A 57,671-nucleotide genomic window follows, 5' to 3' on the forward strand; every position below is an offset into this window, starting at 1 on the left:
GGGGGGTGGGGTTGTGTTTCCCGGACACCCCCCCCCCCGCGCCCGCCGCGGGGGGGGGGGGGGGTTCCCCCCCCCCCCCCCCCCCCCCCCGCCGGGGCCGGCTCAGTCCTGCGCCGCCCACCAGTCCTTGAGCGCGGTGACGGCCTGGTCGTGCTCCATGGGCCCGTTCTCCAGCCGGAGCTCAAGGAGGAACTTGTACGCCTGGCCGATGGCCGGGCCGGGGCCGATGCCCAGGATCTCCTGGATCTGGTTGCCGTCGAGGTCGGGACGGATCGCGTCCAGCTCCTCCTGCTCCTGGAGCTGGGCGATGCGGTCCTCCAGGCCGTCGTAGGCGCGGGAGAGCGCGGCCGCCTTGCGCTTGTTGCGGGTGGTGCAGTCCGAGCGGGTCAGCTTGTGCAGCCGCGAGAGCAGCGGGCCGGCGTCACGCACGTAGCGCCGCACGGCCGAGTCGGTCCACTCGCCCGTCCCGTACCCGTGGAAGCGCAGGTGCAGCTCCACGAGGCGCGAGACGTCCTTGATCATCTCGTTGGAGTACTTGAGCGCGGTCATGCGCTTCTTGGTCATCTTCGCGCCCACGACTTCGTGGTGGTGGAAGGAGACCCGCCCGTCCTTCTCGAAGCGACGGGTGCGCGGCTTGCCGATGTCGTGCAGCAGGGCCGCGATGCGCAGCACCAGGTCGGGACCGTCCTCCTCCAAGTCGATCGCCTGGTCCAGCACCGTCAGCGAGTGCTCGTAGACGTCCTTGTGCCGGTGGTGCTCGTCGCTCTCCAGGCGCAGCGACGGCAGCTCGGGCAGCACGTGGTCGGCGAGGCCGGTGTCCACGAGGAGGCCGAGGCCCTTGCGCGGGTGTGCCGAGAGGAGGAGCTTGTTGAGCTCCTCGCGGATGCGCTCGGCGGAGACGATCTCGATCCGGCCGGACATCTCCTTCATGGCGGTGACGACCTCGGGGGCGACCTCGAAGTCCAGCTGCGCGGCGAACCGCGCGGCCCGCATCATGCGCAGCGGGTCGTCGGAGAAGGACTCCTCCGGCGTGCCGGGCGTGCGCAGCACCCGGGCGGCGAGGTCCTCCAGACCGCCGTACGGGTCGATGAACTCCTTCTCGGGGAGGGCCACGGCCATGGCGTTGACGGTGAAGTCACGCCGGACGAGGTCCTCCTCGATCGAGTCGCCGTAGGACACCTCGGGCTTGCGCGAGGTCCGGTCGTACGCCTCCGAGCGGTACGTGGTGACCTCGATCTGGAAGCGCTGCACCGTGTCCCCGACGCGGGCGTCCTTCTGGCAGCCGACCGTCCCGAAGGCGATGCCGACCTCCCACACGGAGTCGGCCCACGGGCGGACGATCTTCAGCACGTCCTCGGGGCGGGCGTCGGTGGTGAAGTCCAGGTCGTTGCCGAGCCGGCCGAGCAGGGCGTCCCGTACCGAGCCGCCGACCAGCGCGAGGCTGAACCCGGCCTCCTGGAAGCGGCGGGCGAGGTCGTCGGCGGCAGGGGACACACGCAGCAGTTCACTGACCGCGCGGCGTTGCACCTGACTCAGTGCGGTGGGGGTGTCTTCGTTGGCGTTCGGCACAACAGAAAAGGGTACGTGCCCCGGCTCACCCCGACGTCCTCGTTTTCCCGGGGGCGGTCCGCCCGATTTCCCGGGGGCGGGGGCAGTCCGGCCCCCCCGGGGGCGGGGCCGTCCGGCCCCGTGCGGCGCGGCCGGTCGAAGATCGCCTGGAGCAGTCCCCGGCACTTGCTCCCAGCGTGCCTCGTTACCATGCCTGGACACAGCAACCGGGAACCACCGACACCACTGGCACCAGAGACAACGACGAGGACGGGCGAACGCGTGGCCGAGGCGGCAGACATCAAGGGGACCGGTCCCTCACCTGCCCGCCGATGGCTGCGGCGCACACTCACCGTCGCCGTCGGGGCACCCCTCCTCGCCGGGCTGCTCCAGGTCCCGGTCACGGCCTCCCCCGCGGCCGCCGCTCCCTCGGCGACCGCCGCCGAGGACGCCACCGGCTCGAAGACCGTCGATGTGTCGCTCGACACCCTGACCCCGAGCACGCCCGTCGAGGGCGACACCGTCACCGTCACCGGCACGGTGACCAACCGGGGCAAGAAGGCCGTCACTGACGCGGTCGTCGAACTGCGCGTCGGCCCCCGGATGTCCAGCCGCAGCGAGATCGAGCAGGTGACGGGGCGCACGGGCTACCGCGACGACAGCGACCCCGCTCCCGTGCGGGACGCCCCCACCGCCGAGGTCCCCGAGCTGGGGGCCGGCCTCAGCGCGGACTTCTCGATCTCCGTCCCGGTCTCCGACCTCGGACTCGACGAGGCGGGTGTCTACCAGCTCGGCGTCTCCCTTACCGGACAGACCCCGGACCGTCCCTACGGCCGGGTGCTGGGCATCGAGCGGACCTTCCTGCCGTACCAGCCCGAGGCCACCGAGAAGAAGACCCAGATCACCTACCTCTGGCCGCTGATCGCCTCGGCCCACGTCTCGGCCGAGACGGCCACGGACGACCAGCAGACCCCGGTCTTCGAGGACGACGCCCTGGCCGCCGAGCTGCGCCCGGGCGGGCGCCTCGACCAGATGGTCTCGCTGGGCAAGGACCTGCCGGTCACCTGGGTGATCGACCCGGACCTCCTCGCCACCGTCGACGCCATGGCGAACGGCTACCGCGTCAAGGACGGCTCCCTGCACGTCCCCGGCACGAACAAGGAGCTCGCCGAGCGGTGGCTGGGCGAGCTGGAGAAGGCGGTGCAGGGGCACAAGGTCGTCGCCCTCCCCTTCGCCGACCCCGACCTCGCCTCCCTGGCCCACCGCGGCAAGGACGTCCCCGGCTCCCTGGGGCACCTCCAGTCGGCGACCGCCCTCGCCGGGATGACGGTCGAGACCGTCCTCCACGTGCAGCCCTCCACCGACTTCGCCTGGCCCGTCGACGGAGCCGTCGACCCCGCCATCGTGTCGGTGGCGACCTCGGCCGGCGCCGACAAGGTGATCGCCCGCAGCGACAGCGTCCGCGACGACCTCTCCTACACGCCCACGGCGGCCCGCCCCCTGGGCAACGGCAGCACCACGGCCGTGGTGAGCGACGCGCTCCTTTCCACCGCCTTCGAGGGCGACATGGTCCGCGCCGAGAAGTCCACGCTCGCCGTCCAGGAGTTCCTCTCCCAGTCGCTCGCGATCACCCTGGAGCAGCCGGAGAAGCAGCGGAGCGTCGTGGTCGCCCCCCAGCGGGTGCCCAGCGTCGCCCAGGCGCAGACCATGGCGACCGCCCTGCGCGGCCTCTCCGGCCGGCGCTGGAGCCAGCCGAGCGACCTCGTCGCGGCGGCCACGGCCAAGCCGGACCCGAACGCCTCCACCGCCGTGCCCGGCAGCTCGCGGTACCCGAAGAAGCTGCGCGACCGGGAGCTGCCGGTCCAGGCCTTCCGCGACATGAAGACCACCCGGGACGAGCTGGACGACTTCAAGGTCGTCCTGACGTCCCCGGCCCGCGTCGTGACCCCGTTCGGCAACGCGATCAACCGCGAGATGTCGACGTCCTGGCGCGGTCAGACCAGGGCGGCCACGATCTACCGGGGCAGCGTCCAGGACTATCTCCAGCGGCTCACCAAGAGCATCCAGCTGGTCGACAAGTCGGACCTCACGCTCTCCGGCCGCAGCGCGACGATCCCCGTGACCGTCCAGAACAAGCTGCTCCAGGGCGTGGACCATCTGGTGCTGCGCCTCACCTCCAACAACCGGAACCGGCTGGAGATCAACGGCGAGCGGGTCGCCGAGCTGCCCGTGAAGGTCGGCGCCGGGCACAGCCAGTCGGTGAAGTTCGACGCCACGGCCAACGTCAACGGCCAGGTGCCGGTGACGGCCCAGCTCTACACCGAGGACGGCACCCCGTACGGGAAGCCGATGTCGTTCACCGTGAAGGTCTCCGAGATCACCCCCACGGTGATGCTGGTGATCGCCGGCGGCGTCCTCCTCCTCGTCCTCGCCGGCGTGCGGATGTACAGCCAGCGCAAGCGGCTGGCGGCCGCCCGGGCCGCCGAAGCCGAAGCGGCCGAGAAGGCCGGGGAGACGGACGGGGCCGGAGCGGACGGGCCGGACGCGGAACCCGCACGGGACGACGCGGACGGACCCGAGCAGCCGAGTGACCCGACACCGGACACCGGGCCCGAAAGCGGCGACCCGTCGGCCACGGGTGAGAAAGTGGACCGTTGAGCGATGTCGTGGCCGGTCGGCCGGGGACGATGAGGTGGGGTAACCATGAACGCGCCGTACGACGGTGACCGCGGCCAGGGCGCGGGCGGCACCGCGCCGTCCGGTGGGACGCCCGCGGCACCCTCAGGCCCCGGCCACCCGCCGGCGCCGGCCCCGCAGCAGGGCGGAGACCCCGCACAGCACCCGCCCGGGCAGAACCCCTACGCGCAGGCCCCGTACGCGCAGGGCTCCCCAGCGCAGGATCCTTACGCCCAGAACCCCTATGCCCAGGACCCCTACGTCCAGGACGCCTTCTCCCACGATCCGTACCGGGCGCAGGACCTCTCCGCGCAGGACCCGGTGACCGAGGCGCTCTACGACCGTGCCGCGCACCCGCCGCCGCCCCCCGGCACCTACCAGGACCCCCAGGCGCTCTACCAGCAGCCGGCCGTGCCCCCGCACGCCCCGGACCCCCGGGTGTGGGCGCAGACCCCGGCGCCGGAGCCCGACGGCCCCTCGCGCCACCTGCCGTACGGCGACGACGCCCGCACGGTCCAGTTCACCGGCGTCGACGACCTGGTGACCCGGGCGAGCGAGGAGGCGCCCGAGCCGGACGCCTTCGCGCACCTCTACCGGGACCAGCAGGCGCCCGGCCAGGTGCCCCCGCCCACCCCGGAGCCGGACCCGCTGCCCGCGCCCGCCCCCAAGAAGACCGGCCGCGCCTCCGGGCTGCTCAAGTCGAGCGCGGTGATGGCGGCCGGCACCCTGGTCTCCCGGCTGACCGGCTTCGTCCGCAGCCTGGTGATCACCGGAGCGCTCGGCGCGGCCCTGCTCGGCGACACCTTCACCATCGCCTACACCCTGCCGACGATGATCTACATCCTCACCGTCGGCGGCGGCCTCAACTCGGTCTTCGTCCCCCAGCTCGTCCGCTCGATGAAGAACGACGAGGACGGCGGCGAGGCCTTCGCCAACCGCCTGCTCACCCTGGTGATGGTGGCGCTCGCCGCGATCGTCGCGCTGGCCGTCTTCGCCGCGCCGCTGCTGATCCGGCTGATGTCGAACACCATCGCCGACGACGCGGCGGCCAACAGCGTGGCCGTCACCTTCGCGCGCTACTGCCTGCCCACGATCTTCTTCATGGGCGTGCACGTGGTGATGGGGCAGATCCTCAACGCCCGCGGCAAGTTCGGCGCGATGATGTGGACCCCGGTCCTCAACAACATCGTCATGATCGTCACCTTCGGCCTGTTCATCTGGGTCTACGGCACCTCCGCCGAGTCCCGGATGGGCGTGCAGACCATCCCGGACGAGGGCATCCGCCTGCTCGGCATCGGCACCCTGCTCGGCCTTGTCGTCCAGGCCCTGGCGATGATCCCGTACCTGCGCGAGACGGGCTTCCGCTTCCGGCCCCGCTTCGACTGGAAGGGCCACGGGCTCGGCAAGACCGTCAAGCTCGCCAAGTGGACCGTCCTCTTCGTCCTCGCCAACCAGGCGGGCGTCCTGGTCGTCACCCAGCTCGCCACCGCCGCCGGCGAGGAGTCCGGGAAGAACGGCGCGGGCTTCCTCGCCTACTCGAACGCCCAGCTGATCTGGGGAATGCCGCAGGCCATCATCACGGTCTCCGTGATGGCCGCGCTGCTGCCGCGGATCTCCCGCGCCGCCCACGACGACGACCCGGGCGCCGTCCGCGACGACATCTCGCAGGGCCTCCGGAACTCGGCCGTCGCGATCGTCCCGGTCTCCTTCGCCTTCCTGGCGCTCGGCGTCCCGATGTGCACCCTGCTCTACGCCTCCAGCGGCATCGAGGCGGCCCAGGGCATGGGCTTCATCCTGATGGCCTTCGGCCTCGGCCTGATCCCCTACTCCGTCCAGTACGTCGTGCTCCGCGGCTTCTACGCCTACGAGGACACCCGGACGCCCTTCTACAACACGGTCATCGTCGCCGCCGTCAACGCGGCCGCCTCGGCGATCTGCTACGTCGTCCTGCCCGCCCAGTGGGCCGTCGTGGGCATGGCCGCCTCGTACGGCCTCGCCTACGCGGTCGGTGTGGGCGTCGCCTGGCGCCGGCTCCGCAACCGGCTGGGCGGCGACCTGGACGGCACCCACGTGCTGCGGACCTACGCCCGGCTCTGCATGGCCTCCGTGCCCGCCGCGATCGTCTCCGGCGCCGTCGGGTTCGGTCTCCTGAAGCTGCTCGGCGAGGGTGCGCTCGGCTCGCTCGTCGCCCTGGTCGTCGGCGGGGCCGTGCTCCTCGGCGTCTTCTTCGTCGCGGCCAAGCGGATGCGGATCACGGAACTGAACACCCTGGTCGGCATGGTCCGCGGCCGCCTGGGACGCTGACCCTGAGGTCCCGCACAACCATCGGCGGGGACCGCGTGTCGTGCATAGCGTCCGACTGTGGGCACAATTGGCTTGGCTGTTGGATGTGGCGCAACGGATGGGGAGGCAGGAACGACGGTGGCGGAACGTAGCACGGCTGCCGTCGACGTGGCCGACAACAGCGGTGACGACCCGCTGACCGCCAAGGCGGACAAGGCCGCGACCGACGGGGTGGCGGAAGAAGAGAAGACGGCGGAGAAGACCGCCGAGGCCACGGAGAACAAGGCGGTCGAACGACAGAGCGGTGAACAGCCCTCCCTCACGGCTCCGGAACTGCACAGCGGCCACAAACTGGCCCGGCGCTACCGGCTGGAGGAGTGCGTCACTCGTCTGGACGGCTTCAGCAGCTGGCGGGCCGTCGACGAGAAGCTCCGGCGTGCCGTCGGGGTCCACCTCCTGCCCGCCGACCACCCCCGGGCGCGTTCGGTCCTGGCCGCGGCCCGCTCCGCCGCCCTCCTCGGCGACCCCCGGTTCGTCCAGGTCCTCGACGCCGTCGAGGAGAACGACCTCGTGTACGTCGTGCACGAGTGGCTGCCCGACTCCGTCGAGCTGACCGCGCTGCTTGCGGCCGGCCCGCTGGAGGCCCACGACGCCTACCAGCTCGTCAGCCAGGTCTCCCAGGCCATGGCCGCCGCCCACCGCGAAGGCCTCTCCCACCTCCGGCTCACCCCGAGCGCGGTCCTGCGCAGCTCCACCGGCCAGTACCGGATCCGCGGCCTCGCGGTGAACGCCGCCCTGCGCGGCATCACGGCCGAGCGCCCGCAGCGCAGCGACACCGAGGCCATCGGCGCCCTGCTGTACGCCTCGCTCACCCAGCGCTGGCCGTACGAGAACGACGCCTACGGCCTCTCCGGGCTGCCCAAGGGCGTCGGGCTGCTTCCCCCCGACCAGGTCCGCGCCGGCGTCCACCGGGGCCTCTCCGAGATCGCCATGCGCGCGCTCGCCAACGACGGGGCCACCGCCTCGCGCCAGGAGCCGCCCTGCACCACGCCGGACGAGCTGGCCAGGGCCGTCTCCTCGATGCCGCGCGTGAAGCCGCCGGAGCCCGAGTTCACCGCCCCGCCCGAGTACCAGCGCACGACGTACCAGCAGGGCACGTACGGGCGTCCGCAGGCGCACCCGGCAGCCACCCAGACGGTCGTCGTCCCCCCGCCCCCGCTCCAGAGCCGCACCGGCAGGGCGTTGAAGTGGGCCGTCTCGGCCCTGCTGATCACCGCCCTGGGCCTGGGCAGCTGGCAGATCGCCGACCGCCTCCTGGGCCCGAAGGAAACCTCCAAGACCCCGGACCCGACCCCGACGATCATCACCGACGAGAAGCCGGCCCCGCTCAAGCCGGTCGCCATCTCCTCGGCGCACGACTTCGACCCGCTGGGCGGCGGTGATGAGAAGCCCCAGGCCATACCGAGGGCCTACGACGGAGACCCCAGCACCTACTGGTACACCGACAGCTATTACAGCGCCCGTTTCGGAAACCTGAAGTCCGGCGTGGGCATGGTCCTCGACCTGGGCAAGGCCCAGAAGATCAGCTCGGTCGACCTGGCCTTCCTGGGAAACACCTCGGTGGAGCTGCGGACCGCCCCCGCGGACGCGGTGTCGGAGCCGACCATGCCCGACCAGTTCACCACCCGGGCCTCCGGTTCCGGCAGCAACGTGACGCTGAAGACCGCCGTCCCCGTCACCACGCGCTACGTTCTGATCTGGCTCACCGAGCTGCCCGCCAATGACGGGGGCTTCCGCGGCAAGCTGACGGAAATCAAGATCCTGGGCTGACGACCGCAGAGGGAGGGGGCTCACCGTTGGACGATCCGATAGACGAGGCCACCGACGACCGGGTGCTCCTGGCCCGTCACGTCGATGGGGATCCCAACGCCTTCGGTGAGCTGGTGCGGCGGCATCGGGATCGGCTGTGGGCGGTGGCCCTGCGGACCCTGGGGGACCGCGAGGAGGCCGCTGACGCCGTTCAGGACGCCCTTCTCTCGGCCTTCCGGGCCGCCCACACCTTCCGCGGCCAGTCGGCCGTCACGACCTGGCTCCACCGGATCACGGTGAACGCCTGTCTCGACCGGGCGCGCAAAACCGCCTCCCGCAAGACCTCGCCCGTCAACGACGACGATCGTTTCGAGCAGCTCCTCGACCCCCACGAGTCCGCCGAGGCGCCCGTGGAGCGCCGGGACCTCCACCGCGAGGTCCTGGCCGCGCTCGCCTCGATCCCCGCCGACCAGCGGGCCGCCCTCGTCCTCGTCGACATGCAGGGATACCCGGTCGCGGAAGCAGCCCGTATCCTCGGCGTTCCCGCCGGAACCGTGAAGAGCCGCTGCGCGCGGGGCCGGGCCCGTCTCCTTCCGATGGTCACTCATCTGCGTACCGACACCGTGGGTAACGAGGCCGCCGAAGGGGGAAGGAACCGGACGCCGGGGACATCCGTCCCACCGGTGCCGGGGCCGACGGACACCGGACCGACTGATCCAGCTGCTGTGAAGGGCGGAGGTGGGCGCGCGTGACTTCCACGGCCGACAGGGCTGACACCACACAGCACCCGGACGTCTCGGAGATCTCCGACCTGGCCGAGGGGCTGCTCTCGCCGTCCCGCTCCGCGGCCGTACGACGGCACGTGGACGACTGTCCCCTCTGCGCGGACGTACGGACCTCCCTGGAGGAGATCCGGAGCCTGCTCGGCACCCTGCCCGGCCCGCCCCGGATGCCCGCCGAGATCGCGGGCCGGATCGACGCCGCCCTCGCCGCCGAAGCCCTTCTCGACGCCACCTCACCGGACGGCGAGAGCAGCACCCCTGTTTCACGTGAAACATCGCGTCCCTCCGTGGAGACACCGCCCTCCTCCCCGGCTCCGGACCGTCCCGCCGGGCGTCCCCGTGCGGCCACCGGCCCGGGTCGCTCCAAGCGGCCCCGCCGCAGGATCGCCCTGCTCTCCACGATCGGCGCCGCCTTTGGTGCCGTGGTCCTCGGGACGAGCCTGTACCTCAGCCAGGCGGGCGGCACGGCCGGCGACGACGTGGCGACCGGCGCGAGGAAAGCCGATACCGCCGTCACAGCCGCCGCTCCCTTCTCCGGATCACCGGTCGAGGAGCGGGTCAAGGACCTCCTGGTCCCGGACAGGACGCTGAGGACTCCTCAGGGCATCGGGCCCGAATCGATGTCCTCCGACACCGGGGCCGTGACGCCCCGGCGGAGTGGGGACGGCGCCGTACCCGCCTGCGTCCTCGCCGGCACCGGTCGCACCGACGCGGTGCTGGGCCACGAGCGGGGCGAGTACCGGGGGAAGCCCGCCTACCTGCTCGTCCTCCCGGACCCCACCGACACCACACGGATCCAGGCCTATGTGGTCGACGCCTCCTGCGCCGACCGGAAGGAGAGCGGGGCCCCCGCCGCCGAGGTGCTCCTCAGCAAGGACTACCCCCGCTCCTGACCCCTCTTCCCGCCCCGGTCACGTGCCGCGCGGCGGTCTCGGGAATGCACGCCCCTTAGGATCCGTTGGGTGGGGTGAGCGACCGAGACAACCGCCCCGTAGGCAGTGGCAGTCTGCAGAGACGAGGAAGAAACCCGTGAGCGACGTCCGTAACGTGATCATCATCGGCTCGGGGCCCGCGGGATACACCGCTGCGCTCTACACGGCCCGAGCGTCGCTGAAGCCTCTGGTCTTCGAGGGCGCAGTCACCGCCGGTGGCGCCCTGATGAACACGACCGAGGTCGAGAACTTCCCCGGCTTCCGCGACGGCATCATGGGCCCGGACCTCATGGACAACATGCGGGCGCAGGCCGAGCGCTTCGGCGCCGAGCTCGTCCCCGACGACGTCGTCGCCGTGGACCTGACCGGTGAGATCAAGACCGTCACCGACACCGCCGGCACCGTGCACCGCGCCAAGGCCGTCATCGTCACCACGGGCTCCCAGCACCGCAAGCTCGGCCTGCCCAACGAGGACACCCTCTCCGGCCGCGGTGTCTCCTGGTGCGCCACCTGCGACGGGTTCTTCTTCAAGGACCAGGACATCGCCGTCGTCGGCGGCGGCGACACCGCGATCGAGGAGGCCACCTTCCTCTCGCGCTTCGCCAAGTCCGTCACGATCGTCCACCGCCGCGACACCCTGCGCGCCTCGAAGGCCATGCAGGATCGTGCCTTCGCCGACCCGAAGATCTCCTTCGCCTGGGACAGCGAGGTCACCACGATCCACGGCGACCAGAAGCTCAGCGGCGTGACCCTGCGGGACACGAAGACCGGCGCGACCCGTGAGCTCCCGGTCACCGGCCTCTTCATCGCCGTGGGCCACGACCCCCGGACCGAGCTCTTCAAGGGCCAGCTGGAGCTGGACGACGAGGGCTACCTCAAGGTCGCCGCCCCCTCGACGCGCACGAACCTCCCGGGTGTCTTCGGCGCCGGTGACGTCGTCGACCACACCTACCGCCAGGCCATCACGGCCGCCGGCACCGGCTGCTCCGCCGCGCTCGACGCCGAGCGCTTCCTGGCCGCCCTCGCGGACACCGAGAAGGTGGCCGAGCCCGAGAAGCTGGCCGAGACCCCCGTCGTCTGACCCCCGTCTGTTCCCCTCCCACACCCCGCGAAGTTCAAGGAGGCCGCTGTGGCCCTGAAGTCTGTGACCGACGCCACCTTCGAAGAGGAAGTCCTCAAGAGCGACAAGCCCGTTCTGGTGGACTTCTGGGCTGAGTGGTGCGGCCCGTGCCGCCAGATCGCCCCGTCGCTCGAGGCGATCGCCGCCGAGCACGGCGAGATCGAGATCGTGAAGCTCAACATCGACCAGAACCCCGGCACGGCCGCCAAGTACGGCGTCATGTCCATCCCGACGCTGAACGTCTACCAGGGTGGCGAGGTCGTGAAGACCATCGTCGGCGCCAAGCCGAAGGCCGCCATCCTGCGCGACCTGGAGGGTTTCGTCGAGCCCACCAAGGCCTGACGCTCCTTCGCTGTTTCACGTGAAACAGCAGCGGCCCGCTCCCTCGCCGGGGCGGGCCGTTCTCGTATCCGGAACCAGAGGGCCGAAACTAGAGGGGACGGAGAGCGGGCTCCTTCTGTACGGCTCCGAGCAGCCGGTCCAGGGCCATCTCGACGTCCTCCTTCCAGGAGAGCGTCGTCCTGAGATCCAGCCGCATCCGGGGGAAGGCATGGTGCGGCCGGACGGTCTTGAAACCCACCGCGAGCAGATGATCGGCCGGCAGTAAACAGGCCGACTCCTTCCAGCGGGCGTCCCCGAACGCCTCGATCGCCTTGAAGCCCCGCCTCAGCACGTCCTTGGCCACGGTCTGCACCATCACCCGCCCCAGTCCCTGGCCCTGGTAGCCCGGCATGATCCACGCCGTCATCAGCTGGACGGCGTCCGCCGCCACGGGGCTCGTCGGAAAGGCCGTCGAGCGCGGCACATAGGCCGGGGGAGCGTAGAGGACGTAGCCGACCGGCACCTCGTCGACGTAGACCACCCGCCCGCAGGAGCCCCATTCCAGGAGCACGGCCGAGATCCAGGACTCCTTCTCCGACTCCGATCGCCCCGCCTTCACGGCGGCCTCGCCACTGACCGGGTCGAGCTCCCAGAAGACACAGGAGCGACATCGCTTGGGGAGATCCGGAAGGTTGTCCAGCGTGAGCGGTACGAGCCGACGCCCCACGGCTGTTCCTCGCTTCCCTCGCCTTCGCGTACGAATGTGCCTCTCGGAATCGTATCGATCGGGCGATCGGCAGAACACCGCTCACAGGCAAAGGGCGGGCCACGTCCCGGTGGAACCGGATCATGGCCCGCCCTCGGCCCCGTCGGAACGGGGAAAGCACGGGGGTCAGCCCTTGGCGCCCTGTTCGGCACCCTTCTGGTCCAGGACCCGGCCCTCGCCGGGAGCCAGGGTCGAGAGGATCCGCTCCAGGTCGTCCATGGAGGCGAACTCCACGACGATCTTGCCCTTCTTCTGCCCCAGGTCGACCTTCACCCGGGTCTCGAAGCGGTCCGAGAGGCGGGTGGCCAGGTCCGTGAGCGCGGGCGAGACCCGAGCACCGGCACGCGGCTTCTTCGGCTTGACCGCACCGGCGGACTCCTCGGAGTCCATGAGGCTCACGATCTCCTCGACGGAACGCACCGAGAGGCCCTCGGAGACGATCCGGGCCGCCAGCTTGTCCTGGGCCTCCATGTCCTCCACACCGAGCAGGGCCCGGGCGTGGCCGGCGGAGAGCACCCCGGCGGCGACCCGGCGCTGCACCGGGGGAGAGAGACGCAGCAGCCGCAGCGTGTTGGAGATCTGCGGACGGGAGCGTCCGATCCGGTCCGCGAGCTGGTCATGGGTGCAGCCGAAGTCCTTGAGCAGCTGCTCGTAGGCGTGCGCCTCTTCGATCGCGTTCAGCTGCGCCCGGTGGAGGTTCTCCAGGAGGGCGTCCAGGAGCATCTTCTCGTCGTCGGTCTCCCGGACGATCGCGGGGATCCGCTCCAGGCCCGCCGTCGTGGAGGCCCGCAGACGCCGCTCGCCCATGACGAGCTCATAGCGGTCGCCGTCGACCTTGCGCACGACCACGGGCTGGAGCAGGCCGACCTCCTTGATGGAGGTGACCAGCTCCGCGAGGGCGTCCTCGTCGAAGATCTGTCGCGGCTGGTGCCGGTTGGGCACGATGGCGTCGAGCGGGATCTCGGTGAAGTACGCCCCGGCGGGGGCCTGCGGCTCGGCCGCCTTCACGGCCTCGGCCCAGGCCACCGCCGATTCGGGAGACGGAGCGCTCTGCGGGATCAGCGAACCGAGCCCACGCGGCCCCAATCCCCTACGTCGCTCACTCACTGAATTCCCTCCGACATGCTGCGCTGATGGTTCTGGTGCCCCACACGTGCGTGCTGGGCGTCATAGTTCACGGTGACGCCCCGAAGGGCGATCTCACGAGCCGCTTCGATGTACGACAGAGCACCACTGGAGCCCGGATCGTACGTGATCACCGTCTGGCCGTAGCTCGGCGCCTCCGAGATGCGGACGGACCGGGGGATGCTGGTGCGCAGCACCTCTTCGCCGAAGTGGGTGCGCACCTCCTCGGCGACCTGGGAGGCGAGCCTCGTCCGGCCGTCGTACATGGTGAGCAGGATGGTCGAGACGTGGAGCGCGGGGTTGAGGTGCCCACGGACCAGATCGACGTTCTTCAGGAGCTGACCGAGGCCTTCCAGGGCGTAGTACTCGCACTGGATCGGGATCAGCACCTCGGCCCCCGCCACCAGGGCGTTGACCGAGAGGAGTCCGAGCGAGGGCGGGCAGTCGATCAGGATGTAGTCCAGCGGCTGCTCATAGGCCTGGATCGCCCGCTGAAGACGGCTCTCGCGCGCCACCAGCGACACCAGCTCGATCTCCGCACCGGCGAGATCGATGGTGGCGGGGGCGCAGAAGAGGCCTTCCACGTCCAGGACGGGCTGCACCACTTCGGAGAGCGGCCGGCTGTCCACCAGGACGTCGTAGATCGAGGGGACGCTGGCGTGGTGGTCGATGCCGAGCGCTGTGGAGGCGTTGCCCTGCGGATCCAGGTCGATGACCAGGACGCGGGCGCCGTGCAGGGCGAGGGACGCGGCAAGGTTGACCGTCGTGGTCGTCTTGCCCACGCCGCCCTTCTGGTTGGCCACCACCATGACGCGAGTCCGGGCCGGGCGGGGAAGCCCCTCACCGGCACGCCCCAGGGCCTCTACTGCCAGCTGGGCAGCACGACCGATGGGGGTGTCGTCCATGGGGGGCGGCGTTTCCATGGGAGGCGATGTTTCACGTGAAACATCGCCTCCCGCCGATTCGGTTCGGGGACCGGGGACCGGATCGGTCATCGGTCCCGCGATGTTGGCGTCGGACCGCAAGGATTCACTCTCCTCGACTTCGGGCTCGCAATGAGGAGAGCCTGCCATGCTTTCGGGGTCGCGAACCAGCGAGGTCGGTGGTTCTGTGGATGAATCCACCTCTGTGGACATCTCCGTAACCCTCGCGGGTGGATTCACACGAGGCCTACGGTCCCGGGGTGTGGCGGCCGCACGACCGCGACTGATGATCCCCTGCAGCAGTGAGCGATGTTTCACGTGAAACACCATGCCCGTGCTGCTCCGCCGGGGCCGGTCGACACTCCGAAATGGGACGTATGCGACGCCCGGCGGCGTCAGTGATCCCCCGCGATCTCCCGCGCTCCCCGTGATCCCCGTGATCCCCTGTCGACGGCGTCCCGTCAGCGGCGCCGACGGGTCTTGCTCGTCCGGGCGGCCTTGGCCCGCTTGGCCGCGAACCGCACACCGCCGGGGCTCTCGCCGACCTCCACCCGGACGACCGTGGACAGGGGGTCCACGATCCCCTCACCCACCTGGAGCACCGAGGTCTCCACCACGCCGAGGCGGGAGAGGGCGGCGCGAGCGCCGTCGATCTCCTCCTGCGCGGTGTCGCCCTTGAGCGCCAGCATCTCTCCGTACGGACGCAGCAGGGGAACGCCCCAGCCGGCCAGTCGGTCCAGCGGAGCCACCGCGCGCGCGGTCACCACGTGCACGGGCGTGATCTTGCCGAGCATCTCCTCCGCGCGTCCCCGGACCACGGTGACGTGGTCGAGGCCGAGCAGCTCGACGACCTCCTGGAGGAAGTTCGTCCGGCGCAGCAGCGGTTCCAGGAGCGTGATCTTCAGGTCCGGCCGGACCAGGGCCAGGGGGATGCCGGGCAGGCCGGCCCCCGAGCCGACGTCGCAGACGGTGACGCCCTCGGGGACGACCTCCGAGAGGACGGCGCAGTTCAGCAGATGGCGTTCCCAGAGCCTCGGAACCTCGCGCGGACCGATCAGACCGCGCTTCACGCCCGCGTCCGCGAGGAGCTCGGCGTACCGCACGGCCTCCGGGAAGTACTCACCGAAGACTGTCCGTGCCTGCTCCGGCGCCTCGGCGAGCTCCGCTGCCTCCGTCACGGGAACCGTCCTTCCGTACCGCACGCATGACGTGCGAGCGCACTGTGGTGGCTGACTATCAGGCTGACAAAGATCGGCCCCGCCTGCGAACAGACGGGGCCGAGACTACGTGAGGGGTCAGGCCGGGAGCACGACGACGAAGCGCTGCGGCTCCTCGCCCTCGGACTCGCTGCGCAGACCGGCGGCGGCGATCGCGTCGTGGACGACCTTGCGCTCGAACGGCGTCATCGGGTCGAGCTTGACCGGCTGGCCGCCGGCCTTCACCTCGGCCGCGGCCTTGGCGCCCAGCTCGGCGAGCTCGGAGCGCTTCTTGGCCCGGAAGCCGGCGATGTCGAGCATCAGACGGCTGCGGTCCCCGGTCTCCCGGTGCACGGCCAGGCGGGTCAGCTCCTGGAGCGCCTCCAGGACCTCGCCGTCGCGGCCGACGAGCTTCTGGAGGTCACGGCTGCTGGAGTCGCTGATGATCGAGACCGCTGCCCGGTCCGCCTCGACGTCCATGTCGATGTCGCCGTCGAGGTCGGCGATGTCGAGCAGGCCTTCGAGGTAGTCGGCCGCGATCTCGCCCTCCTGCTCCAGGCGGGTCAGGGTGTCGCCACCCTCGGCGGCGGCGGAGGTGGTGCCTTCCGTCACGGACGGGCTCCTTCTTGCGTCGGGGGAGGCTTACTTCTTGGAGGACGGGTGCTTGGGCCGCTGCTGGCCCTTGCGCTGGCCGGTCTTGCCCTGCTGGCGGGAACCACCGGAGTTGGCCCGGCTCGGACGGGTGGGCTTGTCGCCCTGGGCCTCGCCCTTCGCGCCGGTGGCCTCGGAAGCACCGGTCTTGGCCGGGCCCTGGGGCTTCTTCTCCAGCGAAGGAGCCGCCTTCTCGGCGGTCGGCTCGGAGTCGCCCTCGGCGTCCTTGACCAGGCTCTGCTGGACCGCGGCGGCCTGGCGCTGGGCCTTGGTCTGGCGCTTGGGCTGCTGGCGCCTGGCGGCGGCACCGCCCTCGGCCTCGGCCGCGATGGTGTCGCTCTTGACCACGGTGCCGTCGGCCTGGGCGGCGAAGCCGGCCTTGGCGAGGCCTCCGAAGAAGCGGCGCTCGTTCTCGTTGCGGTCGCTGCCCTTGGCGACGACGACCTTGACGACGCTCTTCCGGCGACGGCCGCGGACCTCACCGTGGTGGGTGATGCTCTTGAGCAGGCGCTGGAGGTAGGCGTCCTGGGCCTTGCTGCCCGGCGTCGGGTTCTGGTTGATCACGTACATCTGCTGGCCCATGGTCCACACGTTGGTGGTCAGCCAGTAGACGAGGACGCCGACGGGGAAGTTGATGCCCATGACGGCGAAGATCACCGGGAAGATGTACATGAGCATCTTCTGCTGCTGCATGTACGGGGTCTTCACCGAGAGGTCGACGTTCTTCATCATCAGCTGGCGCTGGGTGAAGAACTGCGAGGCCGACATCATGATGATCATGATCGCGGTGACGATGCGGACATCAGTCAGCGAGGCGTTGAGGGCCTCGACCTTCTCCGGGCTGTCCATGAACTTCGCGGCGATCGGGGCACCGAAGATGTGGGCCTGCCGGGCGCTGTCGACCAGCGCCTGGTTCATGACGCCGATCTCCTTGCCCGACGCGATGTTGGACAGCACGTGGTACAGGGCGAAGAAGAACGGCGACTGGGCCAGGATGGGAAGGCACGAGGAGAGCGGGTTGGTGCCCGTCTCCTTGTACAGCTTCATCATCTCTTCGGACTGACGCTGCTTGTCGCTCTTGTAGCGCTCCTGGATGGCCTTCATCTTCGGCTGGAGCGCCTGCATGTTCCGCGTCGACTTGATCTGCTTCACGAAGAGCGGGATCAGGCAGATGCGGATCAGGACCACGAGGGACACGATGGACAGACCCCAGGCCCAACCGGTGTCGGGGCCGAAGATCGCTCCGTACACCTTGTGGAACTGGACGATGACCCAGGAAACGGGCCAGGTGATGAAGCTGAACAGACTGGCAATCGTGTCCACTAATCAGGCTCCTTGAGCATTGGGCGAGGTCTCTGCGGCCGGGCTCGTCTCGGCGGTGGACCCGCCCTTGTCGCCGCGCAACGCGTTCCTCAGCATTTCGTGCCAGCGGGGGCGCTTCCGCGGGGGAACGTGGTCCACACCGCCGGGCGACCACGGGTTGCACCGCAGGATGCGCCATGCGGTCAGGGCCGTGCCCTTGATCGCGCCGTGCCGGTCGATGGCCGTGAATCCGTAGCGGGAACACGACGGGTAGTACCGGCAGACGGGGCCCAGCAGGGGGCTGATCGTCCACTGGTACAGCTTGATGAGAGCCAGCAGCGGGTACTTCATCGCGTGCCCCCTCCCAGGAGCCGCTGAAGAGCGGCGTCCAGGTCTCGGGCCAGCTGTGCGTGATCGGCGTTGCCGGCTCCGGGCAACGCCCGTACCACCACCAGGCTACCGGGGGGCAGGGCGGAGAGGCGGTCGCGGACGAGGTGACGCAGACGACGCTTCACCTGGTTGCGTACGACCGCACCGCCCACGGCCTTGCTCACGACGAAACCCGCACGCGTCGGGGGAGCGCTCTCCCCAGGCGCGTGCGGGTCCGTTGCACCGCTGCGTAGGTGGACGACGAGGAGCGGGCGACCGGCCCGGCGCCCTCGGCGTACCGCGGTTGCGAAGTCCTCGCGCCGCCTCAGCCGATTCTCGGTAGGCAGCACGTCATGACCTGTTTAAGTGGATCAGGCGGACAGGCTCGCGCGACCCTTGGCACGGCGGTTCGCCAGGATGGCGCGGCCGGCACGGGTGCGCATGCGCAGGCGGAAGCCGTGGGTCTTCGCGCGACGACGGTTGTTCGGCTGGAAGGTGCGCTTGCTCACTCGGGGGCTCCAGAAATGATTCGGGTGGTGGCGGGACATCGCCTGGCTGTCACCGTGCGCCCACGAGTAGCTCGCAATACGCCCGAGTGCACCGCTTCGTGATCACGGAGAGTGATCTTTGCCCATCGGAGGCAGGCGGCAGCAGCCATCGACAACTCGACCTGGTTACGGTACGCGCGGCTACGCCATCCGGTCAAACCGACCTGTCGCCACCCCCCATTGTGCACAGGCTGTGGACAACAACTTGAACCGCGTCAGTCCGCCCGACTACCGTGGGCGGACTCCACAATCTTTTCCGTTCTGTCCTCACCTGTCCTCAACGGGCCGGTCTTCCGGACTTCGATCCACCGTCCCCCGAGAACCACACCTTCGTGGGACCTGCGAGAAAGCGTGCCCTGTGGCTGACGTACCTGCCGATCTTGCCGCAGTGTGGCCGCGGGTCCTCGAGCAGCTCCTCGCCGAGGGCCAGCAGGGGATCGAGCCCAAGGACAAGCAGTGGATCGAGCGCTGCCAGCCGCTCGCCCTGGTCGCCGACACGGCCCTCCTGGCCGTGCCCAACGAGTGGGGCAAGCGCGTCCTGGAGGGCCGGCTCGCCCCGCTGATCAGCGAGACCCTCAGCCGCGAGTGCGGCCGGCCGATCCGGATCGCGATCACCGTCGACGACTCCGTCGGCGAGCAGGCGCCGCCCGCGCCCACCGTGCCGCAGCCGCAGCAGCCCCGCTACGACGAGCGCGACCGGTCCGACTCGTACGACAAGTACGACGGCTACGGGCACCGGCCGATGTCCGACGACGGGCTGCCGACCGCGCGCCCGGCCTATCCGGACTACCAGCAGCCGCAGCGGCCCGACCCCGGCTCCTGGCCGCGCACCCAGGAGGACCTCTCCTGGCAGCAGCCGCGCCTCGGCGGCTACCAGGAGCGGGCGCCGTACACCGGGCCCGAGCAGTCCCGGCAGACGCGCTACGACGAGCCCTCCCACGGCTACGAGCAGCAGCGGCCCGAGCGCGCCGAGCTGCCCGACCCGCCGAGCCACTCCGCGCGCCCCGGCCCCCGGCCGGGAGGCGGTCCGGTGCCCGGCCCCGGGGGCGTCCACGGCTCCTCGTCCTCCGGCTCCTCCGGACAGGGCTCCGGCGCGCCGGGCGAGCAGCACGCGCGGCTGAACCCGCGGTACCTCTTCGACACCTTCGTGATCGGTTCCTCGAACCGGTTCGCGCACGCGGCCGCGGTCGCGGTGGCCGAGGCGCCGGCGAAGGCGTACAACCCCCTCTTCATCTACGGGGAGTCGGGGCTCGGCAAGACCCATCTGCTGCACGCGATCGGACACTACGCGCGGAGCCTCTACCCGGGCACGCGCGTGCGGTACGTGAGCTCCGAGGAGTTCACCAACGAGTTCATCAACTCGATCCGTGACGGCAAGGGCGACACCTTCCGCAAGCGCTACCGCGACGTGGACATCCTGCTCGTCGACGACATCCAGTTCCTGGCGAGCAAGGAGTCGACGCAGGAGGAGTTCTTCCACACCTTCAACACCCTGCACAACGCGAACAAGCAGATCGTGCTCTCCTCGGACCGGCCGCCCCGGCAGCTGGTGACCCTGGAGGACCGGCTCCGCAACCGCTTCGAGTGGGGCCTCACCACCGACGTGCAGCCGCCGGAGCTGGAGACGCGCATCGCGATCCTCCGCAAGAAGGCGGTGCAGGAGCAGCTCAACGCCCCTCCGGAGGTACTGGAGTTCATCGCCTCGCGGATCTCGCGGAACATCCGCGAGCTGGAGGGCGCGCTGATCCGGGTGACGGCCTTCGCGAGCCTCAACCGGCAGCCGGTCGACCTCGGACTGACCGAGGTGGTCCTCAAGGACCTGATCCCCGGCGGCGAGGACAGCGCGCCGGAGATCACCGCTCCCGCGATCATGGCGGCCACCGCCGACTACTTCGGCCTGACGGTGGAGGACCTCTGCGGATCCTCGCGCAGCCGCGTCCTGGTGACGGCCCGCCAGATCGCCATGTACCTGTGCCGCGAGCTGACGGACCTGTCGCTGCCGAAGATCGGCGCGCAGTTCGGCGGCCGGGACCACACGACGGTGATGCACGCGGACCGGAAGATCCGGGCCCTGATGGCGGAGCGGCGCTCCATCTACAACCAGGTCACCGAACTGACCAACCGCATCAAGAACGGCTGACACGACGCGCTCCACGGGCGCCCCGGGACTCTTCCCGGGGCGCCCTTAGGCGTTCCCGGAGGCTCTCGGCAGGCGCGGCCCAGGTGCCGTGTCTCCAGGGCCGTCCCCAGGGCCGTTCGCGGGGCCGCCCCAGGGCCGTTCGCGGTGCCGTTCGGGCTCTCCGGGCGGCCGGAGTGGGCTCCGCGGGCGTTGAACACAGGCTGGGGACGGGCCGGCGGCGAGGCGGGCCTGTTCGATTGCGGCGTTCCGCTGGCGGGTTCTCCACAGATTGCGGGATGATCACCCGTCCACAGGGTGGGGACTGCGAAGTTATCCGGATTTTGTCCACAGGGCTGGCTGGTGACAGGGCATCACCCCAGTTCAGACCCTTGGGGAATTGTTGGCAAACGTTATCCACAGGTTGTGGACGGAACTTTCGTCCACAGGGGGCCTCGACGGTTGTCCACCGGCCGCCCACAGGGGACGGTCTGTTGCCCACAGCTTCTCCACAGCCCTGTCCACTGTTCGGCAACGAAACACCCGTCCTCACCTCGAAGAGTGAAAGCGGTCACACCAAGGGAGACGATTGGCCTGTGGGGAACCTGGGTAAAGCTGGGGACAGCGCTGGGGAGAACTCCCTGTGTCCTGTGTATGGGGTGTGCAGAACTTTCGGGTGTCCACAGAGACCCCCGGTTTTCCACTGGTTCCGCCCACAGGCACGGTGGACAAAAAACTGGGTCTGACCTGCGTGGACGGGGTTATCCACCGTTTCCACAGGCCCTACTACTACTCCCACCTAGAGTTAGCTCGGAATCCGCTTTGAAGCAGGGCCTGTGCACAACTCGGCGCCGGAGCTTCGACCGCCCCTCGTCCCGACTTGACCCCGAGCAGCACCGAGTGTCGGCGGCGTACGTCAGACTGGTTCCCGCAGTCGACGAAGAGCCAGCAACAAGCAGGAGGCGGTTCCGGTGAAGATCCGGGTGGAGCGCGACGTACTCGCCGAGGCGGTGGCCTGGGTGGCCCGCAGCCTCCCGGCCCGTCCGCCGGCGCCCGTACTCGCGGGCCTTCTGCTGAAGGCCGAGGACGGCGCCCTGAGCTTCTCGAGCTTCGACTACGAGGTCTCCGCGCGGGTCTCGGTCGAGGCGGAGGTCGAGGAGGACGGCACCGTCCTCGTCTCCGGCCGCCTGCTCGCCGACATCTGCCGCGCCCTCCCCAACCGTCCGGTGGAGATCTCCACAGACGGTGTACGGGCGACCGTGGTCTGCGGCTCCTCCCGCTTCACCCTCCACACCCTGCCTGTGGAGGAGTACCCGGCGCTGCCGGAGATGCCCACCGCGACGGGCACCGTCCCCGGCGAGGTCTTCGCCTCCGCCGCCGCGCAGGTGGCCATCGCCGCCGGCCGTGACGACACGCTCCCCGTCCTCACCGGCGTGCGCATCGAGATCGAGGGCGACACGGTCACCCTGGCCTCCACCGACCGCTACCGCTTCGCGGTACGCGAGTTCCTGTGGAAGCCGGAGTCCCCGGACGCCTCCGCGGTCGCCCTGGTGCCCGCGAAGACCCTCCTGGACACCGCCAAGGCGCTCACCAGCGGCGACACGGTCACCCTGGCGCTCTCCGGCTCCGGCAAGGGCGAGGGCCTCATCGGCTTCGAGGGCGCGGGCCGCCGCACCACCACCCGCCTGCTCGAGGGCGACCTGCCGAAGTACCGGACGCTCTTCCCCACCGAGTTCAACTCGGTCGCGGTGATCGAGACCGCGCCCTTCGTCGAGGCCGTCAAGCGCGTGGCCCTGGTGGCCGAGCGCAACACCCCGGTCCGGCTGAGCTTCGAGCAGGGCGTGCTGATCCTGGAGGCGGGCTCCAGCGACGACGCACAGGCTGTGGAGAGGGTCGACGCGCAGCTGGAGGGCGACGACATCTCGATCGCCTTCAACCCGACCTTCCTGCTCGACGGTCTGAGCGCGATCGACTCCCCGGTCGCCCAGCTCTCCTTCACGACCTCCACCAAGCCGGCGCTGCTCAGCGGCAAGCCCGCGGTGGACGCCGAGGCGGACGAGGCCTACAAGTACCTGATCATGCCGGTGCGGCTGAGCGGCTGATGCCCGTCGGGTCCTGCCGGGGGTCCGGGGGTCGTCCCCCGGGAGACCGCAGTATGCCGGTGCGGCTGAGCGGCTGATGCCCTGCTCCTCTGCCTTCGTGGGGGGCTTCGCCTGAGCGGCTGACCCCACAGGTGTGCACCCGCGTCCGGGCGTAGGCTCGGACGCGGGTACGAACCGCACACGACGCTTAAGGAATCTCTGATGGAGCTCGGTCTCGTCGGTCTCGGCAAGATGGGCGGCAACATGCGCGAGCGCATTCGCCGCGCAGGCCACACCGTCATCGGATACGACCGCAACCCGGACCTCGCCGACGTCCACAGCCTCGAAGAGCTTGTGGGCAAGCTCAAGGGTCCGCGCGTCGTGTGGGTCATGGTCCCGGCCGGTGCCGCGACCCAGTCCACCATCGACGAGCTGGCCGACCTGCTCTCCCCCGGCGACGTCGTCGTGGACGGCGGGAACTCGCGCTGGACGGACGACGAGAAGCACGCCGAGGAGCTGGCCGCCAAGGGCATCGGCTTCGTCGACTGCGGCGTCTCCGGCGGCGTGTGGGGCCTGGAGAACGGCTACGCGCTGATGTACGGCGGCGACGCCGAGAACGTGGCGAAGGTCCAGCCGATCTTCGACGCGCTCAAGCCCGAGGGCGACTTCGGCTCGGTCCACGCGGGCAAGGTCGGCGCCGGCCACTTCGCGAAGATGGTCCACAACGGCATCGAGTACGCGATGATGCAGGCGTACGCCGAGGGCTGGGAGCTCCTGGAGAAGGTCGACTCCGTCACCGACGTGCGCGAGGTCTTCCGCTCCTGGCAGGAGGGCACGGTCATCCGCTCCTGGCTGCTCGACCTGGCCGTCAACGCCCTGGACGAGGACGAGCACCTGGACGGACTGCGCGGCTACGCCCAGGACTCCGGCGAGGGCCGGTGGACCGTCGAGGCCGCCATCGACAACGCCGTACCGCTGCCGGCGATCACCGCGTCCCTGTTCGCGCGGTTCGCCTCGCGCCAGGACGACTCCCCGCAGATGAAGATGATCGCCGCGCTGCGCAACCAGTTCGGCGGCCACGCGGTCGAGACGAAGAAGTAATCCACAGGCTGTGCACCCGGCGGTGCACGGCAGCCGGGGAAGGTCGGCGCCCAACCATGCACGTCACGCATCTGTCGCTGGCCGACTTCCGTTCCTACGCCCGGGTCGAGGTCCCGCTCGACCCGGGCGTCACCGCTTTCGTGGGCGCGAACGGCCAGGGCAAGACCAATCTGGTCGAGGCCATCGGCTATCTCGCGACCCTCGGCAGCCACCGCGTCGCCTCCGACGCCCCGCTCGTCCGGATGGGGGCCGAGCGCGCGGTGATCCGGGCCGCCGTCGCCCAGGGCGAGCGCTCCCAGCTGATCGAGCTGGAGCTCAACCCGGGCCGGGCCAATCGCGCCCGTATCAACAGGTCCTCGCAGGTCAGGCCGCGTGACGTGCTGGGGATCGTACGGACCGTGCTGTTCGCGCCCGAGGACCTCGCCCTGGTGAAGGGCGACCCCGGCGAGCGCCGGCGCTTCCTCGACGAGCTGATCACGGCGCGCGCGCCGCGCATGGCGGGCGTGCGCGCTGACTACGAGCGCGTGCTCAAGCAGCGCAACACGCTCCTGAAGTCGGCCGCGATGGCCCGGCGGCACGGCGGGCGCGGCATGGACCTGTCGACCCTGGACGTCTGGGACCAGCACCTGGCGCGGGCGGGCGCCGAGCTGCTCGCCCAGCGGCTCGACCTCATCGGCGTGCTGCAGCCGCTCGCGGACAAGGCGTACGAGCAGCTCGCGCCCGGTGGCGGGCCGATCCTCCTGGAGTACCGGCCCTCCGCGCCGGGCGCCGGAAGCACCCGCGAGGAGCTGTACGAGCAGGTGCTCGCCGCCCTCGCCGAGGTCCGCAAGCAGGAGATCGAGCGGGGCGTCACGCTCGTCGGGCCGCACCGGGACGAGCTGCTGCTCAAGCTCGGGGACCTGCCCGCGAAGGGGTACGCGAGCCACGGGGAGTCCTGGTCGTACGCCCTGGCGCTGCGGCTCGCCTCGTACGACCTGCTGCGGGCCGAGGGCAACGAGCCGGTGCTCGTCCTCGACGACGTCTTCGCCGAGCTGGACGCGCGCCGGCGCGAGCGGCTCGCGGAGCTGGTGGCGCACGGCGAGCAGGTCCTGGTGACGGCCGCCGTGGACGACGACGTGCCGGGGGTGCTCGCGGGGGCGCGGTACGGGGTGGCCGACGGGACGGTGGAACGCGTATGACCCGTACGACCGTGGAGCGCGCATGAGCGAGGAAGACTTTCCCCAGCCTGTGGACGGTCCGGCGGCCGCCGGAACCCCGGTTCCCGAGGCCTCGGGCGTCGACCTCGCCCGGGTGGCACTGCGTGCCGCCAAGGAGCAGGCGAAGGCGCGGGGCGCGGCCGCGCAGCAGAAGAAGCAGGCCCGGCGCGGGGGCGGGCTGCGGTCCGGCGCGCGCGCCGACGGGCGCGACCCGATGGCGCTCGGCGCCGCGATCAACCGGCTGATCACCGAGCGGGGCTGGGAGACGCCGGCGGCGGTCGGCGGGGTCATGGGCCGCTGGCCGCAGATCGTCGGCGAGGACCTGGCGAAGCACTGCGTACCGGTGCGGTTCGACGACGAACCGGACGCGCGGGTACTGACCGTGCAGTGCGACTCGACCGCGTGGGCCACGCAGCTGCGGCTCCTCGCGCCGAAGCTCGTCGCACGGCTCAACGAGGACCTGGGGCACGGGACGGTCCGGCTGATCAAGGTGCTGGGACCGGGGGCGCCGAGACGGGGGTACGGACCGCTGCGGGCGCCGGGGTCGGTGGGCCCCGGCGACACGTACGGCTAGGGCGCCGGGCGGCCGGGTCCTCCTCTGCGCGCGGGGCCTCGTTCTCATGACGCGCGGGCGCGCGGGTACGGGTACGGGTACAGCGGGAAGGCACCGCACCGGTGGCGTCGCGCCCACCCGTTCCGCCTCGCGGAAGGTATGCCCACGACGGGCGGGGTGTGCGCCCCGCGACGGGAGCGGGGCGGAGCGCGCCCCCGCGACAGGAACGGATCGTGTGCCCGCGACGGGCAGCGGATCGCCCGCGCTCGACGGGCGGATCGTGCCCCGCAGCGGGAGCGGACCGCGCGCCCGCGAGAGGGACGGGCCGAGTCCTCGCGATGAGAGCGCGGCGCGCCCCGCTGCGGACGGGTCGCCCGCCCGCAGCGGGAACCGATCACACCACGACGGGACGGTCGCGCCCCCCACGGCGGCAGCGGTTCGCGCGCACGGCGGGAGGAGGGTCGCGTCCCCACAATGGGAGTGGTTCGCGCGCACGGCGGGAGGACGGTCGCGTCCCCACAGTGGGAGTGGTTCGCGCGCACAACAAGGCAGACCACGTCCCCGCAGTCGCAGCGGATCGCACCCGACGAGAACAGACCATGACCGACGGCGCCGGCGGCTCGCGCGCCCACGGCAGGACGGCCCCGCCCCCGCGGCGGAAGCGACTCGCCCGTCCACGGCAGGACGGGCCCCACCCCCGCAGCGGAAGCGGATCGCGTGCCCACGACAAGGCGGACCACCCCTGACGGACGGCGGCGGATCGCGCGTACGACGGGGCGGATCCGTGCGTACGGCGGGGCGGATCGTGCCCCCACAGCGGGAGCCGACCGCGTGCCCGAGGCGGGGCGGACCCCGCCCCCGCGACCCCGCCGGATCGCCCCCCACCCCGGCCCCGGACCCGCCCCCGCCCCGGAACCGGCCCCCGTCCCGTGGCGTCCAAGATCATGCGTTGACAACGTTGGACCCCCGGCGCCCACGCCGCGCTACGGGTCGAAGCGCTGGGTGGCCGTCAGAGGGCTCTGGAGCCCCTATCCGGATATGGGGAGTCGTCTCGCTCCCGCTCAGGGCGGCACATGCGGACTCAGGTACCGGCAAACCCCCATGAGTGTCGGCGCTACCGGTAGACTGGAAGACAATCCCGCCACCCTGCGGAACATGTCGAACGACGCAGCCGCTCCCGTATGCCCGGAGAACGGCCTGTGCTGTGCCAGAAAGGGCGCTTCGTGGCCGATTCCGGCAACCCCAACGAGAACAACCAGTACACCGCCAGCAACATCCAGGTCCTCGAAGGCCTGGATGCCGTGCGCAAGCGCCCTGGCATGTACATCGGCTCGACCGGCGAGCGCGGTCTGCACCACATGGTGCAGGAGGTCGTCGACAACTCGGTCGACGAAGCCCTGGCCGGCCACGCCGACACCATCGACGTGACGATCCTGCCCGACGGCGGCGTCCGCGTCGTCGACAACGGCCGCGGCATCCCGGTGGGCATCGTGGCCTCCGAGGGCAAGCCGGCCGTCGAGGTCGTCCTGACCGTGCTGCACGCGGGCGGCAAGTTCGGCGGCGGCGGCTACGCCGTCTCCGGCGGTCTGCACGGCGTCGGCGTCTCCGTCGTGAACGCCCTGTCCACCAAGGTCTCCGTCGAGATCAAGACGGACGGCCACCGCTGGACGCAGGACTACAAGATGGGCGTCCCGACCGCCCCGCTCGCCCAGCACGAGGCAACCTCGGAGACCGGCACGTCGGTGACCTTCTGGTCCGACCCGGACATCTTCGAGACCACCGAGTACTCCTTCGAGACGCTCTCGCGCCGCTTCCAGGAGATGGCCTTCCTCAACAAGGGCCTCACCATCACGCTCACCGACGAGCGCGAGTCCGCGAAGGCCACGGTCGGCGCCGACGACCCGGACGCCGAGGCAGCCGCCGAGGCGCCCGCCCGGAGGGTCGAGTACCACTACGAGGGCGGCATCGTCGACTTCGTGAAGTACCTCAACTCGCGCAAGGGCGAGCTGATCAACCCCACCGTCATCGACATCGAGGCCGAGGACAAGGAGCGCCTGCTCTCGGTCGAGATCGCGATGCAGTGGAACTCCTCGTACAGCGAGGGCGTGTACTCCTTCGCGAACACGATCCACACCCACGAGGGCGGTACGCACGAGGAGGGCTTCCGTGCCGCGCTGACCACGCTGGTCAACAAGTACGCGCGCGACAAGAAGCTGCTCCGCGAGAAGGACGACAACCTCACGGGCGACGACATCCGCGAGGGCCTGACCGCGATCATCTCGGTCAAGCTCGGCGAGCCGCAGTTCGAGGGCCAGACGAAGACCAAGCTCGGCAACACCGAGGCGAAGACCTTCGTCCAGAAGGTCGTCCACGAGCACCTGACGGACTGGTTCGACCGCAACCCGAACGAGGCCGCGGACATCATCCGCAAGGGCATCCAGGCCGCCACCGCGCGTGTGGCCGCCCGCAAGGCGCGCGACCTGACCCGCCGCAAGGGCCTCCTGGAGTCGGCGTCCCTGCCGGGCAAGCTCTCCGACTGCCAGTCGAACGACCCGTCCAAGTGCGAGATCTTCATCGTCGAGGGCGACTCCGCCGGCGGCTCGGCCAAGTCCGGCCGCAACCCGATGTACCAGGCCATCCTGCCGATCCGCGGCAAGATCCTGAACGTCGAGAAGGCCCGCATCGACAAGATCCTGCAGAACACCGAGGTCCAGGCGCTGATCTCCGCCTTCGGCACCGGCGTGCACGAGGACTTCGACATCGAGAAGCTCCGCTATCACAAGATCATCCTGATGGCGGACGCCGACGTCGACGGCCAGCACATCAACACCCTGCTGCTGACCTTCCTCTTCCGCTTCATGCGCCCGCTGGTCGAGGCCGGTCACGTCTACCTCTCCCGCCCGCCGCTCTACAAGATCAAGTGGGGCCGGGACGACTTCGAGTACGCCTACTCGGACCGGGAGCGGGACGCGCTCGTCGAGCTGGGCAAGCAGAACGGCAAGCGGATCCGCGAGGACTCGATCCAGCGCTTCAAGGGCCTCGGCGAGATGAACGCCGAGGAGCTGCGCGTCACCACCATGGACGTCGAGCACCGGGTGCTCGGCCAGGTGACCCTGGACGACGCGGCCCAGGCCGACGACCTGTTCTCGGTGCTGATGGGCGAGGACGTCGAGGCACGCCGCTCGTTCATCCAGCGGAACGCCAAGGACGTCCGCTTCCTCGACATCTGAGTCGGTCCCCGCTGACCGTACGAAAGGACTGACGACCAGCAATGGCCGACGAAAACACCTCCGGTACCACCGAAGAGCAGGAGCCCGTGCTGCGGATCGAGCCCGTCGGGCTCGAGACCGAGATGCAGCGCTCGTACCTCGACTACGCGATGTCCGTCATCGTGTCCCGCGCGCTGCCCGACGTGCGGGACGGCCTCAAGCCCGTCCACCGGCGCGTGCTCTACGCGATGTACGACGGCGGCTACCGGCCGGAGAAGGGCTTCTACAAGTGCGCCCGCGTCGTCGGTGACGTCATGGGCACGTACCACCCGCACGGCGACACCTCGATCTACGACGCGCTTGTCCGCCTCGCCCAGCCCTGGTCGATGCGGCTGCCGCTCGTCGACTCCAACGGCAACTTCGGCTCCCCGGGCAACGACCCGGCCGCCGCCATGCGCTACACCGAGTGCAAGATGGCGCCGCTGTCGATGGAGATGGTCCGGGACATCGACGAGGAGACCGTCGACTTCCAGGACAACTACGACGGCCGCAACCAGGAGCCGACGGTCCTGCCGGCCCGGTTCCCGAACCTGCTCGTCAACGGCTCGGCCGGCATCGCGGTCGGCATGGCGACCAACATCCCGCCGCACAACCTGCGCGAGGTCGCCGAGGGCGCCCAGTGGTACCTGGCCCACCCCGAGGCCTCGCACGAGGAGCTGCTCGACGCGCTCATCGAGCGGATCAAGGGCCCCGACTTCCCCACCGGCGCGCTCGTCGTCGGCCGCAAGGGCATCGAGGAGGCGTACCGCACCGGGCGCGGCTCCATCACGATGCGCGCGGTCGTCGAGGTCGAGGAGATCCAGAACCGCCAGTGCCTGGTGGTCACGGAGCTGCCGTACCAGACCAACCCGGACAACCTCGCGCAGAAGATCGCCGACCTGGTGAAGGACGGCAAGATCGGCGGCATCGCCGACGTCCGTGACGAGACCTCGTCCCGGACCGGCCAGCGCCTGGTCATCGTGCTCAAGCGCGACGCCGTCGCCAAGGTCGTCCTGAACAACCTGTACAAGCACACCGACCTCCAGTCGAACTTCGGCGCCAACATGCTGGCGCTCGTCGACGGCGTGCCGCGCACCCTCTCGCTCGACGCGTTCATCCGCCACTGGGTGACGCACCAGATCGAGGTCATCGTCCGCCGGACCCGCTTCCGGCTGCGCAAGGCCGAGGAGCGCGCCCACATCCTGCGCGGCCTCCTCAAGGCCCTCGACGCGATCGACGAGGTCATCGCGCTGATCCGGCGCAGCGACACGGTCGAGGTCGCCCGGGCCGGCCTGATGGACCTGCTGAGCATCGACGAGATCCAGGCCAACGCGATCCTGGAGATGCAGCTCCGCCGGCTCGCCGCCCTGGAGCGCCAGAAGATCGTCGCCGAGCACGACGAGCTCCAGGCGAAGATCAACGAGTACAACGCGATCCTGGCCTCGCCCGAGAAGCAGCGGACGATCGTCAGCGAGGAGCTGGCCGCGCTGGTCGAGCGCTTCGGCGACGACCGCCGCTCCAAGCTCGTGCCCTTCGACGGCGACATGTCCATCGAGGACCTGATCGCCGAGGAAGACATCGTCGTCACCATCACGCGCGGTGGCTACGTGAAGCGGACGAAGACCGAGGACTACCGCTCGCAGAAGCGCGGCGGCAAGGGCGTGCGGGGCACGAAGCTGAAGCAGGACGACATCGTCGACCACTTCTTCGTCTCCACCACCCACCACTGGCTGCTCTTCTTCACCAACAAGGGCCGGGTCTACCGGGCCAAGGCGTACGAGCTGCCGGACGCCGGCCGGGACGCCCGCGGCCAGCACGTGGCCAACCTCCTCGCCTTCCAGCCGGACGAGCAGATCGCCCAGATCCTGGCGGTCCGCGACTACGAGGCCGCGCCGTACCTGGTGCTCGCCACCAAGGCCGGCCTGGTGAAGAAGACCGCGCTGAAGGACTACGACTCGCCCCGCTCCGGCGGCGTCATCGCGATCAACCTGCGCGCGCTGGACAACGGCGAGGACGACGAGCTGATCGGCGCCGAGCTGGTCTCGGCCGAGGACGACCTGCTGCTCATCAGCAAGAAGGCGCAGTCCATCCGGTTCACCGCCACGGACGACGCGCTGCGTCCGATGGGACGCGCCACTTCGGGTGTCAAGGGCATGAGTTTCCGCGAGGACGACGAACTGCTCTCGATGAATGTCGTCCGGCCGGGTACGTTCGTCTTCACCGCGACCGACGGCGGGTACGCGAAGCGCACCCCCGTCGACGAGTACCGCGTCCAGGGTCGTGGCGGCCTCGGCATCAAGGCCGCCAAGATCGTGGAGGACCGCGGCTCGCTCGTGGGCGCGCTGGTGGTCGAGGAGACGGACGAGATCCTCGCCATCACGCTGTCCGGCGGTGTGATTCGTACGCGAGTCAACGAAGTCAGGGAGACCGGCCGTGACACCATGGGCGTCCAGCTGATCAACCTGGGCAAGCGCGACGCCGTCGTCGGCATCGCGCGGAACGCCGAGGCGGGCGAGGCCGACGACGAGATCGACGACGCCGACGAGGTCGAGGGCGGTGTCGAGGTGACCGAGGCCGCGGTGGTCGAGGTCAGGACAGCCGAGGGCACGGAGCCCTCGGCCGGGGAGCACGAGGAGTAAGAGCGTGAGTGGAGCCACGGGCGCCGGATCTGCGGCCGCCGGAGCTTCTTCTGCAGGTGCCGGCGCGAGCGGCGCCCGTGGTTCCGCCACGGACTCCCAGGGGGTTGCGGTGACGGACACTCGGGGGCAGCAGCCCTCGTACGAGAGCTACAACGGGCCGCTGCCCGGCGAGCGTGCCGGTGGGCAGGCGAGCGGGCCGTACCACCCGCCGCAGGCGTACGGCGCCCCGACGACGGGCGGCACGGCGGGCGGGCAGACCGGGGCCGTGCGCCGGCCCCGGACGGGCGCGCGCACGACGCCCCGGACGCGCAAGGCCCGGCTGCGGGTGGCGAAGGCCGACCCGTGGTCGGTGATGAAGGTGAGCTTCCTGCTCTCCATCGCGCTCGGCATCTGCACGGTCGTGGCCGCGGCGGTGCTGTGGATGGTCATGGACGCCATGGGCGTCTTCTCGACGGTCGGCGGGACGATCAGCGAGGCCACGGGCTCGAACGAGTCCAACGGCTTCGACCTGCAGTCGTTCCTCTCGCTGCCGCGAGTGCTGATGTTCACCTCGGTGATCGCCGTGATCGACGTGGTCCTGATGACCGCCCTGGCGACGCTCGGCGCGTTCATCTACAACCTGTCGGCCGGTTTCGTGGGCGGCGTCGAGCTGACGCTGGCCGAGGACGAGTAGCGGCCGCACGGGACGCGCGGGGCCGGTCCGGACAACGGATTTTGGGACTGGCCCCCACGTGCGCTAATCTTCAGGAGTCAGCGCGCGGGACACACACCGCAAAGCGCGGCGGGGCTATAGCTCAGTTGGTTAGAGCGCATCCCTGATAAGGATGAGGCCACAGGTTCAAATCCTGTTAGCCCCACATTTTCGATCGGCCCGGACGGTTCATCCGTCCGGGCCGATTCCCTTTGCCCCGGAGTGAATCGGGGACATCGTGGGTTTGAAACTCGTACAGGTCACCGATCGGTATCGGTCGCTGTGTAGAGTGGGCGTCAGAAGTCTCCTACGTCAACGAAAGACGAGGTCGCGCGGTGAAGAAGCTTCTCCTGGTCGCACTGGCCGCCATCGGCGGGCTCCTCGTGTACCGCCAGATCCAGGCGGATCGCGCCGAGCAGGATCTGTGGACGGAGGCGACCGACTCCGTGCCCGCAGGTTCGGGTGTCTGAGACGAAGACCGTCTGTGGGTGAAGCCCCGGCCGCACGTGTGCGGGCCGGGGCTTCGCTCTGTTCCGGGACCGTCACGATCCCCCCGGGCCCTGTCGGCGGTTTGCCTGGGCGAATATGTTGCTTGCCCACGTGAAGGAAGCGATCAGGAAGCGATCCGCGTGAAGGAAGCGATGAGGGGGAGCGCGTGAAGAAGCGGGCCGGCAACGTCAGGAGGGCGGGGGCCCTGATCGCGGCCGCCGCGGCGGTGGGCACGGTGGCGGGGCCGCCCGCCCAGGCCCGGGCCGCCGACGGGGAGGCGCTCCCGCCGTACGCCTTCGACTCCACCGCCCAGCGGGTCCGGGGCGCCGCCTCCAGCTCCGACGCGCGGCCGCTGGAGGCCGGGCGGACCTACCGCGACACGCTCGGGAAGGACGGCAAGGTCTACTACCGGGTCGTCCTCGACGGGAAGCGGAACACGTACGTCTCCGTGGTCGCCGTTCCCAAGCCCGGCGGCAAGGTGGACTACGGCGACGGCTTCAAGGTCAGCATCCAGGACAACTCCGGCACCGAGTGCGGCCACCAGCAGGCGCGCTTCTCCTCGGCGCAGTACGCCCGCCCCCTCGCCGCGTACGCCCGCCGCATCGTGAACCCGGAGGGTTCCGGCTGCCAGCAGCCGGGGAACTACTACGTGCTCGTCGAGCGCACCACGAACGCGGGCTCCGACCCGGCCGACTGGGAGCTGGAGATCCGGCACCTGTCCGAGCCGCTCCTGAAGAAGGCGGGGCCGACCGAGCTTCCGGAGGCCTGGCCGTCCGCCACGCCCCCGCCCCTGACGGGCGAGCCGAAGCCCCGGCAGGGCGGCTCGGGGGTCCACGCCGCGGCCTCGCTGACGCAGGGCGAGTGGCGGGCCGACATCCGGCCCGGACAGACCCTCTTCTACCGGGTCCCCCTCGACTGGGGACAGCAGTTCTTCGCCACCGCCGAACTGGGCAGCAGCGCGAAGGGCGACGACTACGTCTCCAACGCGCTGGTGCTCTCCCTCGACAACCCGGCGCTCGGCCACGTGGCCGACGAGACCGTCGGCTACAGCGGGAAGCAGGCGACGCTGGCGCTCGGCCCGCAGCGGCCGGTGGCGCACGAGAACCGCACCTCGTACAACGAGGCCACGAGCGGGATGCGGTTCGCCGGCTGGTACTACCTGTCCGCCACGCTCAGCCCGGAGCTCGCCGCGGAGTACGGCGACGGGCCGGTGCCGCTGACGCTGCGGGTGAACGTGCTGAACGCGGCGAAGGCCGGACCCGGGTACGACGGGGACCCCGGCCCGTTCGCCGTGACCCCCGACGACAGGCGGACGGCCGAGAAGGGGTCCAGCGGGGCGCAGGCGGCCGAGGAGGCGGAGCGCGGCGACGCCATGCGGCTGGTCGCCACGGCCGGGATCGGCACCGGGACGGTGCTGCTGCTCGGCCTCGGCGCGTGGACGCTGATCGCGCGGAGGACGGCGGTGTGACCCCTCAGATCTGAGTGAGGGCCCAGAAGCCGACCGCGAGGCAGACGAGCGCGAGCAGGAGCACCGGGACCGCGACCTTCGGGGGCGGTCCCGGACGGCGTACGGGGGCGGGAGCGGCCACGGGGGCCGTCACCGGCTGCGGGTACCCGTAGGGGCCGGGCGCCTGGACGGGCTGGGCGGTGTACGGGTTCGTGGGGGCCTGCCCGTAGGGCGACCCCGAGGGGGCCGGATGCGCGACCGGCGGGGGGAGGTGGAAGCTGCCCGTCTCGGAGGGGCTCGGCGGGGGCGGGACGGCGGCCGTGGCGCTCGGGGCAGCGGCCGGGTGCGGAGGCTGGTGCTGGGGCGGTACGGGCGGGGGGAGGGGGCGCCCGGGGTCGGTGGCCGTGGGGGTGCCCGGGGCGGCGGGCGCGGAGGCGGCTGCGGAGAGGGCCGTGGCGGGGTTCTGGGAGCCCTGGTGGTCTTGGCGGTCCTGCGCGGAGCCGGTCGTGGGGCCGGTCGTGGGACGTGTGGGGTTCGTGGGGCCCTCGGGGCCGAAGCCCGGCGGCAGGGGGCCGAGTTGGTCGAAGATCTCGACCGGCTCCTCGTCGGCGTCCGGCTCGGGCAGCATCTCGACGGCGGCGCTCAGCGCCTTGCGCGCCCCCGTGGCCGTACGGAAGCGGGCCTGCGGATCGGGCTGGAGCAGCCCCGTGAGGACCTGCCAGAGGGGCTCGGGGATGCCCTCGGGGGCGCCGGGGGTGCCGTGCGTGAGGAAGTGCTCGACCAGGGCCTGGGAGTCCGGCTTGCGGCCCTGGAGCAGATAGAGCGCGACCAGGCCGACGGCGAACAGGTCGGCGGTGAAGTCGGGTTCGGCGCCGAGGAGCTGCTCGGGCGCGAAGTAGCCGGGCGTCCCCACGACGTAGTCGGTCTCGGTGAGCCGGGGTTCGCCCTTGCGCATGGAGATGCCGAAGTCGGAGAGCCGCAGGTGCGGCCGCCCGGTCCCGGTGACGTCGAGGAGGATGTTGGCCGGCTTGATGTCCCGGTGGACGACCCCCTCGGCGTGCACCGTGGCGAGCCCCGAGAGCAGCTGGTCGAGGAGGACGCAGACGAAGCGGGGCGGCAGCGGGCCGTAGTCCCCGATGACGTGGGCCAGGGAGCCGCCGGCCACCAGGTCCATGGTGAAGAGGACCTTGTCGTCGTCGGCGGCCCAGCTGGCCGGGGCGAGGACGTGCGGGTGGTCGATGCGCAGCGCCTGCTCGCGGACGAAGCGGAGCAGGGTGTGGGCGTCGCTCTGGAGCAGCACCTTGGCCGCCACGTAACGGCGGCGCCGGTGGTCCCAGGCCCGCCACACCGCGCCCGCCCCGCCCCGTCCGATCGGGTCGATCAGCTCGTACCGTCCGGCGAAGACCTCACCCATCGTGCTGCGCCCGCTCCCCGTCGCTTCGACTCTCCCCGGGCCCGGCCGGCCGCCGGACCCCTCAGTTCTGGTGCGACTCGTAGTGGGCGACCGCCTCCGCGGTGCGCCCGGCGCCGTACACCCGGAGGAACTCTGCCAGTTCCGGGTGGGCCGGGGCGAGCGAGTCGGCGGCGTCGATGATGTCGCCCGCGGCCGCGACGGAGCGCAGCAGGGACTGGATCTCGCGGACCACCCGGCGCACGGTCGGGGCGCCGGAGCCGTTGCCGGTCTGGCCCGAGCCGGTGAGGACCGAGCCGCCCTGCGACTTCTTGACCTCCTCCATCCGGTCCGTGGCCTCGGCGGCGCTGACGCTGCCGTCGGCGACCTGCACGGCGAGCTCCTGGAGGGCCTGGACGCGCTGGACGACGGCCGGGTTGCCGATCTTCGCCCGCTGGCCGCTCATCAGCTGGGACAGCATGGGCGCGGAGAGCCCGAGCACGGCCGCGAGCCTGGCCTGATTGAGCCCGAGATCGTCGATCAGCCGACGGAAGAGCGCCCCCAACGGCTCCCCGTACCAACTGCGCTGAAGCTCTCTGGCTCTGGCCGTGGCTTCCTGCTGCGCTGCGTCCATCACTTCTCCCCATCCCTGCGGTTCGCCACTGCGAACCTCGATCAGCATCTTACGGAGCGTGGTCGCGGACCGGGAGTCCCAATCCTTTTGCCGGGCATGGGTGGTGACCCGGTACGCTGTCCTTGTTCCGGGGCCTTAGCTCAGTTGGTAGAGCGCTGTCTTTGCATGGCAGATGTCAGGGGTTCGACTCCCCTAGGCTCCACTCCGGAAAGACCCCCCTGACCTGCGGAAGCGCGGGCCAGGGGGGTCTTTCGCGTGTCCCCCGGGGGCCGGGGTCGTGGCGCTGGGTGATCAAGGACCCGAGTGGCCCAGGCGCGAAGGGCGTCAATGGACCAGGGAGGGTGGGCCACCCGGCCCTAGCGTCGTGTCCATGGCGAACGAGACGAACGCGCGGGAACGGACGTACGGGCCCGGACCGCGGGGGCCCGAGGCGTACGGGCCCGAGCCGGGCGGGTCCGGGAACGGCGGGCGCGCGCCCCGCGCGCTGGTGGTCGCGCAGTTCGTCAACGCGGTCGGGGACGGGGCCTTCTACGTCTCCTCGGCGCTCTACTTCACCCGGATCGTCGGGCTCTCGGCGCCGCAGATCGGGGCCGGGCTCGCGGTCGCCTGGGCCGTCGGATCGGTCGCCGGGGTGCCGCTGGGGCACCTGGCCGACCGGCGGGGGCCGCGCGGGACCGCCGTCCTGCTCGCCCTGGCCACCGCCGGGTCCGTCGGGAGCTTCCTCGTCCTGCGGTCCTTCCTGCCGTTCCTCTGCGCGGCCGTCGCGTACGCCACGGCGCAGAGCGGGCTCGCCGCGGCCCGGCAGGCCCTGCTCGCCGGGCTCGTCGGGCCGGCCGCGCGGACGCGGGTGCTCGCCCGGCTCCAGGCCGTCCTCAACGGCGGGCTGGCCGTGGGGGCCGCGCTCGGCGGGCTCGCGCTGCACGCCGGGACGCGGACCGCGTACCTCGCCGTCTTCGCGCTGGACGCCGTCGCGTTCCTGGGCTGCGCGCTCGTCCTCGCCCGGCTGCCCGCGGTGGCGCCCGCCCGGGGGACGCCGGGCGAGGGGCCGGGGCTCGCGGTGCTGCGGGACCGGCCGTACGCGCTCCTGGCCCTCCTCAACGCCCTGATGCTGCTGCGGATGCCGCTCCTCAGCCTCGCCCTGCCGCTGTGGATCGTGGAGCGGACGGCGGCGCCCGGCTGGACCGTGTCCGCGCTCTTCGTCCTCAACACCGGCGCGGTGACGCTCTTCCAGGTCCGCGCCGCCCGGTCCGTGACGGACCTGACCACGGCCGCGCGGGCGGTGCGGTGGTCGGGGGCGGTCATGTGCGCCGCGTGCGCGGTCTTCGCCCTGTCGGGGCTCGGCCGGGGCGCCGGAGCGGGGGTCGCGGCGGCGGTGCTCGTCCTCGGGGCCGTGCTCCAGGTCCTCGCCGAGATGCGGCACTCGGCGGGCTCGTGGCAGATCGGCTTCGCGCTGGCCCCCGACGACCGGATCGGCCAGTACCAGGGCTTCTACGGCACCGGGGTCCCCGTCGCCCGCACCCTCGGGCCGCTGCTCGTCACCACGCTGCTCATCGGGTGGGGCGTGCCGGGGTGGCTGCTCCTGGGCGGGGTCTTCCTGGTCGCGGGGGCGGCGACCGGGCCCGCCGTGCGCTGGGCGGAAGCCGCCCGCTGATCCGTACGAGTGGTGTTCATCCGAAGAACTGCGCGCGGGCGGCGTCGCTCCGTGCCATTCCGGGGCGCAGCCACATCATGAGGAAGGTATGTAAAGCGCGCAACCCGAAATGAACCATCCGAGAACATCACGAAAGTGAGGGGTCATGGCCACCGCCAAGGTCAAGCAGTTCTGGGCCGCCTTCATCTCCGTCCTCTTCGCCCTGCTCGCCTCCGTCGGCCTGACGGGCACCGCCGCCGCGGCCCAGCAGCCCGCCGTGCAGCAGCCCGAGGAGCCGGCCGCCTCCGCCGCCGCGAGCACCTCTGCCGCGGCCGGGGCCGGGGAGCGCGCGTCCGCCTCCGTACCGGCACAGCGGGCACACCGGTGGCCGCTCGCCGGGGACCGGTCCCTGCCGCCCACCATCAAGCAGCGCATCGCCGCCGAGGCCCACGGTTCCTCCCCCGCCGCGCGCCAGCGGTCGTCCGCGCCCGCCGCGGCCGAGAGCGACCCGGTCGCGCTGACGGAGCTGGCGCTCGCCTCTGCGGCGTAGGGCGCGGGAAGACCACGACGTGCACTCCCCGCGCCTCGCCCGCTACGCCACGGCGCTCACGGCGCCCGCGGCGATCTGGTACCGCCCGGCAGGACCCGGCACCGTCCGGCAGGAGCCGGTGGAACTCAACCCCGGACGACAGGGCCCGGCAGGACCCGGCACCGTCCGGTGGAACTCAGTAGATACCGGCGCTGTCCGTAACATCCGGCAGGACTCAGTAGGTACCGGCGCTTTCCGCAACATCCGGCAGGACCCCGTGGGGTCCGGCCTCGTACGACGGGGACCCCTGGGTCCCGGCACCATCCGGCGGACCCCATTAGGTCCCGGCGCTATCCATCAGAACCCGGCAAGGCCCGGCCCCGTACAGCAGGACCCGATGGACACCGGAACCGTCCTGCGGGACGCGGCAGGGACCTATCGGGAAACCCTCTCCGGTCAGCGGCCCTCTTCGCGCCGCTCGGCCTCCTCCTTGGCGTCCAGCTCCGCGGCCTCCGCCCGGGCCTCGGTCTCCTTGGCCTCCACCTCCGGGTCGAGGACGGACCCACTGCCGTCGACGGACGTCAGTACGGTGACTTCCTCGTCCACTTCGGTGGCGGCGGGCGGCTCGACCAGCCAGTCGGGGTTCGACTGCTTGTCCCACCACTTCCAGGCGGCGAACACGCCGCCGGCCACCACGCCGAGGACGACGAGTCCCTTGGCAAGGCGCCCGGCCCTGGCCCGGCGCTCGTGCTTCCTCACGATCTTCTGGATGTCCTTCGGCGTCACCTGACCGCGCAGCGCGGCCCAGGCGGCCGTGGAACGCGCACCGGCCTCCTCGAGGGCCGGAGCGGTCGCGGCGACCGCGCTCTCGACGCGCGGAGCGGTGTAGTCGGCTGCCTGACGGGCGGCCCGGCGGGTCTTGACCGCCGCACGGTGTGCGGCCGCGTCGACCCGCGGCGGTACCCGCGGTGCGACGTACGCGTCGTACTGCGTACGAGCCTGCGTACGGGCCTGCTTGGCGGCCTTCGAGAGCTTGGGCGCGATGATCTCCCGCGCCTCGTGCGCGTAGTGCGTGGCGTGGTCCCTGGCCGTCTCGGCGTAGGGTGCCACCGCGTCGGCGGCGTGCAGGACGCTCTCCTTCGCCGAACCTGTGGCGGCGCGCACGCTGTCCATGCGGGTCACGGGATTCCTCCTCCTCGGTGGCGATGTCAGGTTTTCGCCTTTCCATCCTCTTCGGAATCATGCCCGTCGGAGCCAGGTCCGGCATGTGGGGCGGGCATCCGGGGCATGGGAGGATCGTTCACTGCAGAGTCAGGCGTGACCTGACGCGACTCGATGTGGACGGAAGGCGACCGTGGCCGAGCAGCTGTACGCGATCCTCAAGACGAGCCTGGGTGACATCGAGGTGCGGCTGATGCCGTTCCACGCGCCGAAGACGGTCCGCAACTTCACCGACCTCGCGACGGGCGGGCGCGAGTGGACGCACCCCGCCACCGGCGCGGTCTCCACGGACCGGCTCTACGACGGGACGGTCTTCCACCGGGTCATCAAGGGCTTCATGATCCAGGGCGGCGACCCGCTGGGCGACGGCACCGGCGACCCCGGCTACTCCTTCCCCGACGAGTTCCACCCGGAGCTCTTCTTCGACCGCCCCTACCTCCTCGCCATGGCCAACGCCGGCCCCGGCACCAACGGCTCGCAGTTCTTCCTCACCGTCGCCCCCGCGACCTGGCTGAACCGCAAGCACACGATCTTCGGCGAGGTCGTGGACAAGGAGAGCCGGAAGGTCGTGGACACGATCGCGGAGACCGCGACCGATCCGCACACCGAGCGTCCGCTCCGGGACGTGGTCGTCGAGTCCGTGGTGATCGAGAAGCGCTGAGCCGGAAGGGACGGGACCCCCATGGACTCGCAGCCCGGTCTGCCGCGCTGTCACCGCCACCCGGAGACCGAGACCGGCATCCGCTGCGTCCGCTGCGACAGGCCCATCTGTCCGCAGTGCATGATCTCCGCCTCCGTCGGCTTCCAGTGCCCCGACTGCGTACGCGGCGGTTCGGGCACCGGGCACGCCCCCGACGCCAACCAGCCCCGTACGCTCGCGGGCGGCCGGATCGCCGCGGACGAACGTTTCGTCACCAAGATCCTCATCGCGATCAACCTGGCGCTCTTCATCGCCGTCCAGGTGGTGGGCGACCGGCTCGTCGACGACCTGGGGCTCATCGGGTACGCCTTCCTCCCGACCGGCGAGCTGGTCGGGGTCGCGGACGGCGAGTGGTACCGGCTGCTGACCTCCGCCTTCCTCCACCAGGAGATCCCGCACTTCCTCTTCAACATGCTGGGCCTGTGGGTGATCGGCGGGATCGTCGAACCCGAGCTGGGCCGGATCCGGTACACGGTCCTGGTCCTGCTCTCCGGCCTCTCCGGCTCGGCGCTCGCCTATCTGCTCTCCCCGCAGAACCAGTTCTCGCTCGGCGCCTCCGGGATCGTCTTCGGACTGATCGGCGCCTGGGTCGTGCTCGCCCGCCGCCGGCGGCACGACATGCGGCCGGTCGTCCTCTTCGTGGCGCTGTCCCTGCTGCTCACCTTCACCCGTCCGGGGATCTCCTGGGAGGCCCACATCGGCGGTCTGGTCGGCGGCGCCCTGGTGACGTACGCGCTGGTGCACGCGCCCCGAGCCCGCCGGGACCTGGTGCAGTACACAGCCTGTGGATTGGTCCTCCTGCTCGACCTGGGGATCGTGCTCTTCCGTTCAGCCGCGCTCGCCTGAGCACACAGGGCTGTGGATGAGCTTTCGGGCGAGCTTTCCCCAGAGTTATCCACAGTGTGTGGCGGGCTCTTCCCGCTCCGTGGAAAAAGAACGCGCCTCTCGCCTGTGACCTGGGGTTTTCCCAGGCAGGCGAGGAGCGCGTCAGGGCGTGCGGAGGGTGGGCGCGGTCGTACCGGCGTCAACACCGCCTGAGTTATCCACAGATCTTCGTAAGTTATCCAGTGCTGTGCACAACGCTGTGGATAAACTCAGGGGAGAGCTTGACGGGCACCCGATGCGGGCGCTAGGCCACCGTCGCGGGCGGCCGGGCCGCCGCTACTTCCACTGGGTGGAGACGCCGAAACCGGCCGCGATGAAGCCGAAGCCCACCACGATGTTCCAGTTCCTGATCGACTCGATCGGCATCGAGCCGTCGGTGACGTAGAAGACCACGATCCACACCAGACCGATGGCGAACAGCGCCAGCATCACCGGCGCCACCCAGCTGCTATTGGTCAGCTTGATGTTGGTCGCCTGCTTGGCGGGCGGAGGCGTGAAGTCGGCCTTCTTGCGGATCCGTGACTTCGGCACGAGGGACTCTCCTGTCGATGCGCTGCGTGACCGCGCAGGGAACTGTGGCTGGCGCCGGGATGTGACGAAGGAGGACGTCTGCGTCCCCCAGGCGTCCGTTAGCGTAGTGGTTCCGCGGCACCGAAGGGGATCAGGGTACGTTGAGCAATTCCGCCGGTACTCCCGAAGGGCCGGGCCGCACCGCGAGGTGGCGCCCCGTCCGGCTGCTCACCCTTGCCGTTTTCGCCCTCGCCGGACTGATCTTCGTCACGAGTTTCAACACCGCCAAGGGCACCAACCTCCGGACGGACGCCTCCCTCCTCAGGCTCTCCGATCTCATCGAGGAACGCAGCCACAAGAACGCCGGGCTCGACGAGTCCGCCGCCGCGCTCCGCTCCCAGGTGGACTCCCTCGCCGCCCGCGACGACGGCTCCACGCGCGCGGAGGACGAGAAGCTCGAAGCCCTGGAGGCGGCGGCCGGCACCACCGAGGTCTCCGGCTCCGGCCTCACCGTCACCCTCAACGACGCCCCGCCGAACGCCCGGGCCGCCCCCGGCTACCCCGAACCGCAGGCCAACGACCTGGTCATCCACCAGCAGGACCTCCAGGCCGTCGTCAACGCCCTCTGGCAGGGCGGCGCCGAGGGCATCCGGGTCATGGACCAGCGGCTCATCTCCACCAGCGCCGTGCGCTGCGTCGGCAACACCCTGATCCTCCAGGGCCGCGTCTACTCGCCGCCCTACAAGATCACCGCCGTGGGCGACCGGGACCGGCTGAGCAGGGCGCTGTCCGACTCCCCGGCGATCCGGAACTACCAGCTGTACGTCAAGGCGTACGGGCTCGGCTGGAAGGTCGACGAGCACCGGTCGGTGTCCCTCCCCGGCTACTCGGGCACGGTGGACCTCCACCACGCGAAGCCGGTGGACTGACCGGATCCCGCCCCCGGCCCCGTCCACGGGCTGTGGACAACGGTTCCGGACGGCCGCCCTCCGTCCACAGGCTTTGGACAGCTGACCCCTCCCGGGCCCCTCGCCCCGTACTCTGGTCCCCGTAACGAACGGAAGGGGCGGTCGACGTCATGTACGGCTGGATCTGGCGGCATCTGCCGGGCAACGCGTGGGTACGGGCGCTGATCTCGATCGTGCTGTCCCTCGCGATCGTCTACGTCCTCTTCCAGTACGTGTTCCCCTGGGCGGAGCCGCTGCTTCCGTTCAACGATGTGACGGTGGACGGCCAGTGACCGCGCGCATTCTCGTCGTCGACAACTACGACAGCTTCGTCTTCAACCTCGTCCAGTACCTCTACCAGCTCGGTGCCGAGTGCGAGGTCCTCCGCAACGACGAGGTCGAGCTGAGCCACGCCCAGGACGGCTTCGACGGCGTGCTCCTGTCGCCCGGCCCCGGCACGCCCGAGCAGGCCGGGATCTGCGTCGACATGGTCCGGCACTGCGCGGAGACCGGCGTGCCCGTCTTCGGCGTCTGCCTCGGGATGCAGTCGATGGCCGTGGCGTACGGCGGCGTCGTCGACCGCGCGCCCGAGCTGCTGCACGGCAAGACCTCGCTCGTCACGCACGGGGGCCGGGGCGTCTTCACCGGTCTGCCCTCGCCGTTCACCGCCACCCGCTACCACTCGCTGGCCGCCGAGCCGGCCGCCCTGCCCGCCGAGCTCGAAGTCACCGCGCGGACCGAGGACGGCATCATCATGGGCCTGCGGCACCGCGAACTCCCGGTCGAGGGCGTGCAGTTCCACCCCGAGTCCGTCCTCACCGAGCACGGCCACCTGATGCTCGCCAACTGGCTGGAGGAGTGCGGAGACGAGGGGGCGGTCGGCCGGTCGGCGGGGCTCGCGCCGGTGGTGGGCAAGGCCGTCGCGTGACGACGGGCTCGCCGTGGTTCCGGGAGTCGCACGAGCCGGGGCAGGAGCCGATACCGGGGGACGGGCAGGCGCCCGGGAACGGAAGCGGGTACGCGCCGGGATCCGGGTACGCGCCGGGGCCGGAGCCGTACGCGCCGACCGACCCGTACGCCGCGCCCGCCGACCCGTACGCCCCCGCTGACGCGTACGCGCCCACCGGCCCGTACGCACCCGTCGCGGATCCCTACGCGCCTGCCGCCGGTCCGTACGCGGCGCCCGCCGACCCGTACGCGGCCCCGGAGCCGTACGCGCCTGCGGAGACGTACGCCCCCACGGACCCGTACGCACCCGCCGATCCGTACGTGTCCGCCGATCCGTACGGGCAGGCCGATCCGTACGTACCGGAAAATTCCTACGCGCCCGCTGAGTCGTACCCGCACGAGCGGTCCTCCGGTCACGGCACCAGGCCTCCCGAGGGCCCCTACGAGCCCTCCTACGGGCCGTACGGAGCCGAGGAGACCCCGAATGGCCGACCGGACGAGACCGCGGCCCTGCCGGTCGTCGAGGACCCCTCAGGGCCTGCGGAGTCCGTCGGGTCTTCGGGGGCGGAGGCCGAGCAGAGCCCCGGCCCCGGGCGGGCCGAGCGCCGCCGTGCCGCCAAGGGCGGCGGCCGGGCGAAGGGCCGCCGGAGCGCCCCGCCCACCGCCGCGGCGAAACCGGCCGCCCCCCTCTCCCGGGTGGAGGCCCGGCGGGCCGCCCGCGACGCCAAGGACAGCGTCGGCGTCGTCGCCAGCCGGGTCGTCGGCGAGCTCTTCATCACCCTCGGCGTCGTCATGCTGCTCTTCGTCACCTACCAGCTGTGGTGGACGAACGTCCTCGCCGGCCAGGAGACGAACCAGGCCAAGGAGCGGATCGAGGACACCTGGGCCAAGGGCGGGGACAAGGACGAGCCGGACGTCTTCCAGCCCGGCGAGGGCTTCGCCATCATGTACATCCCCAAGCTGGACGTCGTCGTCCCCATCGCCGAGGGCATCGACAAGACCAAGGTCCTCGACAAGGGCATGGCCGGGCACTACGCCGAAGGCAGCCTCAAGACGGCCATGCCCTCCGACAAGCAGGGCAACTTCGCGGTGGCCGGCCACCGCAACACGCACGGCGAGCCCTTCCGGTACATCAACCGGCTGAAGCCCGGCGACCCGATCGTCGTCGAGACCCGGAACGCGTACTACACGTACGAGATGGCGAGCATCCTGCCGCAGACCTCGCCCTCCAACGTGTCCGTGATCGACCCGATCCCGAAGGGCTCTGGCTTCACCGAGCCCGGCCGGTACATCACGCTGACCACGTGCACGCCCGAATTCACCAGCACGTACCGCATGATCGTGTGGGGCAGGCTCCTGGAGGAACGCCCGCGCAGCAAGGGAAAGCCCGAAGCGCTCGTAGGCTGAGACCCCACACCTCCGGACGGGACGACGGGACGACCTAGTGGCACGAGCGCGCAACCGGATCGCCGGGACCATCAGCGTCTTCGGCGAACTCCTCATCACAGCCGGCCTGGTGCTCGGTCTCTTCGTCCTCTACTCGCTGTGGTGGACCAACGTCCTCGCCGACCGCGCCGCCGACCAGGACGGCGCCCAGGTCCGCGACCACTGGGCCGACGACGCCCCGGGCGCGCTCGACACCCGCGACGGCATCGGCTTCCTGCACGTGCCGGCGATGGGCGACGGCGAGGTCCTGGTGAAGCGGGGCACCGACCCCGACGTCCTCAACAACGGCGTGGCCGGCTACTACACCGACCCGATCAAGGCCGCGCTCCCGCAGGAGAAGCAGGGCAACTTCACCCTGGCCGCCCACCGGGACGGGCACGGGGCGAAGTTCCACAACATCCACAAATTGAAGACCGGGGACGCGATCGTCTTCGAGTCCAAGGACACCTGGTACGTCTACAAGGTCTACAAGACCCTGCCCGAGACCACGAAGTACAACGTGGACGTCCTCCAGCCCGTCCCGAAGGAGTCCGGCAAGAACGAGCCGGGCCGCTACATCACGCTGACCACCTGCACGCCCATGTACACCTCGGACTACCGGTACATCGTCTGGGGCGAACTGGAGCGCACGGAACGGGTCGACCGGGACCGGACGCCCCCGGCGGAGCTGCGCTGAGCCCCCGGGCCGCGACACAGACATACGGGAGAGCCCCGGCATCCGTCCTGGACGCCGGGGCTCTCCCGTACCGCGAGGCGGACGATCAGTCGAACCAGCCGCCGCCACCGTTGTTGTTGCCGCCGTTGTTGTCCCCGTTGTTGTTGTCACCGGGGTTGCTGGGGAGTCCGCCGCCCACGGTGAAGACGTCCACCGAGGAGCCCGTGTTGACCGGGGTGTTCGCGCCCGGGTTCGTGGCGACCACCATCGCGTCCTCCTTGTCCGAACCCTTCTGGACGACCGACAGGCCCATGCCTTCGAGCTGTGCCTTGACGTCCTTGAAGGGACGGTTCGCGAGGCCGTCGGGGATCGTGACCTGGGTCTGCTGCGGGCCCTTGGAGACCTTGAGCTTCACCTCGGTGCCTCCCGCGACCGCGGCGTTGCCCTCCGGCGTCTGCTCCAGGACCTCGCCCTTGGGCTTGTCGGAGTCCACTTCCTCGGTGACCACGACGAAGCCCAGCGCCTTCAGCTGCTGCTCGGCCTGAGCGAGCTGGTTGCCCACGACGGGGGGAACCGTGCTCAGCTTCTTCTTCGCGATGGTGATCGTCACCTCGGAGTTCTTCTCCGCCTTGGTGCCGCCGCCCGGGTTCTGGCGCAGGACCGAGCCCGGGTTCGCGTCGGACTCCTCCTCCTCGACCTTGACCTTGAAGCCCTTGTCCTCCAGGGACTTCGTGGCCCGCTCCTGGGACTGCTCCTGGACGTCCGGGACCTCCACGAGCGGCGCGCCCTCGGAGACGTACACCTTGATCGTGCTCTCGGGCGCCAGCTTCGCGACGTTGTCCGCGACCGGCTCCTGGCGGCAGATGGCGCCGGTGGGCTGCTCGCAGCGCTCGGTGCCCGCCTGCTGGACCTTCAGGTTCACGTTGGCGGCGTGCTTCGTCGCGACGTCCAGCTTCTCGCCGACCAGCTGCGGGACCGTGACCGGATCCGGGCCGTCCTTCTTTTCGAAGAGCGAGACGCCGATGAAGATCGCGCCGATGAGGACCAGGACGCCGGCCAGGGCCAGCAGGATCGTCGAGGTGTTCGACTTCTTCTGGCCGCCGCCGCGCCGGCGGTCCGGGCGGTCGTCGTAGCCGTAGCCGCCGTCGTTCGGGTTGATCGGGGGCAGCATGGCGGTCTGGCCGCCCGGGTCGGCCTGGCGCAGGGCCGTGGTCGGCTGGTCCTCCGGCGGGTAGCCGCCGTAGCCCCCGCCGTACGCGGGCGCCGCCGCCATGCCCATCGCGGCGGCGGCCGCGACCGGCTGCCCGTCAAGACAGGCCTCGATGTCCGCGCGCATCTCGTCGGCCGACTGGTAGCGGTAGTCGGGGTCCTTGACCAGCGCCTTCAGGACGATGGCGTCCATCTCGGGCGTGATCTCGGAGTCGAAGTTGCTCGGCGGCTGCGGCTCCTCGCGGACGTGCTGGTACGCGACCGCGACCGGGGAGTCGCCGATGAAGGGGGGACGGACGGTGAGCAGCTCGTACAGCAGGCAGCCGGTGGAGTACAGGTCGGAGCGGGCGTCGACCTGCTCGCCCTTGGCCTGCTCCGGGGAGAGGTACTGGGCCGTGCCGATCACCGCGGCGGTCTGCGTCATGGTCATGCCCGCGTCGCCCATGGCGCGCGCGATGCCGAAGTCCATGACCTTGACCTGGCCGGTGCGCGTCAGCATGACGTTCGCCGGCTTGATGTCGCGGTGCACGATGCCGGCGCGGTGCGAGTACTCCAGCGCCTGGAGGATGCCGACCGTCATCTCCAGGGTGCGCTCGGGGAGCAGCCTGCGCCCGGAGTGAAGAAGCTCACGCAGGGTGGAGCCGTCGACGTACTCCATCACGATGTACGGGATGGAGACCCCGTCGACGTAGTCCTCGCCGGTGTCGTAGACCGCGACGATCGCGGGGTGGTTCAGCGAGGCGGCGGACTGTGCCTCACGGCGGAACCGGGCCTGGAAGGACGGGTCACGGGCCAGGTCGGCCCGCAGCGTCTTCACGGCGACGGTGCGGCCGAGCCGGGTGTCCTGGGCGATGTACACCTCGGCCATGCCACCACGGCCGAGCACCGAGCCCAGCTCGTACCGGCCGCCGAGGCGACGCGGCTCTTCCATAGCTAATCCAGCCCTCTCCGTCTGTCCCGACCGCACCCATGGGTGGTCCGGCGGTGTGTGCTGTTCGCGCATACGCTACCGGCCCCGGGCAGGCGTTCCGCCCGGGGCCGGTAGCTGATACCTGACCGGTACCTGGCCCGTGCCGTGCCGTGGGATCATCCCCGGCTCTTCAGGACCGCCTTCATCACGGACTTCGCGATCGGGGCGGCCAGGCCGCCGCCGCTGATGTCCTCGCGGTTCGTGCCCGCCGAGTCCTCCACGATGACGGCGACCGCGACCGGGGAGCCCTCGGCGGTCTTCGCGTACGAGATGAACCAGGCGTAGGGGCGCTTGGCGTTCTTCGCGCCGTGCTGGGCCGTACCCGTCTTGCCGCCGACCTTCACGCCGTCCATCTTCAGGTCGGCGTTGCCGCCGGTGCCCTTGGTGACGACGTTCTCCATCATCTGCTGGAGCTTCTGGGCGGTCTCCTGCGAGACCGGGCGGCTCAGCTCCTCGGGCTCGTTCTTCTTGACCAGGTCGACGTTCGGCGCGCGCAGCTCGTCGATCATGTACGGCTTCATCAGCTTGCCGTCGTTGGCGATCGCCGCCGTGACCATCGCCATCTGGAGCGGGGTGGTCGCGGTGTTGAACTGGCCGATGGAGGAGAGCGCGTTGCCGCCCCGGTCGGACTTCTTGTCGTAGACGGAGGCGGAGGAGCGGACCGGGGTGAACTGCTCGGCGTTGAAACCGAACTTCTCGGCCATCTCGACCATCTTGTCGCGGCCGACGTCGTCACCGAGCTTCGCGAAGACCGAGTTGCAGGAGATCTCCAGCGCCCGGTTCAGGCTGGCGTTCGCGCAGCCGCTGGCGTGGTTGACCATCTCCTTGGAGGAGAGGGGGATCTTCCAGCCCTCGGGGGTGTCGGTCGGCGCGTTGATGTCGTTGACCTTGCCGTTCTCCAGCGCGGCGGCGGCGGTGACGACCTTGAAGACGGAGCCGGGGGGGTAGATCTCGCGGAGCGCCCGGTTCAGCTTCGGCTTGTTCTTGTCCTTCTCCAGCGCGACCCAGGCCTTCTCGTCCTTGCCGGAGTAGCCGGCGAAGGAGGAGGGGTCGTACGAGGGGGTGGAGGCCATCGCCAGGATCTTGCCGGTCTTGGGCTCGATGGCGACGACGGCACCGGTGTTCTTGCCGAGGCCCTCGAAGGCCGCCTTCTGCGCGGCGCCGCTCAGGGTGGTGATGACGTCACCGCCCTTCTTCTGCTCGCCGGTGAACATGGCGAGGGTGCGGTCGAAGAAGAGCCGGTCGTCGTTGCCGGTGAGGATGCCGTCCTCGAGCTTCTCGATCTGGGTGGCGTCGTACGCCTGCGAGGCGAAACCGGTGACCGGGGCCCACATGGGGCCGTCGACGTAGGTGCGCTTGTACTTGTAGTACTCGTCCTTGGAGTCGACGGAGCCGGTGATCGGCTTGCCGTCGACGATGATGTTGCCGCGCTCGTTGGCGTACCGCTCGATGCGGACACGGGTGTTCTTCGCGTGCGTGGTCAGCTCGTCGGAACGGACGAACTGCACCCAGTTGTCCCGCAGGAGCAGGGCGAGGATGAGCAGGCCGCAGAAGATCGCGACCCGCCGCAGCGGCTTGTTCACGGACGGACCACCTGGGTCATCTCGGCGTCGGGGGACGGGGCGGGCGCGGGCGCGGGACGGCGCGCGGTGTCGCTGATCCGGATCAGGATGCCGATCAGTGCCCAGTTGGCGATCACGGAGGAACCGCCGTACGCGAGGAACGGCATGGTCATGCCGGTGAGCGGGATGAGCCCCAGGACACCGCCCGCGACGACGAAGATCTGGAGCGCGAAGGCGCCGGAGAGGCCCATCGCGAGCAGCTTGCCGAACGGGTCGCGCGCGGCGAGGGAGGTGCGGATTCCGCGCTCGACGATCAGCCCGTAGAGGAGCAGGAAGACCATCACACCGGTGAGGCCGAGCTCCTCGCCGACGGTGGCGAAGATGAAGTCGGAGTTGGCCGCGAAGCCGATGAGGTCGGAGTTGCCCTGGCCGAGGCCGGTGCCGAGGATGCCGCCGGAGCCGAAGGACATCAGCACCTGGGTCATCTGGTCACAGGCGTTGAGCATGTTCGGATCGGTGGCCGTTTCCAGGCACCCGAAGGGATCGAGCCAGGCCGCCACACGGGACTGGACGTGGCTGGCGAAGGAGCTGACGGCGACCGCGCCGCCCGCCGCCATCAGCAGACCCATGACGATCCAGCTGGTCCGCTCGGTCGCCACGTACAGCATGATCACGAACATGCCGAAGAACAGCAGCGAGGTGCCGAGGTCGTTCTCGAAGACCAGGATGAGGAGGCTGACCGCCCAGATCGTCAGGATCGGGCCGAGGTCGCGGCCTCGCGGCAGGTAGAGCCCCATGAAGCGGCGGCTGGCCAGGGCCAGGGCGTCCCGCTTCACCATCAGGTAGCCGGAGAAGAACACCGCGAGGACCAGCTTGGCGAACTCGCCCGGCTGGATCGAGAAGCCGCCGACCCGGATCCAGATCTTGGCGCCGAAGCTGTCCGTACCGAGGCCGGGGACGAGCGGCAGCAGCAGGAGGACGAGGGCGACCACCATGGAGATGTACGTGTAGCGCTGGAGGACCCGGTGGTCCTTGAGCAGCAGCAGCACGCCCACGAACATGGCGATGCCGATCGCCGAGTACATCATCTGACTGGGGGCGTCCGGGCTGAAGCTGCCGTACCGCCGCATCGAGGTCGCGATCAGCCGCGGCGACTGGTCGAGCCGCCAGATCAGCACCAGGCCCATGCCGTTGAGCAGGGTCGCCAGCGGCAGGAGCAGCGGGTCGGAGTACGGGGCCCACTTCCGGACCACCAGGTGTGCGACGCCCGCGAGGAGGGCGAGGCCGAGTCCGTACCCGAGCATTCCGGCCGGCACCTTGCCGTCGATGGCCAGGCCGACGTTGAGGTACGCGAACACCGGGATGACGACGGCGAACGCGAGCAGCGCCAGCTCGGTGTTACGACGGCTCGGCGCCTCGATCGCGCCGATGGTGGTCGTGTTGGTGACAACGCTCATGGTGGTGAAAGGCCCCCCTACGGGTGCTTACTGCTTGCCGCAGTTCGAGGCCAGCTTCTGCTCCTCCCCGGTGAGGGTGGGACCCGGGGACGGAGCGGCTGTGGTGGGCTTGGAGTCGGGGGTGGCGGTGCCGTCGGGCTTCTGGGCCGGCGGCTTGCTCGCCTGGTCGGCGGCCTTCTCGGCGGCGGCGCGGCGCTGCTCGGTCTTCTTGCAGGCGGAGGCCTGCACGGCCAGCTCGGAGATCTTCGTCTCGGCCTTGCCGAGGCTGCCGCCCGCGATCGTGTCCTCGACCTGCTTCCGCTGGTAGGCGGGGAGGTACTTGAGTTCGATCTCGGGGTGGTCCTTCTCGACCTTCGACAGCGAGACCCACGCCAGGTCCTGGCTGATCCCCTGGTAGAGCGCCACGTGCTGGTCCTTGGAGCCCACGAAGTACTGGGTCTGCGTCCAGCGCCAGCCGCCGTAGAGGCCGCCGCCGACGAGGGCGAGGACCAGGACGAGGAAGAAGGAGCGCTTGAGCCACTTGCGGCCCTTGCGCGGCTTGACGAAGTCGTCCTCGGTGTACGACTCGAAGGAGCCCTCCGGGGGCATCCCGTCGTAGCCCTGGCCGTCGCCGCTGCCGGGCGGGCCGAAGCCGCCGGCCGGGGGCTGCCGGTGCGAGGAGTGGCGGCCGAGCCCGGAGGCGCGGCCGGCCGGGGTCTGCATGGCCCCGCCGTCGTTCAGCTGGGCCTGGTTCTCGGCGACCGCGCCCACGACGACCGGGGTGTCGTTGAGGTGGCCGGCGAGGGTGTCGCCGCCGTCGACGTCGAGGACGTCGGCGACGATCACCGTGATGTTGTCGGGGCCGCCGCCGCGCAGCGCGAGCTGGATCAGCTCCTGCACGGTCTCCTGCGGGCCCTGGTAGCTGGCGAGGGTGTCCTCGAGGGTCTGGTGCGAGACCACGCCGGACAGGCCGTCGGAGCAGATCAGGTAGCGGTCGCCGGCCCGGACCTCGCGGATGGAGAGGTCGGGCTCGACGTGGTCGCCGCTGCCGAGCGCGCGCATGAGGAGCGAGCGCTGCGGGTGGGTGGTGGCCTCTTCCTCGGTGATCCGGCCCTCGTCGACGAGCCGCTGGACCCAGGTGTGGTCCTGGGTGATCTGGGTCAGGACGCCGTCGCGGAGCAGGTAGGCGCGCGAGTCGCCGACGTGCACCAGGCCGAGCCGCTGGCCGGTCCACAGGAGGGCGGTGAGCGTGGTGCCCATGCCCTCCAGCTGCGGGTCCTCCTCGACCATCATCCGCAGCTGGTCGTTGGCGCGCTGCACCGCCGTACCCAGCGAGGTGAGGATGTCGGAGCCGGGGACGTCGTCGTCGAGCGTGACGAGGGTCGAGATCACCTCGGAGGAGGCGACCTCGCCGGCGGCCTGGCCGCCCATGCCGTCGGCGATGGCGAGCAGCCGGGGACCGGCGTAGCCGGAGTCCTCGTTGCCCTCGCGGATCATGCCCTTGTGCGAGCCCGCGGCGAAGCGCAGCGACAGAGTCATGCGCACCTGCCCTGTCGACGCTGCATCGGGGTACAGCCGGTCTCGACCCACACTGCCCACCCTCCGGTCGCTCCGGTCACTTCAGTCGCTCCGGACGCTTCAGCCGCTCCGGCCGGGAGCACGGAACACCCCGGGGCGGGGACCGCCCCGGCTCGCTCGCTCCGCTCGCGCCTCTTCATGATGTCGCCACTACTTCCGCAGCTCGATGACGGTCTTGCCGATGCGGATCGGCGCGCCCAGCGGAATCGGCGTCGCGGTGGTGAGACGGGCCCGGTCGAGGTACGTGCCGTTGGTGGACCCGAGGTCCTCGACGATCCACTGGCCGTCCCGGTCGGGGTAGATCCGGGCGTGCCTGCTGGACGCGTAGTCGTCGTCGAGGACGATCGTCGAGTCGTGCGCCCGGCCCAGCGTGATCGTCTGGCCCTGGAGGGCGACGGTCGTGCCGGTGAGGGTGCCCTCGGACACGACGAGCTTGGTCGGGGCGCCGCGGCGCTGGCGACCGCCCGTGTTCTGCTGCTGGCCGCGCTGCTGCGGGGGCGCGGAGGCCTGGCGCGTGGCCTGCTGGGGCCGCGCCTCCTGGCGCCGCGAACCGCGCTGGGTGACCCGCGTGCCGAACAGGTCACTGCGGATGACCTGGACGGCCACGATGACGAACAGCCACAGAACGGCCAGGAAACCCAACCGCATGACCGTCAGGGTCAGCTCTGACATTGCCCCCGCTTCACCCTTCGGCTTGCCGGTAAACGATGGTGGTGCTGCCCACGACGATCCGCGAGCCGTCGCGGAGCGTAGCGCGGGTGGTGTGCTGCCCGTCCACCACGATGCCGTTGGTGGATCCGAGATCCTGGATCGTCGAGGGCGTTCCGGTCCGGATCTCGCAGTGCCGGCGGGAGACGCCGGGATCGTCGATCCTCACGTCCGCGTCGGTGCTGCGGCCGAGGACCAGGGTCGGGCGCGAGATCTGGTGGCGGGTGCCGTTGATCTCGATCCAGCGGCGCACCTGGGTGCCCGCTCCGCCGTGGGTGGCGGGGCCGGGCATGGCGCCGGGGCGGCCCGCGGCGGCCTGCGGCCGGTGGCCGGGCGCGCCGGGGGGCGGGGAGGCGGGCATGGGCGGGGCGCCGGCCGGGGGGTACCCGTAGCCGTCGCGGCCCTGCTGCTGTCCGCCCGCGGGCGGCTGCGACTGTGACGTACTCGACGCCAGCGTGCGGCTGCGGACGCGGTACAGACCGGTGTCGAGGTCCTCGGCCTTCTCCAGGTGGACCTTGATCGGTCCCATGAAGGTGTACCGCTGCTGCTTGGCGTAGTCCCTGACCAGGCCGGCGAGCTCGTCGCCGAGCTGGCCCGAGTAGGGGCTGAGGCGCTCGTAGTCCGGTGTGCTCAGCTCGACGATGAAGTCGTTGGGCACGACGGTCCGCTCGCGGTTCCAGATCTGCGCGTTGTTGTCGCACTCGCGCTGGAGCGCGCCGGCGATCTCGACCGGCTGGACCTCGGACTTGAAGACCTTGGCGAAGGTGCCGTTGACCAGACCTTCGAGACGCTGCTCGAAACGCTTCAGGACTCCCATGGGGCACCTCCTCCGTCGTTGTCGTCCTGGTACTGCTTACTGATCGTATCCACGCGTCGGGAAATCGGCTGGTTCCCCTTCTCTGCCCTGTGGACGAGTGTCACCTCTCACAGGTTGCCCCCACGGATCGTAGAGGCGGCCTGTGGACAGTGTCCCGCACCCGGCTGTGGAAGTTGGGGGCGCGGTCCGAGGTGCGGGCGGTCCGTCCGCGTTCCTCCCGCTGTTCCCCGTTCCGCGCTTCCGTCCGGCCGCTCCCTGTCCGGCTCTCCGTCCGCCCCTGTCGGTCCCTGGTGTCCGGCTCTCCGCCCGCTCCTGTCGGTCCCTGGTGTCCGGCCTTCCGCCCGCTCCTGTCCGTCCCTGGTGTTCGCTCTCTGTCCGTCCTCTGTCCGCGATCCGTCCGGGATCCGTCCGCGCTCTCCGGCCTCCTGCTCGTCCGGCTTCCCTCCGCTCGGCTTCCCTTCGCCCGGCTCCCGCGCCGGATCGGCCTCCCCGGCCGGCCCGGCGCCCGCCCGGTCGGCTTCTTCTGCCCCGGAGGCCCTCTTTCTCCCCGGCTTCGGGCTCCCCTTCGCTTCGCCCTACCCCCGTCCGCCCTCCTGTCACTCCCTCACCCTGGTCACCTTGGTCTCCGCGAGCGGAGTCGAAACAACGGATGTGAATCCACGGTCTGCGACGTGCTAATCTTCTGATGTCGCCAGGCGCTCCCACCGAAAAGTGAGAGGGCCCGGAGCACACCCAATGCGCGGGTGGCGGAATAGGCAGACGCGCTGGATTCAGGTTCCAGTGCCCGAAAGGGCGTGGGGGTTCAACTCCCCCCTCGCGCACCAGGAGCATCGCTCCAGATGTACGGACGAGAAGGCCGACACCATGAAGATGGTGTCGGCCTTCTCTCTTTTCCCACCCGGTTTCCCGACCTGTTTCCCGTCCCGGGGACCGACGTCCTCGTGTGAGGTACTCCACAGGGCACGACCTTCGTCATGGGCGGGTGAGACGAAAGAGGGAAGGCCGACGGCGGGGCGCCTGCCTAGGGTGCGGGCGTGGACGCTATGTCGAAGTCGGGGGACCGGGGTTCGTACGGGATCGGGGCCGCGCTCGCCGCCGCGTGGGCCTGGTTCGCGGTGCCCGGGCAGTGGTCGGGGCGCAGGACCACCGGTGAGGTGGCGCTCGCCGCGGTCGTGGCGCTGCTCGGCGCCGGGACCGAGGAGCTGATGGGCGGCGAGGGATGGCGGCTCGCGGGGGTCGCCGCCGGCGCCGCCGTGCTGTCGCTGCTGCGCCGGAGGCTCCCCGCGAGCGTGCTCGTCCTGACGGCGGCGCTCGCACCCTTCGCCGCCGGGTTCGGGCCGCTGCTGATCGTGGTCGGCTGGTCGGCCGGCCGGTACATCGCGAGCGCCGGGCGGGCGCTGACCGCGTTCATCGCCGCCTTCGTCCTCGACGTCGGGGGGACGCTCGTGGACACCTGGGACCGGCAGCGGCTCTTCACCGTCGCCTTCATGGCGACCCTGTACTACCTGGGGACCACCCTGGCGCCCGCGCTCGCCCACCGCTACTGGACCCAGCGGCGGACCCTGCTGCACGCGCTCCAGGAGCGCAACGCCCAACTGCTGCGCGAGCGGACCATGGTGGTCTGGCAGGCGCGGCTGCGGGAGCGGCAGCGCATCGCCCAGGACATGCACGACAGCCTCGGACACCAACTCGCCCTGATCGCCGTGCACACGGGGGCCCTGGAGGTGGACCGGGAGCTGAGCGAGCGGCAGCGCGAAGTGGTCGGCGTCCTGCGGAACGCCTCGGTGACCGCGATGCACGAGCTGCGGGAGGTCGTCGGGATACTCCGCGACGGGGTCGGCGCGGCGGACGGGCCCGCTGTGGCGCCCGCGCCCGCGGGGGACGAGACGGGGCGGGCGGCCCGGGGGATCGCCGGCATCGAGGGGCTCGTGGCGGCGGCCCGGGCGGCCGGCACCGAGGTCGGGCTCCGGCGGGCGGGCGAGGAGCGGCCGCTCGCGCCCGCGGCCGACCACGCCGCGTACAGGATCGTGCAGGAGGCCCTCACCAACGCCTACAAGTACGCGCCGGGAGCGCCGATCGGCGTCGAACTGCGCTACGAGCCGGACGCCTTCGTGGTGGAGGTCGTCAACGAGGCGCCGGCGGACGGGCCCGCCGAGGACATGGTGAGCGGCGGGCAGGGACTGACCGGCCTCGCCGAGCGGGCCCGGCTGGTGGGAGGCATGTGCCACGCGGGCCCGGCCGACGGCGGCGGATTCCGGGTGGCCGGGATGCTGCCGTACGGGGCGGCGCCGGTCGCGGAGGCGGCGCCTTTGGTCGATGCGGCCGACGACTTCCGGCAGCAGACCACGAAGCCGCTGGTGGGCGATGGTCGTCCGGTCGTGGTCGGACCGGCCGACTGGACGTTCACCGAGCGGGAGCTGGCGATGGCGGTGCGTGGGGGCAGGGGTACGGGCACGGGCAGGGGGGTCGCGCTGGGGTGCGGGATCGCGTTCGCGGCGCTCGTCCTGCTTCTGGTGGCGGGGGGCTTCGGCCTCTACTTCCTGGTGGGTTCGCTGGAGAAGGGGATGATCGAGCCCTCGGAGTACGAGGCGGTAAAGGTCGGGGCGGCCGAGCAGGAGGTCCGCGCCCAGCTGCCCTCGGGCGACTCGATAGCCACGGTGGGCCTCCAGGGGTCGGGGCCCGCGCGGCCGGAAGGGTCCGAGTGCCTGGTGCTGCTGTCCTCGGAGACGAGCGACAGCTGGGACGAGGAGCCCGTTTTCCGGTTCTGCTTCAAGGACGGCAAGCTGATCGAGAAGAAGTCGTACATGGCCGAGCAGCGGTAGCGCGGCCGCTCGTACCGGAGCCGTGGGGGAGAAGCTGTGGCAGGGCAGCCCATCAGGGTCGTGGTCGCCGACGACGAGCCGCTGATCAGGGCGGGGATCCGGATGATCCTCATCTCGGATCCGGACATCCAGGTCGTCGGGGAGGCGGCCGACGGGCGGGCGGCGGTCGAGGCGGCGCGGGCGCACGCCGCCGACGTGGTGCTGCTCGACATCCAGATGCCGGTCCTCGACGGGCTCTCGGCGCTGCCGGAGCTGCGGCGGGCGGCGCCTGCGGCCCGGGTCATCATCCTGACGACCTTCGGCGAGCGGGAGAACGTCCTGCGGGCCCTGGAGCACGGGGGCGCCGGGTTCCTGCTGAAGGACACGGCGCCCGCGGAGCTGATCGGGGCGGTGCGGGCGGCCGCGGCGGGGGACGCGTACCTGTCGCCCGCGGCGACCCGGCACGTGGTGGAGCGGCTCGCCAGGGGCCGGGAGGCGGCCCGCGCGGAAGAGGCCCGGGGGCGGGTGGCGGCGCTCAGCGAGAAGGAGCGCGAGGTCCTGGCGCTGCTCGGGGAGGGGCTCTCCAACGCGGACGCCGGGAAGCGGCTGCACATGAGCGAGGGCACGGTGAAGACGTACGTCAGCCGGATCCTGGCCAAGCTGGACTGCGAGAACCGCGTCCAGGCGGCGCTGCTCGCGCGGGACGCGGGGTTGTAGGGGCTGGTCCGGGACTGCCGTGGGGTTGTAGGAGCCGCCGGAGGCTCAGGGCCCGGGGCGGTTCGGGAGGCCGGTCGTGCCGGCGTCGTTGTAGCGCAGGAGGTACGCGGCGAAGCGGGCGAGGTCCTCGGCCGACCAGTCCTTGAGGCGCTCCTGGTAGGCGGTCCGGCGGTTGGTCCGGGCCGAGTCGAGGACCTTCGTGCCCGCCTCCGTGGCGTGCAGGACCTGCACGCGGTGGTCGTCGGGGGCCGGCCGGCGCTCCACGAAGCCGAGTTTCTCCAGGCCGGCGAGCTGGCGGCTGACCGTCGACTTGTCCAGCAGGTAGTGGGCCGCGAGGTCGGTGGCGCGGCAGCCGTGGCTCTCCTCGATGTGGGCGAGGAGCGTGTACGAGACGAGCGGGAGCTCGGGATGGACCCGGGCCGCCGCGGCGCGGGCCCGGCGGGCGAAGGCCGTCAGCTCGCGCTGG

49 protein-coding genes and 3 tRNA genes (1 of these 52 only partly in view) are annotated in these 57,671 nt (G+C 70.9%); 31 read left to right on the forward strand and 21 right to left on the reverse strand.

All coding sequences use genetic code 11. The annotated features are described in order from the left end of the window. Positions 1–102 precede the first annotated feature (102 nt). A complete protein-coding gene (locus ACIQD7_RS21765; RefSeq protein WP_343307911.1) occupies positions 103–1,569 on the reverse strand; it encodes a CCA tRNA nucleotidyltransferase in 1,467 nt (488 codons plus the stop codon). Positions 1,570–1,830: 261 nt separating this feature from the next. On the opposite strand from ACIQD7_RS21765, the gene ACIQD7_RS21770 reads away from it, so the two are divergent. From ACIQD7_RS21770 to trxA, 7 genes are all read left to right on the forward strand, one after another. Next, on the forward strand, positions 1,831–4,206 hold the full coding sequence (locus ACIQD7_RS21770) for a DUF6049 family protein (RefSeq protein ID WP_402443537.1): 2,376 nt from the start codon (positions 1,831–1,833) through the stop codon (positions 4,204–4,206). Positions 4,207–4,251: 45 nt separating this feature from the next. Next, positions 4,252–6,528 carry a murein biosynthesis integral membrane protein MurJ gene (gene murJ, locus ACIQD7_RS21775; protein WP_402443539.1) on the forward strand — a complete coding sequence of 759 codons (2,277 nt, stop codon included), beginning with the start codon at positions 4,252–4,254 and terminating at the stop codon, positions 6,526–6,528. Positions 6,529–6,645: 117 nt separating this feature from the next. After that, positions 6,646–8,337: a protein kinase family protein gene (locus tag ACIQD7_RS21780; RefSeq protein WP_121829143.1), complete on the forward strand. Its 1,692-nt coding sequence runs from the start codon at positions 6,646–6,648 to the stop codon at positions 8,335–8,337. Continuing rightward, positions 8,334–9,068: an RNA polymerase sigma factor SigM gene (sigM, locus tag ACIQD7_RS21785; protein WP_402443795.1), complete on the forward strand. Its 735-nt coding sequence runs from the start codon at positions 8,334–8,336 to the stop codon at positions 9,066–9,068. The genes ACIQD7_RS21780 and sigM overlap by 4 nt, the downstream gene beginning before the upstream one ends. Further along, complete coding sequence (locus ACIQD7_RS21790; protein ID WP_402443541.1) at positions 9,065–9,991, forward strand: hypothetical protein; 927 nt, start codon at positions 9,065–9,067, stop codon at positions 9,989–9,991. The genes sigM and ACIQD7_RS21790 overlap by 4 nt, the downstream gene beginning before the upstream one ends. A gap of 136 nt (positions 9,992–10,127) precedes the next feature. Next, a complete protein-coding gene (gene trxB, locus ACIQD7_RS21795; RefSeq protein WP_121829140.1) occupies positions 10,128–11,111 on the forward strand; it encodes a thioredoxin-disulfide reductase in 984 nt (327 codons plus the stop codon). A gap of 48 nt (positions 11,112–11,159) precedes the next feature. Further along, entirely contained in the window at positions 11,160–11,492 is a 333-nt protein-coding gene (gene trxA / locus ACIQD7_RS21800) for a thioredoxin (protein WP_121829139.1), read from the forward strand. An 88-nt stretch (positions 11,493–11,580) separates the two neighbouring features. On the opposite strand, the gene ACIQD7_RS21805 is transcribed toward trxA, so the two are convergent. The 9 genes from ACIQD7_RS21805 to rpmH all read right to left on the reverse strand — a co-directional run bounded on the left by ACIQD7_RS21805 (position 11,581) and on the right by rpmH (position 18,312). Then, complete coding sequence (locus ACIQD7_RS21805; RefSeq protein WP_402443544.1) at positions 11,581–12,198, reverse strand: GNAT family N-acetyltransferase; 618 nt, start codon at positions 12,196–12,198, stop codon at positions 11,581–11,583. Between the two features lie 165 nt (positions 12,199–12,363). Then, entirely contained in the window at positions 12,364–13,263 is a 900-nt protein-coding gene (locus ACIQD7_RS21810) for a ParB/RepB/Spo0J family partition protein (protein ID WP_240449895.1), read from the reverse strand. Positions 13,264–13,340: 77 nt separating this feature from the next. Further along, a complete protein-coding gene (locus ACIQD7_RS21815) occupies positions 13,341–14,435 on the reverse strand; it encodes a ParA family protein (protein WP_121829136.1) in 1,095 nt (364 codons plus the stop codon). A gap of 311 nt (positions 14,436–14,746) precedes the next feature. Next, positions 14,747–15,487: a 16S rRNA (guanine(527)-N(7))-methyltransferase RsmG gene (rsmG, locus tag ACIQD7_RS21820; RefSeq protein ID WP_373682704.1), complete on the reverse strand. Its 741-nt coding sequence runs from the start codon at positions 15,485–15,487 to the stop codon at positions 14,747–14,749. Between the two features lie 93 nt (positions 15,488–15,580). Continuing rightward, positions 15,581–16,093, reverse strand: coding sequence for a R3H domain-containing nucleic acid-binding protein (locus ACIQD7_RS21825; protein WP_121829134.1), 513 nt, complete (start codon positions 16,091–16,093; stop codon positions 15,581–15,583). Between the two features lie 30 nt (positions 16,094–16,123). Continuing rightward, the gene (gene yidC / locus ACIQD7_RS21830) at positions 16,124–17,455 is read right to left on the reverse strand and encodes a membrane protein insertase YidC (RefSeq protein WP_402443547.1); all 1,332 of its coding nucleotides are present in this window, start codon (positions 17,453–17,455) and stop codon (positions 16,124–16,126) included. A gap of 3 nt (positions 17,456–17,458) precedes the next feature. Next, positions 17,459–17,785 carry a membrane protein insertion efficiency factor YidD gene (gene yidD, locus ACIQD7_RS21835; protein WP_053640024.1) on the reverse strand — a complete coding sequence of 109 codons (327 nt, stop codon included), beginning with the start codon at positions 17,783–17,785 and terminating at the stop codon, positions 17,459–17,461. Further along, positions 17,782–18,153: a ribonuclease P protein component gene (gene rnpA, locus ACIQD7_RS21840; protein WP_402443549.1), complete on the reverse strand. Its 372-nt coding sequence runs from the start codon at positions 18,151–18,153 to the stop codon at positions 17,782–17,784. Before rnpA ends, yidD begins: the two co-directional genes overlap by 4 nt. 21 nt (positions 18,154–18,174) lie before the next feature. After that, positions 18,175–18,312: a 50S ribosomal protein L34 gene (rpmH, locus tag ACIQD7_RS21845; RefSeq protein ID WP_015659252.1), complete on the reverse strand. Its 138-nt coding sequence runs from the start codon at positions 18,310–18,312 to the stop codon at positions 18,175–18,177. Between the two features lie 397 nt (positions 18,313–18,709). Here rpmH and dnaA point away from each other — a divergent pair, with 397 nt between their 5' ends. The 11 genes from dnaA to ACIQD7_RS21900 all read left to right on the forward strand — a co-directional run bounded on the left by dnaA (position 18,710) and on the right by ACIQD7_RS21900 (position 33,933). After that, positions 18,710–20,491, forward strand: coding sequence for a chromosomal replication initiator protein DnaA (dnaA, locus tag ACIQD7_RS21850; protein WP_121829132.1), 1,782 nt, complete (start codon positions 18,710–18,712; stop codon positions 20,489–20,491). Between the two features lie 947 nt (positions 20,492–21,438). Continuing rightward, a complete protein-coding gene (dnaN, locus tag ACIQD7_RS21855; protein WP_030205035.1) occupies positions 21,439–22,569 on the forward strand; it encodes a DNA polymerase III subunit beta in 1,131 nt (376 codons plus the stop codon). A gap of 201 nt (positions 22,570–22,770) precedes the next feature. Further along, entirely contained in the window at positions 22,771–23,649 is an 879-nt protein-coding gene (gnd, locus tag ACIQD7_RS21860) for a phosphogluconate dehydrogenase (NAD(+)-dependent, decarboxylating) (protein WP_402443552.1), read from the forward strand. 56 nt (positions 23,650–23,705) lie between these two features. Then, on the forward strand, positions 23,706–24,827 hold the full coding sequence (gene recF, locus ACIQD7_RS21865; protein ID WP_402443554.1) for a DNA replication/repair protein RecF: 1,122 nt from the start codon (positions 23,706–23,708) through the stop codon (positions 24,825–24,827). Positions 24,828–24,849: 22 nt separating this feature from the next. Beyond that, entirely contained in the window at positions 24,850–25,419 is a 570-nt protein-coding gene (locus tag ACIQD7_RS21870; protein ID WP_121829130.1) for a DUF721 domain-containing protein, read from the forward strand. A 1,178-nt stretch (positions 25,420–26,597) separates the two neighbouring features. Further along, positions 26,598–28,628, forward strand: coding sequence for a DNA topoisomerase (ATP-hydrolyzing) subunit B (gene gyrB / locus ACIQD7_RS21875; protein ID WP_402443556.1), 2,031 nt, complete (start codon positions 26,598–26,600; stop codon positions 28,626–28,628). A gap of 41 nt (positions 28,629–28,669) precedes the next feature. Then, positions 28,670–31,285: a DNA gyrase subunit A gene (gyrA, locus tag ACIQD7_RS21880; protein WP_402443557.1), complete on the forward strand. Its 2,616-nt coding sequence runs from the start codon at positions 28,670–28,672 to the stop codon at positions 31,283–31,285. 109 nt (positions 31,286–31,394) lie between these two features. Beyond that, entirely contained in the window at positions 31,395–31,958 is a 564-nt protein-coding gene (locus ACIQD7_RS21885; RefSeq protein ID WP_062753762.1) for a DUF3566 domain-containing protein, read from the forward strand. 110 nt (positions 31,959–32,068) lie between these two features. Further along, positions 32,069–32,142 (forward strand) — tRNA-Ile (locus ACIQD7_RS21890). 169 nt (positions 32,143–32,311) lie between these two features. Then, positions 32,312–32,446 (forward strand): DLW-39 family protein, encoded by a 135-nt coding sequence (locus ACIQD7_RS21895; RefSeq protein ID WP_003958712.1) that lies wholly within the window; start codon positions 32,312–32,314, stop codon positions 32,444–32,446. A gap of 185 nt (positions 32,447–32,631) precedes the next feature. Next, a complete protein-coding gene (locus ACIQD7_RS21900; protein WP_402443560.1) occupies positions 32,632–33,933 on the forward strand; it encodes a hypothetical protein in 1,302 nt (433 codons plus the stop codon). A gap of 4 nt (positions 33,934–33,937) precedes the next feature. Here the strand turns inward: ACIQD7_RS21900 and ACIQD7_RS21905 are convergent, their stop codons facing one another. Then, positions 33,938–35,326, reverse strand: coding sequence for a protein kinase (locus tag ACIQD7_RS21905; protein ID WP_402443562.1), 1,389 nt, complete (start codon positions 35,324–35,326; stop codon positions 33,938–33,940). A gap of 61 nt (positions 35,327–35,387) precedes the next feature. After that, complete coding sequence (locus ACIQD7_RS21910; protein WP_121829125.1) at positions 35,388–35,936, reverse strand: DNA-binding protein; 549 nt, start codon at positions 35,934–35,936, stop codon at positions 35,388–35,390. A 129-nt stretch (positions 35,937–36,065) separates the two neighbouring features. Here ACIQD7_RS21910 and ACIQD7_RS21915 point away from each other — a divergent pair. The 3 genes from ACIQD7_RS21915 (at position 36,066) to ACIQD7_RS21925 (ending at position 38,116) form a co-directional block, all read left to right on the forward strand. Beyond that, positions 36,066–36,138: transfer RNA gene (locus ACIQD7_RS21915), tRNA-Ala, on the forward strand. Between the two features lie 168 nt (positions 36,139–36,306). After that, positions 36,307–37,587 carry an MFS transporter gene (locus ACIQD7_RS21920; RefSeq protein ID WP_402443564.1) on the forward strand — a complete coding sequence of 427 codons (1,281 nt, stop codon included), beginning with the start codon at positions 36,307–36,309 and terminating at the stop codon, positions 37,585–37,587. A 145-nt stretch (positions 37,588–37,732) separates the two neighbouring features. Then, a complete protein-coding gene (locus tag ACIQD7_RS21925) occupies positions 37,733–38,116 on the forward strand; it encodes a DUF6344 domain-containing protein (RefSeq protein ID WP_402443566.1) in 384 nt (127 codons plus the stop codon). Positions 38,117–38,551: 435 nt separating this feature from the next. Here the strand turns inward: ACIQD7_RS21925 and ACIQD7_RS21930 are convergent, their stop codons facing one another. After that, positions 38,552–39,277 carry a DUF5324 family protein gene (locus ACIQD7_RS21930; protein ID WP_121829115.1) on the reverse strand — a complete coding sequence of 242 codons (726 nt, stop codon included), beginning with the start codon at positions 39,275–39,277 and terminating at the stop codon, positions 38,552–38,554. 172 nt (positions 39,278–39,449) lie between these two features. Here ACIQD7_RS21930 and ACIQD7_RS21935 point away from each other — a divergent pair, with 172 nt between their 5' ends. After that, positions 39,450–39,977 (forward strand): peptidylprolyl isomerase, encoded by a 528-nt coding sequence (locus ACIQD7_RS21935; protein WP_121829114.1) that lies wholly within the window; start codon positions 39,450–39,452, stop codon positions 39,975–39,977. Between the two features lie 21 nt (positions 39,978–39,998). Beyond that, positions 39,999–40,862 (forward strand): rhomboid family intramembrane serine protease, encoded by an 864-nt coding sequence (locus ACIQD7_RS21940; RefSeq protein WP_121829113.1) that lies wholly within the window; start codon positions 39,999–40,001, stop codon positions 40,860–40,862. A gap of 315 nt (positions 40,863–41,177) precedes the next feature. Here ACIQD7_RS21940 and crgA read toward each other — a convergent pair whose 3' ends face one another. After that, positions 41,178–41,432: a cell division protein CrgA gene (gene crgA, locus ACIQD7_RS21945; RefSeq protein WP_121829112.1), complete on the reverse strand. Its 255-nt coding sequence runs from the start codon at positions 41,430–41,432 to the stop codon at positions 41,178–41,180. Between the two features lie 140 nt (positions 41,433–41,572). Between crgA and ACIQD7_RS21950 the strand changes: the two genes are divergently transcribed. From ACIQD7_RS21950 to ACIQD7_RS21970, 5 genes are all read left to right on the forward strand, one after another. Further along, positions 41,573–42,340: a DUF881 domain-containing protein gene (locus ACIQD7_RS21950; protein WP_383405550.1), complete on the forward strand. Its 768-nt coding sequence runs from the start codon at positions 41,573–41,575 to the stop codon at positions 42,338–42,340. 149 nt (positions 42,341–42,489) lie between these two features. Further along, positions 42,490–42,651: a hypothetical protein gene (locus ACIQD7_RS21955; protein ID WP_107091943.1), complete on the forward strand. Its 162-nt coding sequence runs from the start codon at positions 42,490–42,492 to the stop codon at positions 42,649–42,651. Next, on the forward strand, positions 42,648–43,286 hold the full coding sequence (locus ACIQD7_RS21960) for an aminodeoxychorismate/anthranilate synthase component II (protein ID WP_402443570.1): 639 nt from the start codon (positions 42,648–42,650) through the stop codon (positions 43,284–43,286). Before ACIQD7_RS21955 ends, ACIQD7_RS21960 begins: the two co-directional genes overlap by 4 nt. Beyond that, a complete protein-coding gene (locus tag ACIQD7_RS21965) occupies positions 43,283–44,713 on the forward strand; it encodes a class E sortase (protein ID WP_402443572.1) in 1,431 nt (476 codons plus the stop codon). The genes ACIQD7_RS21960 and ACIQD7_RS21965 overlap by 4 nt, the downstream gene beginning before the upstream one ends. 37 nt (positions 44,714–44,750) lie before the next feature. Then, entirely contained in the window at positions 44,751–45,428 is a 678-nt protein-coding gene (locus tag ACIQD7_RS21970; RefSeq protein ID WP_402443574.1) for a class E sortase, read from the forward strand. Between the two features lie 85 nt (positions 45,429–45,513). On the opposite strand, the gene pknB is transcribed toward ACIQD7_RS21970, so the two are convergent. The 6 genes from pknB to ACIQD7_RS22000 form a co-directional block, all read right to left on the reverse strand. Beyond that, positions 45,514–47,547: a Stk1 family PASTA domain-containing Ser/Thr kinase gene (gene pknB / locus ACIQD7_RS21975; RefSeq protein WP_402443576.1), complete on the reverse strand. Its 2,034-nt coding sequence runs from the start codon at positions 47,545–47,547 to the stop codon at positions 45,514–45,516. A gap of 155 nt (positions 47,548–47,702) precedes the next feature. Continuing rightward, positions 47,703–49,169, reverse strand: coding sequence for a penicillin-binding protein 2 (locus tag ACIQD7_RS21980; RefSeq protein WP_121829107.1), 1,467 nt, complete (start codon positions 49,167–49,169; stop codon positions 47,703–47,705). Then, on the reverse strand, positions 49,166–50,605 hold the full coding sequence (locus ACIQD7_RS21985; protein WP_121829106.1) for an FtsW/RodA/SpoVE family cell cycle protein: 1,440 nt from the start codon (positions 50,603–50,605) through the stop codon (positions 49,166–49,168). The genes ACIQD7_RS21980 and ACIQD7_RS21985 overlap by 4 nt, the downstream gene beginning before the upstream one ends. Before the next feature lie 27 nt (positions 50,606–50,632). Next, on the reverse strand, positions 50,633–52,123 hold the full coding sequence (locus tag ACIQD7_RS21990) for a Stp1/IreP family PP2C-type Ser/Thr phosphatase (RefSeq protein WP_121829105.1): 1,491 nt from the start codon (positions 52,121–52,123) through the stop codon (positions 50,633–50,635). Positions 52,124–52,312: 189 nt separating this feature from the next. Next, on the reverse strand, positions 52,313–52,834 hold the full coding sequence (locus tag ACIQD7_RS21995) for an FHA domain-containing protein (protein WP_402443578.1): 522 nt from the start codon (positions 52,832–52,834) through the stop codon (positions 52,313–52,315). 10 nt (positions 52,835–52,844) lie between these two features. Continuing rightward, a complete protein-coding gene (locus ACIQD7_RS22000; RefSeq protein WP_161372083.1) occupies positions 52,845–53,687 on the reverse strand; it encodes a DUF3662 and FHA domain-containing protein in 843 nt (280 codons plus the stop codon). Positions 53,688–54,424: 737 nt separating this feature from the next. On the opposite strand from ACIQD7_RS22000, the gene ACIQD7_RS22005 reads away from it, so the two are divergent. The 3 genes from ACIQD7_RS22005 to ACIQD7_RS22015 all read left to right on the forward strand — a co-directional run bounded on the left by ACIQD7_RS22005 (position 54,425) and on the right by ACIQD7_RS22015 (position 57,205). Beyond that, positions 54,425–54,511, forward strand: a tRNA-Leu gene (locus ACIQD7_RS22005). Between the two features lie 219 nt (positions 54,512–54,730). After that, positions 54,731–56,509 carry a sensor histidine kinase gene (locus ACIQD7_RS22010; protein ID WP_402443798.1) on the forward strand — a complete coding sequence of 593 codons (1,779 nt, stop codon included), beginning with the start codon at positions 54,731–54,733 and terminating at the stop codon, positions 56,507–56,509. Between the two features lie 36 nt (positions 56,510–56,545). Next, positions 56,546–57,205 (forward strand): response regulator, encoded by a 660-nt coding sequence (locus tag ACIQD7_RS22015; RefSeq protein ID WP_402443581.1) that lies wholly within the window; start codon positions 56,546–56,548, stop codon positions 57,203–57,205. A 45-nt stretch (positions 57,206–57,250) separates the two neighbouring features. Here ACIQD7_RS22015 and ACIQD7_RS22020 read toward each other — a convergent pair whose 3' ends face one another. Continuing rightward, positions 57,251–57,671, reverse strand: partial view of a MarR family winged helix-turn-helix transcriptional regulator gene (locus ACIQD7_RS22020; RefSeq protein ID WP_402443583.1) — the 3' portion only. The gene runs 47 nt beyond the window's last position; the window shows 421 of its 468 coding nt (coding positions 48–468); its start codon lies off the right edge, out of view; it ends in the stop codon at positions 57,251–57,253.

This window comes from Streptomyces sp. NPDC093071 (genome assembly GCF_044754545.1).
Classification (GTDB): domain Bacteria; phylum Actinomycetota; class Actinomycetes; order Streptomycetales; family Streptomycetaceae; genus Streptomyces.

Bases quoted from the DNA above. Each gene is read 5' to 3' on its own strand.
- gyrA (WP_402443557.1), top strand. From the start codon at position 28,670: ATGGCCGACGAAAACACCTCCGGTACCACCGAAGAGCAGGAGCCCGTG.
- ACIQD7_RS21815 (WP_121829136.1), bottom strand. From the start codon at position 14,435: ATGGCAGGCTCTCCTCATTGCGAGCCCGAAGTCGAGGAGAGTGAATCC.
- ACIQD7_RS21990 (WP_121829105.1), bottom strand. From the start codon at position 52,123: ATGACTCTGTCGCTGCGCTTCGCCGCGGGCTCGCACAAGGGCATGATC.
- ACIQD7_RS21910 (WP_121829125.1), bottom strand. From the start codon at position 35,936: ATGGACGCAGCGCAGCAGGAAGCCACGGCCAGAGCCAGAGAGCTTCAG.
- pknB (WP_402443576.1), bottom strand. From the start codon at position 47,547: ATGGAAGAGCCGCGTCGCCTCGGCGGCCGGTACGAGCTGGGCTCGGTG.
- ACIQD7_RS21920 (WP_402443564.1), top strand. From the start codon at position 36,307: ATGGCGAACGAGACGAACGCGCGGGAACGGACGTACGGGCCCGGACCG.
- ACIQD7_RS21870 (WP_121829130.1), top strand. From the start codon at position 24,850: ATGAGCGAGGAAGACTTTCCCCAGCCTGTGGACGGTCCGGCGGCCGCC.
- ACIQD7_RS21940 (WP_121829113.1), top strand. From the start codon at position 39,999: ATGGACTCGCAGCCCGGTCTGCCGCGCTGTCACCGCCACCCGGAGACC.
- ACIQD7_RS21995 (WP_402443578.1), bottom strand. From the start codon at position 52,834: ATGTCAGAGCTGACCCTGACGGTCATGCGGTTGGGTTTCCTGGCCGTT.
- ACIQD7_RS21925 (WP_402443566.1), top strand. From the start codon at position 37,733: ATGGCCACCGCCAAGGTCAAGCAGTTCTGGGCCGCCTTCATCTCCGTC.
- murJ (WP_402443539.1), top strand. From the start codon at position 4,252: ATGAACGCGCCGTACGACGGTGACCGCGGCCAGGGCGCGGGCGGCACC.
- ACIQD7_RS21985 (WP_121829106.1), bottom strand. From the start codon at position 50,605: ATGAGCGTTGTCACCAACACGACCACCATCGGCGCGATCGAGGCGCCG.
- ACIQD7_RS21955 (WP_107091943.1), top strand. From the start codon at position 42,490: ATGTACGGCTGGATCTGGCGGCATCTGCCGGGCAACGCGTGGGTACGG.
- ACIQD7_RS21905 (WP_402443562.1), bottom strand. From the start codon at position 35,326: ATGGGTGAGGTCTTCGCCGGACGGTACGAGCTGATCGACCCGATCGGA.
- ACIQD7_RS22000 (WP_161372083.1), bottom strand. From the start codon at position 53,687: ATGGGAGTCCTGAAGCGTTTCGAGCAGCGTCTCGAAGGTCTGGTCAAC.
- recF (WP_402443554.1), top strand. From the start codon at position 23,706: ATGCACGTCACGCATCTGTCGCTGGCCGACTTCCGTTCCTACGCCCGG.
- gnd (WP_402443552.1), top strand. From the start codon at position 22,771: ATGGAGCTCGGTCTCGTCGGTCTCGGCAAGATGGGCGGCAACATGCGC.
- ACIQD7_RS22010 (WP_402443798.1), top strand. From the start codon at position 54,731: ATGTCGAAGTCGGGGGACCGGGGTTCGTACGGGATCGGGGCCGCGCTC.
- yidD (WP_053640024.1), bottom strand. From the start codon at position 17,785: ATGAAGTACCCGCTGCTGGCTCTCATCAAGCTGTACCAGTGGACGATC.